This is a genomic window from Arthrobacter sp. lap29 (assembly GCF_032458965.1).
GTDB classification, from domain to species: domain Bacteria; phylum Actinomycetota; class Actinomycetes; order Actinomycetales; family Micrococcaceae; genus Specibacter; species Specibacter psychrochitiniphilus.
The window spans coordinates 1-57,671 of the sequence record NZ_JAUCEK010000011.1 but is presented as its reverse complement, the minus strand read 5'-3'; the positions used below and the strand labels follow the sequence as shown (position 1 = coordinate 57,671).

Here is a 57,671-nt window from a genome sequence, read left to right as displayed (position 1 = left end):
AAAGGGTCATGAATTTCAGACTGGGACACGAAGGCTCCTAGGCGGGGGTAGAACCATTTGCAGGGGGGTGCATCCGATGACCGGTCCCGTGATTACGAAGCTGGCCTGTGCGTTGCTTACAGTCTAAAACGAAAGCGTCCCTGACCCTATTCTCGAGGGGTGGATCACACCGGGGCGCCCATCATCCCATAGAATCAAGCGCACGAGCTGGCACCGGAAAGGACCTCCATGGCGTTGCAGATCCGCATTGTTGTCCCGGCCGGGACTGCCGACTCCGTGGTGGAGATTGCCCGTAATCACCCGGGCGTCTCCGAAATCTCGCGGACGGAAGGCGCCTCCTTGATTCCAGAAGGTGACGTCATTGTGCTCCAGGCGGTGCGGGAATCCGTCGAAGAGCTGCTGGAAAAGTTACATGGACTGGATATTTCCCACCAGGGTTCGCTCAGTATCACCGCGCCGGAGCTTGTCATTTCCGAGCGTCTGGACCAAGCCGACCAAGCCGTTGCGGGGGATGGCGCTGATGCCATCATCTGGGACGAGGTGGAAAAGGACACCAATGCCGACTCAAAGCTGACCTGGAGCTACCTGGTGTTTCTGGTCATCGCCGTCCAGCTGGCAGGGATCGGGATCGTGACCGATTCCACCATCGCCATCGTCGGGGCCATGGTGGTGGGTCCGGAGTTTGGCCCGCTGGCAGGGTTGGCCCTAGCGTTGGTGGATCGGCGGTGGCAGCTTGCCCGGCGGGCGTCCGTGGCCTTGGTGATCGGTTTCCCCATTGCCATGGCTTTGACGGCGCTAGCCACGATCGTCTCGGTGCAGTTGGGGTTATTTGACCCCGCTGTGGTGCTCAGCAAAAATAGCGCCACCGAGTTCATTTACCACCCCGGCCCGTATTCGTTCATCGTGGCAGTGCTGGCCGGGGCGGCTGGCATGCTTTCCCTCATTGGCAGGAAGTCTGCAGCACTGGTAGGTGTTTTCATTTCCGTCACAACCGTTCCAGCGGCCGGGTACGTTGCCGTTGCGCTGGTATTGGGCGAGCAGGGGCGGGCGGCCGGGTCCGTGCTGCAACTGCTCCTGAACGTCACGGGCATTGTGGTCTCTGCGGCCGCCGTGCTGTTTATCTACCGGGTAGTCCGGCGCAGACGCCCGGCACCAACACGGTACTCTGCTGCCCACGCCGCGGCAGCCGCCCGTGGTGTGGGCGCGCGGAACCCCTTCCGCCGCTGATGACCTGATGCCGTCGGGTCCGTCAGGGGCGTCGGGGCTGCCGGGGCGTCGGGCCTGCCGGTCATGTCCCAATACTGGGATTGGCGGCGAGACTGAGGCACAGTGGTGACATGAAGGAAGCATCTGCAGGATTCGTGACCAATCGCTCCGAGGGCCCCGACCTCAATAGTGCGCAGGAACGCCAACGGGGTGTGATCACTGTGTTGCGGCGCTATCCACTGGTGTGGCTGACGGTGGTGGTGGGCATCGTGGTGGCGTTTGTGCTGCTGGCCGGTCAACACGATGCCGCACGGTGGACGGCGAGCCTGTACGCCGTCGCTATCGCCTTGTATCAGGGCATTGGCATGGTCAAGGACATCTTGCGCGGTCATTGGGGCATTGACATTCTTGCGGTCACGGCGATCTTTGCCACGGTGGCCGTTGGCGAGTACATCGCGTCGTTGATCATCATCTTGATGCTGACCGGCGGCGCTGCCCTTGAGGATTATGCCACCGGACGCGCCAACAGGGAGCTGCGCTCGCTGCTTGACCGTGCGCCACGTATTGCGCATCGGGAAAACCGTGATGGAACAACCTCTGATGTTTCACTGGCTGAGGTTGAGATTGGTGATTCGTTGCTGGTCCGCCCGGCAGAGGTGGTTCCGGTGGATGGTGTGCTGCTCTCTGGCCCTGCCGTGTTTGACGAATCCGCGCTGCGGGGCGAAAGCCTGCCCGTGGAACATGTGGTGGGTGATTCCGTACTCAGTGGCGCCCTCAATGGACCGGCCGCTGTCCGCATCAGGGTGAGCGCCCGTGAGGAAGATTCCCAGTTCAGCCGCATCATTGCCTTGGTGCGTGACGCGGCCGAAAGCAAGGCACCCGTGGTGCGGCTCGCAGACAGGTATGCCGTGCCGTTCACGGCGTTTTCATTGGCCATGGCAGGGCTGGCATGGTTTCTTAGTGGTGACCCGGTCCGCTTTGCCGAAGTGCTGGTGGTGGCCACCCCCTGCCCATTGCTGATTGCCGCACCTGTGGCCTTTTTGGGTGGTATGAGCCGGGCCGCAAAATCCGGGATCATCGTCAAGAGCGGCGGCACACTGGAGCAACTCTCCCGCGTCAAGACAGCCGCATTCGACAAGACGGGAACGCTGACAAAAGGTGATCCCAGCCTCGAGGAAATCCGTACCGTCGCAACAGATCCCGACGAGTTGCTGGCACTCACCGCCTCCGCCGAGCAATACTCCTCCCATGTGCTGGCCGCAGCCATCGTGGCCGAGGCGCAGTCCCGGGGATTGACGCTCCACAGCACCGAGTCCGCCGTCGAACATGCAACCAACGGGGTCAGCGCCACTTTTGGTGGACGCCACATTTTGGTGGGTAAACGCGCCTTTGTCGCCAGCCAGGTCAGTGGTGTGCAGGAGGCATTGCTAACGGGCGGGCAGTTGGCCGTCTATGTGGGAATTGACGGCCGCTTTGCCGGGACCTTGATCATGCGTGATCCGCTTCGGCCGGAAGCGCCGGCCACGTTGGCAGCGCTGCAAGAGCTGGGGGTAGCGGACACGGTCATGCTCACCGGGGACGCCGAGGCCACGGCAAGGTTTATTGCGGCCGAGGCTGGCATCACTGAGATCCATGCGGGGCTGCTGCCGGCTGACAAAGTTCGCCTGGTCAATGCGCTGGAGCACCGGCAGGTGTTGATGGTGGGCGATGGGATCAATGACGCCCCCGTCCTGGCCTCGGCCGACGTCGGCATTGCCATGGGTGCCAAGGGCTCCACCGCGGCCAGCGAGTCTGCCGATGTTGTCATCATGGTCGATGACCTGGCCAAGGTGGCCCAGGCGGTACAGATTGGGCAGCGGACGGTGCGGATCGCCGTCGAAAGTATCTGGATTGGCATCATCCTCAGCGTGGGCCTAATGTTTCTGGCCGCGTGGGGGCTGATTCCTGCCGTGGCCGGTGCGCTGGCTCAAGAAGTGATCGATCTAGCCACGATCCTGAACGCCCTGCGCGCTCTGAGCCCGGGCCGCAGCCGGAACAACGAAAAATGATCCCGACCCCGCTTTCGGACACCGGGGTATCGGTATCAAAAAGCGGGGTCGGGATCATTGGTGAAAAACGTTAGTGCTTGTGCCCTGCTTCTTCGTCTTCAGCAGGCTTGTCCGTCACGAGGACCTCGGTGGTGAGCACCAAGGATGCGATGGACGCTGCGTTGCGCAGAGCCGAACGAGTGACCTTGACGGGGTCAATGACGCCGTCTTCAATCAGGTTGCCGTAGACGCCGGTGGCAGCGTTGAAGCCGAAACCGTCTTCGAGCTCGCCAACCTTGTGCACCACAACATAGCCGTCATGGCCTGCGTTCTGGGCGATCCAGCGCAGCGGCTGGGCAATAGCCTTGCGCACCAGATCAATGGCGGTTGCGGCGTCGCCGCTCAAGGCGAGAACAGCAGCATCTTCATCAAGTGCCCTACCGGCCTGGACCAGTGCGGAACCGCCACCAGCCACAATGCCTTCTTCCAAAGCAGCACGCGTTGCGGACACGGCGTCCTCAATGCGGTGCTTCTTTTCCTTGAGCTCAACCTCGGTGGCTGCGCCAACCTTGATCACGCCGATGCCGCCAGCCAACTTGGCCAGGCGTTCCTGCAGCTTTTCCTTGTCCCAATCGGAGTCGGTTCGCGCCAGTTCAGCGCGCAGCTGGGCAACCCGTGCTGCGACCTCGTCGGCCGTGCCGGCGCCGTCAACAATGGTGGTGTTGTCCTTGGTGATGGTGATGCGGCGAGCCGTACCCAGCACTTCAAGCCCAACCTGGTCCAGGGACAGGCCGATCTCCGCGGAGACAACCTGTGCACCGGTCAGGATCGCAATGTCCTGCAGCATGGCCTTGCGGCGGTCGCCGAAGCCCGGTGCCTTGACGGCAACAACGTTCAACGTGCCGCGCAAGCGGTTCACGATCAGTGTGGACAGTGCCTCGCCGTCAACGTCTTCAGCAATGATGAACAGCGGCTTGTTCGCGGCAAGTGCCTTTTCCAGCAGCGGCAAAAATTCCTGCAGGTTGGAGATCTTGCCCTGGTTGATCAAAACCAGTGCGTCTTCCATGACTGCTTCCTGGCGTTCTGCGTCAGTGACGAAGTACGGGGACAGGTAGCCCTTGTCGAACTGCATGCCCTCGGTGAGGACCAGTTCGGTGGAGGTGGTGGAGGACTCTTCGATGGTGATGACGCCATCTTTGCCAACCTTCTCGAACGCTTCGGCGAGCAAGTCGCCGATTTCCTGGCTCTGGGCGGAGATGGCAGCAACTTCTGCCACCTGGCCTCCGGCAACCGGGCGTGCGTTCTCCAACAGGCGTGCGGCAATGGCTTCAACGGAAACCTGGATGCCGCGCTTGAGCTCGCCGGGAGCTGCGCCTGCGGCTACGTTGCGCAGGCCTTCCTTGACCAGTGCCTGCGCCAAAACGGTGGCCGTGGTGGTGCCGTCGCCGGCAACATCGTTGGTCTTCGTGGCAACTTCCTTGGCCAGCTGTGCGCCGAGGTTCTCGTACGGGTCTTCCAGCTCCACCTCGCGGGCGATGGTCACGCCGTCGTTGGTGATGGTGGGGGCACCCCACTTCTTATCGAGTACAACGTTGCGACCGCGCGGGCCGAGGGTCACCTTGACGGTGTCCGCGAGCTTGTCAATACCGGCCTCAAGGGCCTTCCGTGCGTCGTCATTAAATGCAAGCTGCTTAGCCATGCGGTGTGTTCCTTTCACGCAAAGACCCCGCGTCCGGCGATTGATCTAGACAGGCTCGATCACCTATCCGGGCACGGGGCTTCACAAAGTGGTTACTGGAGCAAAAGCCGTTACTTAACGACGATGGCCAGTACGTCGCGGGCCGAAAGAACGAGCAGCTCTTCGCCACCGGTCTTCACTTCGGTTCCACCGTACTTGGAGTAGATAACAACGTCGCCAACGGCAACATCGATCGGGACACGGTTGCCGTTGTCATCAACGCGGCCGGGGCCCACTGCCACAACTTCGCCCTCCTGGGGCTTTTCCTTGGCAGTGTCCGGGATAACCAGACCCGATGCGGTAGTCAGCTCTGCTTCGAGCTGGCGAACAACAATACGATCCTCAAGAGGCTTAATAGAGACCGACACTTAGGACCTCTCCTTCACACGTAAATTCTTTGGATGGCTGCAACACTTTCTGCCCATGTTTGGGTGGAACCCAACCGTCGTCGCGGTGCCGGTGATGTTCCCATGGCCAGAAAGATAGGCGCGTTAGCACCCTCAGGGTGAGAGTGCTAACTCTGACTCTAGGGAATTGATTAGCACTCGGTCAAGGCGAGTGCCAGAATTTCCTGCAAAAGTACGACGCCGGCGGGCCCGGTTACGCTCACGGCGCACCGGGGCAGTCACCTTCAGAGACATAAGTTGAAAAATCTTTTCAGACTCCGGCCACGGTGGGAAGATAAGCAAATGAGTCTAGCTCCCGTGCACGTTCGTGATCTGTTGAAATCCTATGGCGCTTTTACCGCGGTAGATGAGATCAGCTTCGACATTCATGAGGGTGAAACTTTCGCGCTGCTGGGCCCCAACGGTGCCGGTAAAAGCACCACCATTGAAATCCTTGAAGGCTACCGTGATAGGACCAGCGGTGACGTTTCAGTACTGGGTGTTGATCCGCAGCATGGGGGCCTGGATTGGAAAGCACAATTGGGGATAGTGCTGCAGTCCAGCGGGGAAAGCGGCAATGTCACGGTGCTGGAGCAACTGACCCACTTTGCCAACTACTACCCCAACCCACGCAAGGTATCCGAGGTCATTGAAGCGGTGGGCCTGACGGAAAAGGCCAAAACCCGGATCAGCAAGCTCTCCGGCGGTCAACGCAGGCGTGTTGATGTGGCGCTAGGCATCATCGGGCGCCCCAAACTTTTATTCTTGGATGAACCCACCACCGGGTTTGATCCTGAGGCCAGGCGCCAATTTTGGGCTCTGATCAACCAGCTCAAGGCCGAGGGGACCACCATTTTGTTAACAACACACTATTTGGATGAGGCGGCAACTCTAGCCGACCGTGCCGGGATCATTCTCGGCGGCAAGCTGGTGGATATAGGCCCCATCAACGAGATTGGCGGAGCCGACGCACGGGTTCCGCTAGTGCGGTGGCGGCAGGACGGCGTCGAACATTCACAACGAACAGCCGAGCCCGCAGCGCTTGCTGCCCGGCTCTACGCTGAGGCCAGCGGCGAAGTTGACTCACTGGAAATTAGCCGCCCGTCCCTGGAAGACATCTATTTGCACCTGGTGGGTAAACACTCGCTCATCAATGCAGAGGAAGGCGCCGTATGAGGACCTTAGAGTTGGGCACCTCCCGAATCCTTTATGAGCTCAAGTTGTACTTTCGGCAGGGCGATTCGGTGTTTTTCACGTTCCTGTTCCCGATCCTGATGCTCTCGGTTTTTGCTGTGGCGTTCAGTACTAGCGGGAATCTTGGTGCGGCCCCTGATGGCTCCGGCGGCATCAGCTTTGCGGCTTTTTATGTGCCGGGGATGGTGGCTGCGGGCATGCTGCTCAGTGGCGTGCAGAACCTGGGCGTGGACATTGCTGGCGAGAAGGGAGACGGCACACTTAAACGCTTAGGCGGCACTCCCCTGCCCGTGTTCTCCTATTTTCTGGGCAAGATCGGCATGGTTCTGATCAGCTCGGTCCTGCAGGTCACACTGTTGCTGCTTGTGGCCCATTTCGCGTTCAACGTGGAGCTTCCCACTGCACCAGAGAAGTGGCTGACCTTCGCCTGGGTGTTTCTGTTCGGCGTGATTACTAGCTGCGTTTTAGGCATCGCCCTCTCGGCACTTCCGCGGACAGGCAAGAGCGCCACCGCCGTGGTCATCCCGATTGTGCTGCTGCTGCAGTTCATCTCCGGGGTCTACTTGAACTTCGCGCAGTTACCCGGCTGGTTGCAAGACTTTGCTAGCATCTTTCCGCTGAAGTGGATGGCTCAAGGGATGCGCAGCGTGTTCCTGCCAGAGTCCTTCGAGGTGATGGAGCCCTCCGGGAGCTGGGATCTGGGTCTCGTGGCACTAGTTATGGGAATATGGCTGGTGTTTGGTTTACTCCTGTGCCGCGTCACGTTCCGCTGGATCCGCAAGGACAGCTAACCCGCACCTCTGGACGCTCGGTTACATTCTGTGGCATGCCCGAAGCACGCTATCCCAGTAATGGCGAGAAAAATGGGAACGCTATCCCCACTCGGTGGGATAGCGTCCCCGAAAAACGCACCATTGCTGGGAGAGCGTTGGGTGGGAGGGACGGCAGGCGGGAATGGATCGCCGTCGTGCTCTTAGTAGTAGACGGCGAGCGGCCCGCGGGGGCCCTCGATGACCTGCACCGGGGTGTCAAAGACGCGACTCAGGACCTCATCGGTCATGATCACCTCCGGTGTGCCAAACTCTGTCACCACACCGTCCTTCACGGCACAGATGTGGTCAGCGTAGTGTCCGGCAAAATTAATGTCATGGAGCACCACCACAATGGTTCGGCCCAGTTCCTGCGCGGCACGGTGGAGCATTTGCATCATCTGCGCCGAATGCTTCATGTCCAGGTTGTTGAGCGGCTCATCAAGGAGCACATAGTCGGTGTCCTGGGCCAGCACCATGGCCACGTAGGCCCGCTGCCGCTGCCCGCCGGAGAGCTGGTCCAGGTAACGGTTTTCCAGTTCGCCTAGGTCCAGGAAGTCGATGGATCGGCTGATTGCCTCCTCATCGGCCACTGTGAGCCGCCCCTTGGAATGCGGAAAGCGGCCAAAACTCACCAGCTGACGCACGGTGAGCCGGGTGACGAAGTGGTTTTCCTGGCGCAGGATCGAAACGATCTTGGCCAGATCCTTCGAGGAAGTACGTGAGACGTCATATCCGGCAATCTCAATGGCCCCGGAATCCATCCCGAGCAGCCGCCCAATCATGGTCAGAAGGGTGGACTTGCCCGCGCCGTTGGGCCCTACCAAGGCGGTGACTCCCCCGGATGGGATTTGCAGGTCCACGGGCCCGATGGCAACGTCACTGCTGTAATTTTTCTTGACCGCGGACAGTGTGATCACAGTCGGCCCTTTCTGAGAATGAAGAACAGGAAGACGGTGCCACCCACGGCTTCAATAATGATGGAGACAACACCCTGGGCGTAGAACACGTTCTTCATGACGAAGTAGGAACCCGAGAGGACCACGAAGCCAATGAGCACAGCCAGAGGGAAAACGTAGCGGTGATCATGGGTGTCGGCGAGTTGGTAGGCCAGCGTGGCAACCAGGAATCCGAGGAAGGTCATGGGCCCCACGAGGGCTGTGGAGGTGGCCATCAGGATCGAGGTCAGCAACAGCACCCGCATGACCTCAAAGCGGTGGTTCAGGCCCAAGTTGGTGGCGGTGTCTTTGCCCATGGCGATCACGTTCAGCCGTTTGGCGTTGCGCAGCAGCAGGATACCGGCTACTACGCACAACGGAATGGCAATAGGCAGATAGCTGATATCGGCGTTGGAGACAGAGCCGAACAGGCGTGCGGTGAGGATATCGAATTCGCTGGGGGTCAGCAGCCGTTGCATGAAGGCCGAGATGGAGCCCAGCCCGCCGCCAATAATGATGCCGATGAGCAGCATGATCGCCAGATTGCCATATTTGCCGGAGAGCAGCCAGCCATACAACGCCATGGACAGACCCACCATGATCACAATTTGCACAATAAATTGCGGCACACCCTGAACCATGGTGACCCCGGCGGCGCCCAGAAAGAACACCGCACCTGTCTGCACCGCGATGTAGAGGGATTCAAAACCCATGATTGACGGCGTGATGATCCGGTTGTTGGTGGCGCTCTGGAAGCTGACCGTGGCCATGGCTTGGCAAATGGCAACCACCATCATGACAATGACACTGGTGCCGCGCAGCTCGGCGATGCGCCAAAAACCTGCCGACCCCACCGGCATGGGGTTGTCCCAGGCCAGCAGGCCGAAGCCGAATCCCACCCCCAGAAAAATCAGCAGGCCCAGGATAATCCAGTAGCGTTTGCGGACCTTGGCCGTGGGCAGTGACCCCGAATTTCGGGTGGGCTTGTGGGCTGATTGCTGGTGCGGGTTTGCGCCCTGACCTCCCGGCAGCGGCGGAGTGCGGCGGACCACTGGCGCATCAAGCACGACGGCGCTGCTTCAGCAAGAGCCCGATGAACACCACCGCGCCCACCACCCCCAGGATCAAGGACACGGGTACTTCAAAGGGCATGATGATGGTTCGTCCCACTAGATCACATACCGTCACAATGGCAATGCCCAGCAGACACACCCATGGCAGATTGCCGCGCAAATCATCACCGCGGAACATGGAGACAATGTTGGGCACAATAAGGCCCAGGAACGGCAGATTGCCCACAACCACGGTCACAATGCCGGTGGCGATAGCGATGAGCCCGGTTCCCAGCAGCATGACCTGGTTGTAGTTCAGGCCCACATTTGTGGCCACTTCCTCACCCAGGCCTGCCACTGTAAACCTGTCTGCCACGAGGAACACCGCAACCCCCACCAGTGCCACAATCCACAGCACCTCGTATTGTCCCCGGAGCACGGAGGTGAAGGAACCAGCAAACCAAATCCCCAGGCTCTGAAGCATGTCGGTTTGCAGTGCCACGAAGGTGGAAATGGCTCCCACCACGGCGCCCAGCATGATGCCCACAATGGGCACTGTCAGGGAGGCTTTGAGCGAGACGCTGCGCAGGAAAAGAAAAAAGATGAAGGTACCGATGAACGCGGCAATGACTGCCCCACACATTTTTACCAGGATGCTGGCGCCAGGGTTGGCAATCATGACGGCCAGCAGACCCAGCCCCGCCCACTCGGTGGTTCCCGTGGTGGTGGGTTCCACAAACCGGTTTTGCGTCAGCAACTGCATAACAAGACCGGACATGGCCATGGCTGCACCGGCCAGCACCAGTGCAATGGTGCGCGGGATGCGGGTGATGGCGAACATCTCCCCACCGTCCTGAGCACCAAAGATGTCATATACGCCGGTAAAGAGGGAGAACAGCAGCAGCACCCCCACTACGGCGACGCCGATGAGCAGCTTGGGTTCAAAAAGTTTGCCTTTGGGTGGGGCTTGCGTGGTAGTTCTCATACTGCAGGGGTCCTCCTCAGTTCTGGCCCAAAACGTCAACCCTGTGGCGGGTCGGGGAGAGAATCCCCCCGACCCGCCACAGGGCTGGCGGAAAATAATGGCTACTTGCCTTCGAGGGCGTCCGCGAAGTTGTTCAGGAACGTGGTGTACGTCTGAATGCCTTCGTTGGTGTACGTGTCAGCAGGCATGTAGACAATATTTTTCTTCGCCGTGGCGCTCACGTTCTTGAGTGCTTCGGAGCTTTCCAGTAGCTGGCTGGCAGGCTTGTACTCCGCCTCGCCTGCAGCAACAGCTGCGTCACGGTCCATGACCAGAATCCAGTCCGGGTTGGACTTTGCGATGGCCTCGACGGAGATGTCATCACCTTGGTGATCGGTGCTGGCGTCCTTGACCTCAAGGGCCGGGGTCAGGCCCAGGAGCCCGAACAAGGGGCCCAGCGTGCGGCCGGCTCCAGGTGCCGAGTAGTTGATGTTTCCGCCCGAAGTGATCACACCCATGACAGTGGCCTTGGGATCATAGGCCTTCTTGACCCGGGCAATGGCTGCGTCGAAGTCTGCGTTGAGCTTCTTGGCTTCATCAGCTTTGGCAAAGACGTCGCCCAAGACGGTGATCTGACGCTTCAGCTCGGTATCGAAAGGCTGGCCGTCTCGCGGATCCAAGTTCAAGATGGTGGCCTTGGGGGCAAGTTTTGCGAAGTCATCTTGGTACTGCGTGAAGCGCTGACCATTAATGATGATCTCGGGGTCAACGGCCACAATGGCTTCAAGGTTGGGCTCGCGGTGGTTGCCCAGATCAACGATCGACGTGTCCGCCTTGTAGGGATTGGTTGAAGGCATCAGCTTCACGGCGGCTGCCTTGAGCGTAATTCCCCAGTCCGAAAGTGTCTGGAAGGTGCGGTTGTCCGTGGCCACCACAGAGGCTGGCGGGGAGCTCAATGTGTGCGTGCCGTTGTTGTCTTCAACGGTGATAGTTGTTGCGGCGCTGGAGCTTTCCGCGGGAGCCGAGATCTCCGCTCCACAGGCTGTCAGGCTGATGGCTGCGGCGCCAAGGAGTGCAACAAAACGAAGTTTCAGGGAGGGCATGGATTCCTTCGGGATTCTACGGCCATTGATCAGCCGGGCAAGCGAATGAGTTCATAAGTTAGCGTAGCCTACCCTTAGTTAGTTAAGCCTTGCCTAAGTTATGATCTCCATCACATCGAGCAAAATGCCCTTCAGGACAGTGACTTTTGCTATCTGAGGTGGCGCCTTGAGGCGTAACTCGCCCCGCTCACCAATCCCCGCACCATCGAAGTTAGTCCACGCTTAGTCAATTACGCAACTTTGTTGTGGCTTAATTCTGGAGGACGTCCCTGTTCGCGCTGGCGGTTAGGCTTAACGCATGGCTCCCGATGCGATCTCCCCCCTGCTCACCGTTGAAGGGTGGGAGCTTTTATCCTCCTTGGGCCCTTACCGCGAGTCAGATTCCCTCAAACTCAACGAGTCACTGCGCAAGGCCGGGCACTCCCCCGAGTTGGTCGCAGCAGCTCTTACCCAAGCCCGGCTGCGGGCCAAGGCCGAGGCAAAGTTTGGCGAGTTCGCACACCAAATGCTGTTCACCCAGGCTGGCCTGGAGCAGGCCACCCGGCTGAGCATCGCAGCGCTGCATGCGCAGAGATTTACGGCTGCGGGCATCACCTCCGTGGCCGATCTGGGCTGCGGTTTGGGAGCCGATTCGCTCGCTATGGCAAGCCTGGACATCAAGGTCACTGCAGTGGAAATGGACGAGGTCACAACAGCCTGCGCCACCATCAACCTCATGCCGTTCCCGCACGCCACAGTGGTGTGCGGGCGCGCTGAGGATGTGTCCCTTGCCGGTGTGGAAGGCGTATGGCTGGACCCTGCCCGGCGCACCACCAGCACCTCTGGTACTACCCGACTTTTTGATCCGGAAGCTTTTTCCCCGCCCTTGTCCTTTGTGGAGTCGCTGGCAGACCGGGGGCTGGCCGTTGGTGTGAAGATGGGGCCCGGTATCCCGCATGAGGCCATTCCCAACACGGCCGAGGCTCAATGGATTTCGCTCAATGGCGACGTGGTGGAGGCCGGGCTCTACTTCAACCAGCTGGCCCGCCCCGGTGTTTGCCGCAGCGCCCTCGTGATTGGCAAGAACGGCAGCGCGGAACTGACAAGCGCCGTGAAATTTGATCCCGCAGGCCAGAACGTGGAGATTGGCCCCATTAGCGCTTACTTATATGAGCCAGATGGTGCCGTGATCCGTGCCGGACTCGTAGCCGATCTGGCACGGAGCATGGACGCCCATCTCCTTGATGAACACATCGCTTACCTGTCCTCTGATACACCGCTCAACACCCCGTTTGCCCGCCGATACAAGGTTCTTGAGGTCAAGCCGTTCAATGTGAAGGCGCTCAAAGCCTGGGTGAAAGCCAAGCGGATCGGTGTCTTGGATATCAAAAAGCGCGGAGTTTCTGTCACTCCCGAGGAACTGCGCCGCCAACTGCTGACAGGTTCTGGCAAGGGTCCCCATAAGGCCACACTGGTACTGACCCGTATTGGGGACGACAGGGTTGCCGTGGTGGTTGAACCCCACGACCTCCCCGCCTAACACCAACGCTCGGTTACATTCGGGCCGTTTTTCGCCAACGCTCCCTCAGAAATGGCGCGTTGTAGCCCAACCCTCTCGCAGAGCGAGGATTAGCTGCGGGAAAACTCCGAGGCTTCCCGGACCAGTTCCGGACTGGGACGAACCCCCGTGTACAGCACGAACTGCTCTTCCGCTTGGATGGCAATGACCTCGGCTCCGGTCATGACCTGCTTGCCCGCCGCTCGAGCTGCCCTAATGAGCGGCGTTTCGGCGGGAAGCGCGACGACGTCGAACACCACCTGCGCGGCTCTCACCGCCGCGTCCGCAAAGGATTGCACCGACTCCTGCGCACCCGCCATACCCAGGGGCGTGACGTTGATCAGCATCCCCGCCGTGGCGTCCCCCACCTCCGGCAACCAGGCAAAACCGTACAGCGCGGCAAGCGCTTGGCCACGGACTTCGTTGCGGGCCACAATGCTGACGTGAGCAAATCCGGCGTCGTACAGGGCAGCAGCTACAGCCTTAGCCATGCCTCCTGAACCTTGCAACAAAACAGTGCTCGCGGGATCGATTGCCCGGCTCTCCAGCAGCCGCGCAATGGCCAGGTAGTCGGTGTTGTAGGCGGTCAGGACACCCCCGGAATTCACGATGGTATTAACAGAATCAATGGCTGCGGCAGAGGCATCCATGACGTCAATGAGCGCAATAACATCTTCCTTGTACGGCATGGACACCGCAGCACCCCGAATGCCAAGCCCGCGAATGCCAGCAATGGCCTGAGCAAGATCAGTGGGGGCGAACGCCTTGTAAATAAAGTTCAACCCCAGAGCCTCGTAGAGGTAGTTGTGGAAGCGGGTGCCAATGTTGCTGGGCGTGGCGGCGAGCGAAATGCACAAGGTCATATCTTTGTTCAGGATGGGCATGTTCCCATTGTGGCGTAAATCCTGAACTACAATCAGAAGGCAGCAGGCACCCTTGCCGAATTGCATGAGAACTCCATCAGTGCCAAGGGGGCGCCGCAGTGAAGATTGATTTCGCCAAGTCAGAGCAGTCCACATTGGGCCTGGAATGGGAAATAGCGTTGGTTGATGCCACATCCGGCGAACTAACAGCCCGTGCAGATGACGTCTTTGCCAACATCTTGGCCGCCGATCCCGACGTCTGGCGCAATGGCGAACATCCTCACATCAAGGGTGAGATGCTGCAGAACACTGTTGAGTTGGTCACAGGCGTTTGCCACACAGTTGCTGAGGGAACCGAGGACTTGCGCCGTAACCTGAACATCTTGCGCGCAGCAGCGGACCCGCTGGGGCTGGAGTTACTTAGCTCCGGCACGCACCCGTTCAGTAATCCACGCACCCAAGCAGTCACCGACAAGGAACGCTACGCGAAGCTTGTTGACAGGACACAGTGGTGGGGCAGTCAAATGCTCATTTACGGCGTACATGTGCACGTGGGCCTGGATCATGTTTCCAAGGCCATGCCGGTTCTGGATGGGCTGGTCAACTATTTCCCGCACTTCCAAGCGCTGTCCGCATCCTCGCCGTATTGGAGCGGAGAAGACACCGGCTACGCCTCGCAGCGCGCGCTGATGTTCCAGCAGCTTCCCACGGCTGGCTTGCCCTTCCAGTTCCCCAATTGGGAGGCGTACGAATCCTACGTCCAGGACATGTTCACCACCGGTGTCATCGATGCCATGAATGAAATCCGCTGGGATATCCGCCCCGTTGCCGGCCTGGGCACCATTGAAATGCGTATTTGCGACGGCATGTCCACACTGGAAGAAATCGGCGCCGTGGCGGCCCTGACCCAGTGCCTGGTGGAGGACTTTTCAAATACCTTGAACGACGGCGGTACCATCCCCACCATGCCGCCGTGGCACATTCAAGAAAACAAGTGGCGAGCCGCCCGGTATGGCATGGACGCCATCATCATTTTGGACGCTGCAGGCAAAGAACAGCTTGTCACCGAAAACCTGGTTGAGTTGCTGAACAAGCTGGAGCCGGTGGCGGCGAAGTTGGGTTGTGCCGATGAGCTGGCCAGCGTTGAAAAAATCATTTCCGGTGGTGCCAGCTACCAGCGTCAGCGCCGCGTTGCGGCTGCCAATGGCGGGGAGTTGCGCGCTGTGGTGCGTGAACTCGTCGCAGAGATGGCCCGCAACTAAGGACGCTATCCCACCATTGGTGCCCTTTTCACGAACGCTATCCCGGCCCTGACCGCGATTTGGGATAGCGATCGCAAAAAACTCAGCCATTGTTGCGCTAGCGTCCGGGAATAATGCCCCAAAGGTGACAGAGCGTCCGGGCTAGAGGTTAGCCTTCCGGCACGACCACCAACTGCAGGTAGTCGCGCAGGCAGGCCGCCATGTCTATGCTTTCGGGCGCCATCAGCCATTGGGTCTGGATGCCGTCCCAGAGCGCAATAAGATTCGCCGCCGCCCGCGCCGGGTCCACGCCGTCCCGTAGCCGCCCCTGTCCTGCGAGCACTGAGAACTTTCGGGCATAGCCCCCGCGCAACCTCTCGTAACGCTCCGTGAAATAGCGAAGCCCCGGGTGGTTTTCTGTGAGGGACTCTGCGCACAGGACCGTATACAGCTCAATGACGCCGGGGATGGTTTCATTGAAACTGGCCTGGCGAATCACGGCGTCCACCAGTGCCTCTTCGGGCTCACGCGCCTCACCCAACCCTTCTGTGGAGCCCGAGCCGGGCACCGACACGGACCCCTGCCCGGACCCCGACCCCGAAATGCGGTCCCGCCAGTCCAGAACCGCCAGCAGTAGATCGCTCTTGGCCGGGAAGTAATGCAGCAGGCTGGTCTGGCTCATACCCACTTTGTCGGCGACATCCTGGAGGGATCCGCCCCGGTAACCATGTGCGGCAAAAACCTCATGGGCCGCCTTGACGATGCTCTCTTTGCGCTGTTTCGACTTGGCATAAGGACCACGTTTGGCGGACTTTACAACTGGGTTTGTGGTCATGATGAGTCAGCCTAGTGCACGTTTTTACCCGCCTGCAACGAAATTCGAGTGAGCACTCAATATTTGTGGTAGCTTTTCTTCAATCCCCATCCGGCCGCTGCCCATCACTTTCCTTGCCACGATGGCCCTGCAGCGTTTTGGGCACGGCGGCCTTAGCAAAGGATCAGTAAACTCATGACCCTCACCCCCACGGCCGCGGCCGACGTCTCCTACATCACCGATCAGGGCCCCGGCACCGGGCTGCGCGTGCCCGCCCGTTCCTGGCTGCACAGCGACGCACCCACCCTGTCCCTGAACGGGGACTGGCGTTTCCGCCTCCTGGCCGCGGCTCCCGGAACTCCCGGCGCATCCGCCCTGCCCAGTGGCGAAACCGTGGAAGGTATGGCCGGCGAATCGTATGACGACGCCGCCTGGGACACCATGGCAGTCCCCTCCCACTGGGTGCTTGGCCACGAGGGCAAATACGGCCTGCCCATCTACACCAACGTCCAATACCCCTTCCCCATCGACCCGCCCCACGTCCCCGACGCCAACCCCACCGGAGACTACCGCCGGCGCTTCGAGGTCCCCTCTGCCTGGTGTGAAAGTACGACGGCGGCACTTTCCTTGCGCTTTGACGGCGTGGAATCGCGGTACAAGGTGTGGGTGAACGGGCAGGAAATTGGGGTGGGCTCGGGCAGCCGGCTCGCCCAGGAGTTCGACGTCACCGCCGCAGTGCGCCCCGGCACCAACGTGCTGGTGGTCCGCGTGCACCAGTGGTCCGCCGCCAGCTATTTGGAGGACCAGGATCAGTGGTGGATGCCGGGGATCTTCCGTGACGTGAGCCTGCAGGCCCGTCCCGCTGGCGGGCTCACCGATGTGTGGCTGCGCACTGACTGGCACTGCGGCTCAGCGTCCTCCACAACAGGAGCCGCCATCCCAGCCGCCGGCACCGGCACCGGCACCGGCACCGGCACAATCACGGCAGAGATCACAGCAGATCCGGACGCCTACCCTGTAACGCTCACGGTGCCCGAGCTGGGATTGGAGGTGCGCTGGGAGTCACCCTCCGACGTCGTGCCTCTCACCGTGGAGAACGTGAACCCGTGGTCTGCGGAAGTACCCACACTCTATGGGGCAACGGTGTCCAGCGCGGCGGAAAGCATTGAGCTCTCACTGGGGTTCCGGACCGTGGAGATTGTGGGCGATCAATTCCTGGTGAACGGGCGCCGCGTGGTGTTCCATGGCATGAACCGCCACGAGACTCACCCTGACCGCGGCCGCGTGTTTAATGAAGCCGATGCCCGCGAAGACCTGGCCCTGATGAAGCGTTTCAACGTCAACGCGATCCGCACCAGCCACTACCCGCCGCACCCGCGCCTGCTGGATTTGGCGGACGAGATGGGTTTCTGGGTGATCCTGGAATGTGATCTGGAAACTCACGGCTTCCATGCCAACAACTGGGTGGAAAATCCCAGCGACGTCCCCGCCTGGCGTGATGCGTTTGTGGACCGGATGGAGCGCACCGTGGAGCGGGACAAAAACCACCCCTCCATCATCATGTGGTCCCTGGGCAACGAATCCGGCACGGGCGCGAACCTGGCAGCCATGGCGGCCTGGACGCACGCCCGTGACGCCTCCCGTCCGGTCCACTACGAAGGTGACTACACCGGCGCTTACACGGATGTGTACTCGCGCATGTACTCCTCCATCCCGGAAACGGATTCCATTGGCAGCAACGATTCCAACGCACTGCTGCTGGGCTGCAACGCCGTGGAATCGGCCCGGCAACGCACCAAGCCATTCCTGCTGTGCGAGTACGTCCACGCCATGGGCAACGGCCCGGGCGCCATGGACCAGTATGAGGCGCTCGTGGATAAATACCCACGCCTGCACGGTGGTTTCGTGTGGGAGTGGCGCGATCACGGCATCCGCACCAAAACCAAAACTGGCACTGGCACTGGCACTGGCACTGGCACTGAGTTTTACGCCTACGGAGGCGATTTCGGCGAGGTGATCCATGACGGGAACTTCGTCATGGACGGCATGATCCTCTCCGATTCCACACCCACCCCCGCATTGTACGAATACAAGCAGATCGTCTCCCCCATCCGGCTCTCCCTTGTGTTTTCCGGCGGGGCCCCGGATGGCGGGGTTCCGGTGCTGACGGTGGCGAACCTGCGGCACACAGCGGATGCGGCGGATATCGTACTGCGCTGGCGGGTGGAGCACGACGGCGTTCTGGCCGGCTCCGGTGAATTGGCTGCGGACGGCGCCAACGGCCCGCTGATCGCCGGGGAATCTGCCACCTTTACGCTCGCCGCGGCGCCCGCACCGCACGGGGAAAGCTGGCTGACCGTGGAGGCGGTGCTGGCAGAGGCTACCGAATGGGCACCCGCCGGGCACTCGCTCTCGGCAACCCAGCTGGATCTTTCAGCACGCCAGAGCCCCTCGCGCGCGCCCCGCCCCACCAACCCCGTGGCTGGCACGGCTCCCGTCACTGTGGGTGCTGCAACGTTCCAGTCCGGCTCTCTCGTTGCGCTGGCAGGCCTGGGTGTTGCCGGTCCCCGTCTCGAGCTTTTCAGGGCACCCACGGACAATGACAAGGGTGCAGGTTTTGGCATCTACGGCCCGGAGGATCCGTGGCTTAATAGCGGCCGGGGCGTGCCGGCGCCATCGTCTGAGACGGTGTGGTTGCAGGCCGGTTTGGACAGGTTGACCCGGCGGGTGGAGAACGTCTCTGCCCTGCCAGACGGGGTTCGCGTGCGCACCCGCTATGCGGCCGCCGACGGTTTCAACAATGTGGCCGTGGAGGAGAACTGGCAGCGTTGCGGGGATGAGCTGTGGCTGCGTCTGGATATCACCCCCAGCGCTGGCTGGGACACGGTGTGGCCACGCATTGGTGTCCGGTTGGATCTGCCGGCGGACGTGGACGGCGCCACCTGGTTTGGTGCTGGCCCACGCGAATCCTACCCTGACAGCATGCAGGCCACAGTGGTGGGCCGGCACAGCGGCAGCTTGGAAGAGCTCAACGTCCCGTACGCCCGCCCGCAGGAAACCGGGCATCACAGCGACGTGCGCTGGCTTGAACTTTCGCGCAACGGGACTCCGTGGCTGCGCATTGATGCCGAGCCCGACTCCGCAGGACGGCTGCCAGGGTTCACACTCTCACGGCACACAGCCCAGCAAATTGCTGCTGCCAACCACCCGCATGAACTCCCGGCCCAGACCCACAGTCATCTGTACTTGGACGCCGCCCAGCACGGGCTCGGTTCGCGTGCTTGCGGTCCTGATGTGTGGCCGGAGTTCGCCCTTCGCCCAGAGTCGCGGACCCTGGTGTTGAAGTTCACGCAGCCCTAGCCGCCCGCCCTCCAGACGCTCTCCCATCTATGGGCCGTATTTCACGACGCTATCGCAGCAACGGTCAACTTTTGCCGAACCTTATCGCACTCCTCATCAGGGGATTGCGATATCGTTCGCGAAATTCCAGCCATTGCTGCGATAGCGTCTGTGGTTAACGCCCCGGAGGTGGGAGAGCGTCTTGGTGGTGGGCCGGTTCTTAGTAAATTCTTGGAACCCACGGACAAGAATAGAAGTATGCTTCTATCCGCTATGAACCGTAGATTGCCATGACAGGACGTTCAGTCGGGATGAGCCCAGAACGAGTCAGTGTCTGGCTCACGCCCCGTACGTATCTGGCCATACTGCCGCAGCCGCGCCTGTGGGGATTGTGGGTGCTGTTCCTCTCAGTTTCCGTACTCGCCTTGGGCTTCTTCGTCGTTGCCACTCCCAGTTTTAGCTCGGAAGAGTTCGGGATCGATCAGGAGCTGAGCCGCAGCCACACGGGCTTCCTCACCGCCGTCGCCATGATCCTGAATATAGCGTTTTCGCCGGTTGGCGGAGTGCTGATAATCGCACTGGTTTGTTTGCTCCTGTTACTGGTGCGCCGAGCCCCCATCGATGCCCTTGCCTTTGGAGGTGTGGCTGCCTCAGGGTGGCTTTCGAGCCAGTTTTTCAAGGTCATAATTGAACGGCAACGGCCAAACCCCGCCCTGCTTTTTGATCCTTTGGCACCGGAAACCGGATCCAACAGCTTCCCCAGCGGGCACGTAGCGCTGGCAGTCGGACTAGCGTGGGCGTTCTTTTTCCTCCTGCTGCGAAGCCCTTGGTCGCGAACCCTGTGGGCGCGTGTGGCTGCACTATGCGCTGTTCTTGTTCCCCTGGTGGTGGCTTGGTCACGGATATACGTGGGTGTCCACTACCCCACAGATGTGCTCGCATCATTCCTTGCTGCGAGCGCCGGCGTGCTGCTGTTCGTAGGGATCTGGAACCGGTTCCTGCCGCGGCTTGTTCCCGGGTCTACTGTTAATTCAGCAGCTTCCCCGCATTCCACCCGCCCGAACTCCTGATCGAGGCACTATTTTGTTGTCATTGCCGCTAGCCGTTTCGCTCTTTCATGGCGCGCTCCCCCAAGGCCTGCATCCCACTGGGCTATTCTCCGTTATGGATCCGGCCTCACTGCTGGCTGGGTTGGGCCCGGCCACGCTCGCCGTCGTAGCCTTGATGGTTTTCATTGAATCAGGGCTGCTGTTCCCCTTCCTGCCAGGAGACTCACTGCTCTTCACCGCGGGCCTGCTGCATCAGCAGCTCAATTTGTCCTTGCCTGTTCTGATAGGCGTGGTGGTGCTTGCGGCCGTGGCTGGAGACCAAGTGGGCTACATGCTGGGGCGCAAGTTTGGGCGGCGCTGGTTCAAGGATGACGCCCGCATCCTCAAAAGCAAGTATCTGGCGGAGACGGAAGAGTTCTTTGCCAAACGTGGCGGCTGGGCCATTGTTCTGGCCCGTTTTGTGCCCGTGGTCCGGACCTACGCCCCACTGGTGGCAGGGGTGGCGAATTACAACTACCGGAAATTTACTCTGTGGAACATCGCCGGTGCCGTGGGCTGGGCCGGGTCCATCACTTTACTTGGCACGTGGCTTGGCCACTACGAGATCATTGCCCGGAACATTGACGTCATCGCCATTGCCCTAGTCCTGGCCTCGGTGCTGCCCGCCGCCATCAGCATGCTGGCCAAGCGCCACGCTGCACGCAAGGCAGCAGGCACCGCTGTAGCCAGCACCGAAGTAGCAGGGCCCCTGGAGGATGCCCTGCCGGAAACCCCCACCAACGGATAACATCCAGTATGGACATGGAAGAATTGCCCCGGCTCCTGCTGGTGGAAGATGACCCAGTTCTGGGCCCGCTGATCGCCGAACTGCTAGCCCAGGAGTACCACGTCCACATCGCCGCCGACGGGCAGCGAGGTCTCCATCTGGCCCTCACCGGGCACTGGGACGCCATGGTCGTTGACCGGGGGCTGCCTGGTATGGATGGAATTGATCTGGTGGCTGCGCTGCGCAGCAAAGGGGTGGGCACCCCGGCCATCATTTTGACGGCGCGGGGCAGCACGGTGGAGAAAATAGCAGGGCTCGACGCCGGAGCTAACGACTACATGAGCAAACCCTTTGACGCCGGTGAGCTCCGGGCGCGGCTGCGTGCCGTGACCCGCAGCTTCGCGCCCTCCACCGGGCAGTTGGCCGTGGGTGACTGGCTTTTCGATCCCGCTACCCGTTCCTTGCGTTCAAGCTACGGCGAGGTGGTGGGACTCAGCGGCAAGGAAAGTGACTTCCTTGCCCTGCTGGCTGGCAACCCGGATAAGGTATTTACCCGCCAGGAATTGTTGGCGGAGCTGTTCCATCCCGACGATTCCCAAAGCGTCATCGACACCTACGTGCACTACCTGCGCAAGAAGGTCTCCAAGTCCGCGGTCCGCACCGTTCACGGCCTGGGTTATCAGATTGGCGAGGGCACATGAGACTCTCCGTGCGGCGCCGCCGCCTGCGCCCACCATCAGCCCTTTCCGCTGCCGATTCGCCCCAGCTGCGCCGCGCCGCCGTGACGGTGGGTCTGCGCATTGCCGCCGCCATTGCACTCTTGGTGGTGGCCGTCATGGTTGCCGCGGCACTGTTCATGCTTTATCTTTCCGATCACCCGGATTTCCATGCCGCCGACACTGCCACGCGGGTCTACGTGGAAACCGACGACATGCTTCAGGCCATGGCCGTCGCGGGGGTTGCCGGGATTGTGGCAGCGGGGGCCATTGGCTGGTTGAGCGCCCGCAGCGCTATTCGCCCGTTGGGCCGCGCCCTGGAACTGCAGCGCCATTTTGTCCAGGATGCCAGCCACGAGTTGCGTACGCCCCTGACAATTCTCGACGCCCGCATCCAGCTGGCAGAGGCCAAGGTAGATGCGGGCAGCGACGCGGCCCGGCTGCTGGCGCAGGTACGTCAGGATACGGCCGCGCTCTCAGCCACGGTCCAGGAGCTGCTGCTCGCCGCCACGGCAGAAGCAGATGAGCAGGGCGAACCCTTGGATATTGTCCCTGAGGTGGAGGCGGTGGTGGCCAGCCTGCAGGATCTGGCCGCTGCCCGGAGCATCCGCCTCCAATCCATCCATAATCCGTCCACACGGGATCAAGCCCCGCAGATTCAAGCCCGGTACGACGGCGCTCCCCTGGTCCGCATCGCACCCAACAGTTTGCGCCGGGCTGTCCTTGGGCTGGTCGAGAACGCCATGAATCATACTCCGGAGGGCGGAACCATCACCGTGGACACCAGCTGGCAGGGGCGCACCGTGGTGCTCACCGTTTCTGACACCGGCACCGGGATCACCGGGATCGAACCGGAACGGGTGTTTGACCGCTTCGCCCACAGCAGCACCCCGTTAGAAGGTGGGCGGCGCAGCTTTGGGTTGGGGTTGGCGCTGGTCCGGGAGATTGCCAGCGCTGCGGGTGGTTCCATTGAGGTCACCTCAACGGGCCCGCAGGGAACCACTTTTGAACTCTCGCTCCCGGCCGCCCACTAACCCAACCACACACACCCCCAACGCTCGGTTACATTCGGGGGTTAAAAACACAACGCTCGGTTAGAAACCAACCGAGCGTTCATCCGCTGTTCATTCAGGTGGACTAGCCTTCAGAGTTGACGTATTTGGGCTACGAAGGGAATCAAGCATATGAGCGGCACCCCGGGGCTCTCACGCAGGCTGGGCACCATGGACGCAGTGGTGATTGGGCTGGGTTCGATGATGGGTGCAGGGGTCTTCGCCGCCTTCACACCGGCAGCTCAGGCCGCCGGCTCTGGGCTGCTGATTGGACTCGCAGTGGCCGCTGGCGTTGCCTATTGCAATGCCACCTCATCAGCTCAACTGGCCGCCACCTATCCCACCTCTGGCGGCACCTACATGTACGGGCGCAAACTGCTGGGTCCGTGGCCCGGTTTTCTGGCTGGCTGGGGGTTCGTGATCGGCAAGACCGCCAGCAGTGCAGCCATGGCCATGACGTTTGCCGCCTACGCCGCTCCGCCGGGCTGGGAGCGTCCGGTGGCGATGGCCGCCGTGGCCCTGTTGGTGGCGGTGAATTACCGGGGCATCACCCGTACCGCGGCGCTGGCCCGAATAATTGTGGTGACGGTGCTGTTGGCCTTGGCCATTGCCGTGGCTGCGGTGTGGACAGGCTTGGGTGAGGGCGGTGCCGGGCTGCTGTCCAGCGAAGGCCTGGCCGGCAGCGGACTACTGGCTCACGGCTGGTATGGCATTTTGCAATCGGCTGGGCTGTTGTTCTTCGCCTTTGCCGGATACGCCCGGATTGCCACTCTTGGGGAGGAAGTCAGGGACCCTCGGCGCACTATTCCCCGTGCCATCCTGATCTCCCTGGCCATCGCTGCCGCAATTTACGCCTGCCTTGGAATCACGCTTCTTGTAGCTTTGGGGCCCGACGGCGTGGCCGGCACCTCCGCGCCGCTGGCCGCCGCCGTGGCCGCCGGAAGCTGGGGATGGGCGGCCCCCGTGGTGCAGGTGGGTGCCGCATTGGCATCCTTGGGTGCGCTGCTGGCGCTGATTGCCGGTGTGGGCCGCACGACTATGGCGATGGCGCGCGAGGATGACTTGCCGCGCTGGTTGTCAGCAGTGCATCCGAAGTTTCAGGTGCCACACCGCGCCGAGCTGGCCTTGGGTGTAGCAGTGGTGGTGATCATTGCTGTGGCGGATCTGCGCGGCGCCATTGCCTTCTCATCCTTTGGCGTGCTGCTGTACTACCTTGTGGCAAATCTGGCAGCATTCACCCAGACGGGGACGGACCGCCGCTACCCCCGATTCCTGCAGTTACTAGGAGCCGGTGCCTGCGTTTTGCTGGTTGCTACACTGCCTGTCCAGGCGGTGATGGCGGGTCTGGCCATGTTTGCGGTGGGCGCCCTCTACCGCGTGATCCGGCAGCGAACACTTCACCAGCACCGTACGGCTAGAGGCTAGAGCCAGTGGCTAGAGGCTGATGGTGGTTACTGGCAAGGAGGAATCGGTAGCGAAGGCTAGATCGCTCGGGGCCACCCCGTTCATGACCAGTTGCGCGCCGAGGGCCGCAACCATGGCCCCGTTGTCGGTACACAGTGACAATGAAGGCACCAGTAGGGTGATGCCTGCGGCTAAGCAGCGCTGCCCTGCGAGTTCGCGAAGCCGCGAATTTGCGGCCACTCCACCACCCAACAACAAGGTGGTGACGCCCTGTTCCCTGCAGGCCAGCACGGCCTTGGCGGTAATGACATCCAGCACAGCTTCCTGGAACGATGCCGCAATGTCAGCCACTGGCACTTCCTCCCCGCGGGCTTCGTAGCCCTCAACACAGCGGGCAACGGCCGTCTTGAGGCCAGAGAAGGAAAAGTCGTAGCGATGCGGGCCTGGAGCCTCCGCCGTGCCCATGTATTTGGGCATGGTCAGCCCGCGTGGGAAACGAATCGCTTTCGCGTTGCCTTCCCGCGCCAACTTATCAATGGCTGGCCCGCCCGGGTAGCTCAGCCCCAACAGCCGGGCCACCTTATCAAAAGCCTCCCCGGCGGCGTCATCAATGGTGGCACCGAGCAGTTGCACATCGGAGGCGATGCTGCGCACCCGCAGGATCTCGGTATGTCCGCCGGAAACCAAAAGGGCGCCAAGATTCTCCGGCAAGGCCCCGCCGTCGTACTGGGCTGCGATGGATTTATCCAGCAGGCCCACACCCACATGCGCCACCAGATGGTTGATGGCGTACAGCGGTTTGCCGGTGGCCAGGGCCAGTGCCTTCGCCGCACTGACGCCCACCATGAGCGCACCGGCCAGGCCGGGCCCGGTCGTGACGGCGATCGCGTCCACCTCCTCGAGGGTGACCCCGGCATCGGAAAGGGCCGCAGCCAAGGTAGGAACAAAGGCGTCCAGATGTGCGCGGGAGGCGATCTCCGGGATGACCCCACCAAAGCGCACGTGCTCATCCATCGAGGAGGAGACCGTGTTGGTGAGCAGTTCCGTGCCACGCACCAGGCCCACGCCGGTCTCGTCACAGGAGGATTCAATACCCAGGATCAGCGGGTTGGCCTGGTTCATGACAGGTCCTTCTCAGTAGTTTTTTCGGTGTGCCCGGAAGCCAGTTGCAGGCGCATAATCAGCCCGTCCGAGCCGTCACGGTAGTACTTGCGCCGCGTGTGAATGTGTTCAAAGCCGTAGCGGGCGTACAGCTTTTGGGCGCGCGGGTTGGTGGAGCTGACCTCCAGCATAATGTCCTCTGCACCACGGCGAACGGCCTCAGCAATCAGCTCATCCAGCATGGCCCGTGCAATGCCACGCCCCTCATATTCGGCCAACACCCCGATGGTTTGGATATCGCCAATGGGCGGCACACACATCAGCCCGGCATAACCGGCGGCCCGCATTTTTTCCCCAGGCACGGCCCCGGATGGCAGCTCCGCGATGATGTACCGCCGGGTTTCTGGCTGGGAAAGTTCCGCCACAAACATCTCCCGCGGCCAGGAATCCACCCCGAACAGCATCTTGTCCAAGGCCGTGATGGCGTCAATATCGGTAGCCACCATGTCCCGCAGAACGGCCGGGGAACTGTCCGGATCCGAGCCGGTATTTTTCCTCATCACAGTGCCCGTTTCCGGGGGCCGGGAACCTTGGCGTCGGATTCGCGCAGGTAGAGCGGGGTGGAATCGAGCAGGCCCGCACCCTCCAGCGAACCGGCGGCGGTGATCTTGCGGATAGCGGCCCGGCCCAGTTCCAGCGCTGTGGGCTGGGCGTGGGCGAGGGGCGCATGGACGGTGCAGCGGTTGCCAACCAGGACCTCCTCATAGAGCCCGGCTCCGGCACCAAACACGGGCACGCCGAAAATATCGGCGGCCGGCCCCACATGCGGACCGTCCAGCAAATGAGCACCGGCACTGTACTTGGCCCAATACACTTCCTTGCGCCGGGCATCCGTGGCGATGACAAAATCACCCATCGCCAACGGGCCCAGCGCGCGTCCGGCGCTGTCCTTCTTGGGCGTGTCAAAAACTTGCTGAGCCAGCGCGTCAAGGCTCATCATCCCGTGCAGCGGCACGCCCCAGGTGAAGCTGAGCGTGCGGGCCATGGCGATGCCGGAGCGCAGCCCGGTGAAGGGGCCAGGCCCCGTGCCCACAATGATCGCGTCCAGGGCGGGGCCTTCGCCGACAGGGTCGGTGAACAGGGACTTCACCCCGGGCGCCAGTTCCTCGGCCTGGCTGCGGGTGTCAACCGTGGCAAAGTTCGCCACTAACTCCGCTGTCTTGACCGGGTCCTGCGGGTCAAAGTCGAGGAGGGCGGCGCTGGCAATGGCCGAGGTGTCAATGGTCAGAATTCGCACGTAGTTCTCATCTATTCTGTTGTGGTCATGGGCTGGCCGAGCACGGAGAAGTCAATGCCTTCCCAGCGCGGCCCGATGGCGCTCAAGCGCAAGGTGCGGGGTTCGTCGTCGTCCTCGTCGGCATCGAAACTGCCGGCGAACAGCGCATCAAGGTCCACGCTGGCGTCGTCGGCATCCAACGTTTCCGGTATTCCGGATGCAGCAGCCGTATCCCCGCCCACTGCACGCACGAGTTCAATTTCTAGCCGGCTGGCTGCGAGGTGCTCCACCCTATCCACCCCCCATTCAACTACGGTTACAGAGTCATCCATGGTCCGTTCCAAGTCAATGTCATCGATCTCGCCCGGCGTGGCCAGACGGTACGCGTCCACGTGGACCAAGTCCGGACCGCCGGGGTTGTGACCGTCGGGCCGGTTCGGGTGGATGCGTACCAGGACGAAGGTGGGTGAAATGATGCCTTCCCGCACGCCCAGACTGCGGCCCAGGCCTTGGGTAAACGTGGTTTTCCCTGCTCCGAGTTCGCCGCTGAGGATGATCAAATCACCGGCCTTTAACAGTTTGGCAAGGTGTGCGGCCAGTAGCTGGGTTTGTTCGGGCCCGCTGGTGAGAAATTCCCAGGCATTCACAGGCCCGCCCCTGACTCGGCGATGCTGGCTGTAGCGATCTCTCCGGCTGCAGTCTCATCCGCCCCGCCCACATAGCGCCGTGGCACGCGCGGACTGATACGGGTAATGAGCTCGTAGTTGATGGTCCCGGCTGCTGCCGCCCACTGCTCAACCAGAGGTCCGCCACCGTTCCCGTTGCCAAAAAGCTCGGCAGTAGCTCCGAGTAAAGAGCCCGGAACTGACGCCTCGGCGAAGCGGTCCCGAGCACCCGGACCCAGATCGATAACCATTTGGTCCATGGCAATGCGCCCCACCACGGGGTAGGTCACCCCGTTGACCCGGACCGGCCCACCTGTGGCGATCCGGGGGATGCCATCGGCGTAGCCCAGTGGAATAAGGCCCAAGGTGGTGGGCTCCGCCGTGACGTAATTCAGTCCGTAGGAGATTCCTTGCCCGGCAGGGACGTCCTTGCACGAGGCGATCTGGGTGGCCAGCGTCATGGCCGGTTCCAACCCCAGTTGCGCGGAGGTGCGGTCCGGGAACGGGGAGAGTCCGTACACGCCCAGACCCACCCTGACCAGATCGAAGTGTGTGTCGGGGCGGGAGAGAGTGGCCGCAGTATTGGCGATGTGGCGCACCTCAAGCTGCGCACCAGCAGCTTCCAAAATGGCAATGGCGGTGCAAAAGCATTGAAGTTGCTGATCCGTTTCGGGGCGTGCGGGTTCATCGGCAACGGCCAGATGGCTGAACACGCCCACCACGCGCAGCACTCCCTCAGCTTGGTATGCCATGGCCGCGCCAACAAATCCCGGCCAGTTCGCCAACGTGCTGCCGTTACGGCCCAGACCCGTGTCAATCTTTAGGTGAATCCGTGCGGGCCGCCCCAACGTGCGGGCTGCGCTAACAATGTGTTCCAGTTCCCAGCCGGAGCAGCCCAGATCAATGTTTTGTGCAATAGCGGCCGCGAAATCCGTGTCAGGGGTATGCAACCAAGCCAAAATCGGCACGGTCAAGCCGGCGGCACGCAGTGCCAGCGCCTCTGAAACGTGGGCCGTGCCCAGCCACTGCACCCCAGCAGCCACTGCTGTGCGGGCCACTTGGAGGGCGCCGTGTCCGTAGGCGTCGGCCTTGACCACCGCCATGAATTGGGCCGGTGCGCAGGCCTGACGCAGGTGACGAATATTGTTGGCGATCGCGGACAGGTCAATGATGGCTTGCCGTTCCAGACCGTGATTCGGTGCGGGAACTGGCACAACGGATGAGCTCACCCACCCATTTTAGCCCCCCTTGCACCCACACGCTGGGCCACACTGCCGGGCCCGCTGCGCACGCGCGTCAGTCTGGGGCAAACTCTAGAAAGAGCTCACCAGCCGGAGGTGCCTGGCCCGCCCTTGAACGGACCAACTATCTGCGGGGTGATCCAGCCTCCGTAGAAGTCTCCTTCTTGGAAGGTGACCTGTTCACCGTTTACCTCGCAGGAATCCATATGACTGGGGTAGAGGGCCACGCGGGTACACAGAGCCTCGTAGCCCGGAGCGGGCTCCGGGTAGGTCCACCCTGCACGGGGAACGCGGGATGTGCCGGCGACCACGTCAAAGTAGTGGGCCTCGCCCTTGAACTCACAAAAACTGGTGCCCTCAACGGGAAGGAGCACACCGTCCGGGAACGCCTTCAGCGGCAAGTAGTAGACGGGCGGATGGCTCGTCTCCAGAACACGCACAGCATCGGTGGTATCGGCAATCACCTGACCACCAAGACGCACAACAACACGCTCCGATACCGGTTCGACCCTTGGCGGCCGAGGGTAGCCCCACACCGATTCTTGACCGGCCGTGGGCCTGATCGGTTGGGGACGTCGGACGTGATTGGAGAAACCATGGGCAGCATTCATGCCTCGATGCTGCCATCCTCAGCTGGGATGCTACTGGGAATGCCAAGGAGGTCTTGGTTGCCACGGGTTTAGTGGGCAGGGGCGGTGCGGGCATGCGGTGACTCCCCGGCGTCGGAGGTGTGGCCCTGAACCAGCCCTTCAGCCGTTCTCTCAGCCAAGGAGCTCACGGGCGGCACACGGCGCTAGGAACCGCGCGCAGGCAGTGGGAAGATGAGTACAGTATCCACATCCGCCACACACGCCAGAAGGAAGTACATGCATCAGGTTCGCCGCGTCGCGATGCTATCCCTGCACACCTCCCCGCTGGAGCAGCCCGGTGGCGGGGACGCTGGCGGGATGAATGTGTACGTGCGGCATCTGGCGCTTCAGCTGGCAGCAGCAGGGGTGAGCGTGGATATTTACACTCGGCGCACCACGGCCGAACAGCCGGATACCGTGATGCTGGCCCCGCACGTAAGCGTTCACCACATCACGGCCGGCCCGTTCGCCAACGTCTCAAAGGAGACTCTGCCGGAGCTGGTCACAGAGATGGCCGACGCCGTCGCCGATCATGTCACTTCCCTCCCGGGGGAGCCCACCAACGCCATCCATTCACATTATTGGGTTTCGGGAATGGCCGGGATCCTGGTGGCCAAGCGTCTGGACCTGCCGCTGGTTCATACCATGCACACCATGGCACGGGTCAAGAACCATTACCTCCCCCCGGGCCAGAGCGCCGAACCGGGCATCCGTGAGGACGGTGAGCAGCACATTGTGGCTGCGGCCACGCGCCTGGTCGCCAATACTACGGCCGAAGCTGCCGAGCTTGAGCGCCACTACGACGGCTGTGAACAGCGCATTGACATTGTGTCCCCCGGCGTGGACTTAAAGGTTTTCAAACCAGCCTTCCGCGACCGTTCCCGCCAAGAACTGGGGATTGCCCCCGAGCGCTTCCATGTAGTCTTCGCCGGACGCATGCAGCGTTTGAAGGGCCCGCACGTGCTGGTCAAAGCGGCCGCCATCCTGCGTGCTGAGCGTCCGGACATTGAACTGCAGATCTCATTTTTGGGTGCTCGCAGCGGTCATGATAAGTATGATCTTCCCACCATGATTGACGACGCCGGACTCTCCAGTGTTGCTGCCATCCACCCTCCCGTCGGGGCGGCCGAGTTAGCCGATTGGTACCGCAGCGCGGACGTGGTGGCGGTCCCCTCCTCCAGCGAGTCATTTGGCCTGGTTGCGTTGGAGGCCCAGGCCTGTGGCACCCCTGTCATCGCTACGAATGTGGGCGGGCTGCCTCGAGCCGTCAGCGATGGGCGCACAGGGCTACTTATTGAGGGCAGATCACCGAAATTGTGGGCCGATGCCATCGCCTCGCTTCACGACTTCCCCGGTACGCGGGCGGACATGGGCCGGGCTGCCTCCGTGTTCGCCGAGGCGTACGGCTGGGAAAACACTGCCGCACAGACTATCCAAAGCTACGATTTAGCACTAACGTACCAATACCTCATCCCGCCAGGCTGCTAGCTTCCCCCTCACACCTCTCTCATCCCAACCCTCCCGCAGCTTCGGGGTTTGGAGCACACCAGCCTTTGCCTCCTCCCTCATGGATATGGCACCGTTGCTGTTGATCTGCGTTTTCTCCCAGCGCTGGGACATCTCCGTCCGTCATGAGAGGATCCATCAAATAATGACTTTTCCCAATTCACCCGATGCCGCCCCCTTCAGCCCCGATGCCAACTGGTGGCGCCAAGCCGCGGTGTACCAAATTTATCCGCGCAGCTTCTCCGATCACAACGGTGACGGCATGGGCGATCTGCCCGGTGTCACCGCCCGTATGGGCTACCTTTCGGCATTGGGCATTGACGCGATCTGGCTCAGCCCGTTCTACCCGTCCGCCTTGGCCGATGGCGGCTATGACGTTGATGATTACCGCAACGTCGATCCCCGGCTCGGCTCCTTGGACGACTTTGATGCCATGGTCTCAGCGGCCCATGCCGCGAATATTAAGGTCATAGTAGATGTGGTCCCCAACCATTCCTCCAACCATCACGGATGGTTCAAAGACGCCCTCGCCGCAGCGCCGGGCTCGCCAGAGCGCGCCCGCTACCAGTTCTTTGACGGGTTGGGAGAAAACGGTGAGTTGCCGCCGTCGGACTGGCCTTCCCACTTTGGCGGGCCCGCCTGGACCCGTGTGGTGGAGGCTGCCAGCCCCAATGCCGGCCAACTGGGCCAGTGGTACCTGCACTTGTTCGCCACCGAGCAGCCCGATTTCAACTGGGACCACCCGGAGGTGCGTGAGGACTTCCACACCACCTTGCGTTTCTGGGCGGACCGGGGCGTGGACGGCTTCCGTGTGGACGTGGCGCACGGGCTGGCGAAGGATATGTCACTGCCGTTACGGTCCAAACCGGAGCTGGAAATCCTTGTCAGTGACGGCTCTGATCCGCTCTTTGACCGCGACGCCGTGCATGAAATCTTCGAAGGCTGGCGCACCGTTCTCAATGAATACACTCCGCCCAAGGCTGCCGTGGCCGAGGCCTGGGTGCCGTTCACGGAGCGTCGCCTGAAGTATGCGCGCCCCAGCGAGTTGGGCCAGGCGTTCAACTTTGATCTGTTGCAGGCGCACTTTGATGGCGTGGAGTTCCGTGCCATTGCGCAGAAGTGCCTCGTTGAGGCTGCGGCCTCCGGCGCCTCCTCCACCTGGGTGTTCTCCAACCACGACGTCATCCGCCATGCTTCCCGCTACGCCTTCCCGGATGAGAGCACGCTGGCGGATCTGGAATCGTGGTTGATGGCCGACGGCGTCACTCCCGTTACTGATCAGGCGCGCGGTTTGCGCCGGGCCAGGGCCGCGACGCTGTTCATGCTGGGGCTGCCCGGCTCCGCCTACCTGTATCAGGGTGAGGAACTGGGACTGTTCGAGGTGGCGGACCTTCCGCATGACTCGTTGCAAGACCCCACCTGGTTCCGTACGGGCCACCAGGTCAAGGGCCGCGACGGTTGCCGCGTGCCGCTGCCGTGGACGCCCACCGGGGAAAACTTCGGTTTCGGCGGCACGCCGTGGCTGCCACAGCCGGCCGGGTTCGGCGCGCTAGCAGCCAGCGTCCAAGACGGTGTGCCGGGTTCCACGCTGGAAATGTACCGTGCCGCGCTGAAGTTGCGGCGCGAGCTGCAGTGCGAAGAGAGCCTGGAATGGCTCAGCGCACCCGAATCAGAGGTGGTGCACTACCGCCGGCCCAACGGCTGGGAGGTGCTCACCAACTTTGCCGCGGTGCCTGCAGTGTTGCCGCCCGGCGTCGAGCTTGCCAGGGTTGCGATCAGTTCCGGCGAGTCGGTAGTAGCGGATGAAGGTGCTACTGGCGCGGGAATTTCGGCGGGAACAATCCCGGCAGAAACCACCCTATGGCTCGCCCCCTAACCCTCCACCCACCGACGCTATCCCACCAATGGTGCATTTCTCCTGGACGCTCTCCCACCAATGGGTGGTTTTAGCGGGACGCTCTCCCACTTCTGTTTGGCATCTTTTACTCGCCAACCAGAAGTGGGAGAGCGCCTGTGGATAACTTTGCACGCAGGTTCCGTTTCAAGACCACAATATATTCATGGAGCCTCAACCAGCACCCCTCATCCCTGAGCGCCCATTCACTGTTGGTGAGGCGCAGTCCCGAGGTCTGCCCCGGCAGCGGCTGCGCGGCAAGGAAGTGGAAGGCGTCAGTTACGGCATCTACCGTCCAGCTGGCTGGAATTTCGAGTTGAAGGAAGCGGCACGGGCCCTGTGCGCAGCCTCGCCAGGCGCGTGGATCTCCCATTCGACGGCGGCACGGTTGCATCAGCTCATCTTGCCGCCCTGGCTTGGCGACTCCAACGACCTGCACATCAGCCGCCCACGGCATACTTCAGGGGTTCGGCGCAGGGGCATCCATGCGCACAAGATGACGGCATTTCCTGACGAAACCGAGCTCGACGGAGAACTGCGCCTTAGCACCCGAGCCCGCACTTGGCTGGACATGGCGCGGGTGCTCTCGCTAGCGGATTTAGTGTGCATGGGCGACCAGCTCGTGCGCATTCCCCGAGCCATATTTGAGGACCGTGAGGAGCCCTACGCCACCCTTGCATCCTTGCGGGCCATACTTGATAGGCACCGAAACTTGCAAGGAATTGTCCGCGCAAGGGATGCACTCGAGCTGGTGCGGGTGGGCTCCGATTCCGGCCCTGAAACACTTTTGCGGTTGGCCATGATCAACGCCGGACTGCCCGAACCCGATCTGCAGATCAAGCTCTGGGACCGCGATGACGCACCCTCTGCCGATGCCGGCTATCGTGATCGTCGCATTGCCTTACAGTATGACGGCGCCCATCACCTTGATGAGGTCCAGCGCCACAGCGACAGGCGGCGGGACAGAGCTTTCAGAGACGCTGGTTGGACAGTCCTGGTGTTCACACAGGAGGATGTGGCCGATGGGTTTGAATCCGCAACGGTCCTTATCAAGCGTGCTTTGCGGACCGCTTGGACTGACCCCTCCATCGAATCCGGATTTTCCTCGGGCCAGCGCAAAGCCTAGCTACGCGGCATACAGACACCCTGAGCTGATCCCAAAACAGAACGCCCCCTCACAATGAGAGAGCGTTCTGTTTTATCCAACTATTGGTGGGATAGCGTCTAGAAAAAACACACCAAAGGTGAGATAGCGTCGGTAGTGGGGCTAGATTTCGCCTCGGATGAAGGCTTCTACCTTTTCGTGGGCGATGTCGTCGGCGTACTGCTCCGGCGGGGACTTCATGAAGTAGCTCGAAGCCGAGAGGATCGGTCCGCCAATGCCGCGGTCCAGAGCGATCTTGGCTGCACGGATGGCGTCGATGATGACACCGGCCGAGTTGGGAGAGTCCCACACTTCAAGCTTGTACTCCAGCGAAACCGGGGCGTCACCGAAGTTGCGGCCTTCGAGACGGACAAAAGCCCACTTGCGGTCATCGAGCCAGGCCACGTAGTCCGACGGCCCAATGTGGACGTCGTCTTCACTGAGCACAGCTGAGGTGTTGGAGGTGACAGCTTGGGTCTTGGAGATCTTCTTGGACTCAAGGCGCTCACGCTCAAGCATGTTCTTGAAGTCCATGTTGCCGCCAACGTTGAGCTGGTAGGTGCGGTCCAGAACCACGCCGCGGTCTTCGAAGAGCTTAGCCATGACACGGTGCGTGATGGTTGCACCAATCTGGGACTTGATGTCATCGCCAACAATCGGCACACCGGCTGCAGTGAACTTATCGGCCCACTCCTTGGTACCTGCAATGAACACGGGCAGGGCATTGACAAAAGCTACGCCAGCGTCAATGGCGCACTGTGCATAAAATTTGGCAGCAGCATCAGAGCCAACCGGCAAGTAGCAAACCAAAACGTCAACCTTGGAGGCCTTCAGCTCGGCCACCACGTCAACCGCTTCGGCGTCAGATTCAACGATCGTTTCGCGGTAGTACTTACCCAGACCATCAAGAGTGGTCCCGCGCAGGACAGGAACGTCCAGGTGGGGGACATCGGCAATCTTGATGGTGTTGTTCTCACTGGCACCAATGGCCTCAGAGAGATCCAGACCGACTTTTTTGCTGTCAACGTCAAATGCTGCCACGAAATGCACGTCATTGACGTGGTACTGGCCGAACTCAACGTGCATCAGGCCCGGAACCTTCACACTGGCATCAGCGTTCTGGTAGTACTGGACACCCTGCACCAAGGACGCGGCACAGTTGCCGACGCCTACGATGGCAACCCGAATAGGATGATTGGACACGGAACTCCTTCATAAAAACTCAAACGGGCCCGGCTGTCACTTCTTGCGGTGAGGGGTCGACGCACGTCTTCACGGTTGACATAAAGACACGACGCACGGCTGTTTCGACCGGACCTGGCGCCCCAACGGCGCCCTTAACCATACTAGTCAACACTTGTTGCCCCGATTTTGTTCCCTCGGGGCAACAATGTCTCGTTGATTTGTCACACAAGCATGCCTTCGCCAGGAAAGCGTGCTGATTTTGCTACTTCTGCGCCCACCTGTTGATATCAGATTCGACGGCGAACTCATCGATCGCTGCCAGCTCCTCGTCAGTGAAGTCAAGGTTGTCAACGGCGGCAACGGTGTTTTCCAACTGCTTGACACTGGAAGCGCCCACCAGCGCCGAGGTGACCGAACTGCCCTTGCTTTGTTCGCGCAGAATCCAGGCAATGGCCATCTGCGCCAGCGACTGATCCCGCCCGGCAGCAATATCATTGAGTCCGCGCACTCTGGCCATTTTTTCTTCCGTCAGGTCATTGTGAGAGAGGAAGTGCTCCTTGGCGGCGCGTGAATCTGCCGGCACACCCAGGAGGTACCTATCCGTCAACATGCCCTGGGCCAGAGGCGAGAAGGCAATGGAGCCGGCCCCCACGGACTCGAGCGCTTCATAGAGGTTCGGCTCGCCGTTCTCCGTCCAACGGTTCAGCATCGAGTAGGAGGGCTGGTGAATGAGCAGCGGGGTGCCCATTTCCTTCAGGATCCGGGCAGCTTCGAGAGTCTGCGCCGGGGTGTAAGACGAAATGCCTGCATACAGTGCCTTGCCCGAACGCACGGCGTAATCAAGGGCGCCCATGGTTTCTTCCATGGGGGTGTCCGGGTCGGGGCGGTGGCTGTAGAAGATGTCCACGTAGTCAAGGCCCATCCGCGAGAGCGACTGATCCAGGCTGGAGAGCAGGGACTTGCGTGAGCCCCATTCCCCGTACGGGCCCGGCCACATGAGATAGCCGGCCTTGGTGGAGATGACCAATTCGTCGCGGTACGCGCCCAGGCCCTCCTTCAGGTGGCGGCCAAAGTTCGTCTCGGCACTGCCCGCTGGCGGACCATAGTTGTTGGCCAGGTCAAAGTGGTTGACACCCAGGTCAAAGGCGCGGCGCAGGATATCGCGCTGCTCCTGGAACGGCTTGTCGTCGCCAAAATTGTGCCACAGGCCCAAGGAGATGGCGGGCAATTTCAGGCCACTGAGCCCAACTCGGCGGTAGGGCATGGATTCATAACGGTTTTCCTCGGCGTGATAAGTCATACCAGCAATCTTGCCACGCCTTGGATGTGATCTGCATCTAGTCCCGATCCGGGGCGCGCAGTACCAGCACCGAGCGACCGGTGACAAGAACGACGGCGCCCGCCGAAAGTTGGTGCCCCACCACCCCATCCGTATGGATTTCCACTATCCAGTGCATGGCGTAGCCCTGATCCGGGAGGGTGAACTCCACCGCGTCATCACCGCCGTTGAACAGCATCAAGAAACAGTCATCAACTACGGGTTGGCCCCGGGCATCGCAGTCCGGGATACCGCCACCGTTGAGGAAAACCCCAATGCTGTGGCCGAATCCGCTGTCCCAATCCGCAGGCGCCATGGCTGCTGCGTCGGGGCGCAACCACACAATGTCCGGCAGTGCGCCGTCGTCTCCCCGTTCCACAGGGCGCCCATCAAAGAACCGGCGACGCCGGAACACGGGGTGCGCTTGCCGTATCCTTGCCAGCCGGGAGACAAAGTCAATCAACTCGGCATCGGCCTGGTCCCAATTGATCCAAGAAAGCGCCGAGTCCTGGGCGTAGGCGTTGTTGTTCCCGTTCTGGGTCCGGCCCAGCTCATCGCCGTGCGCGATCATGGGCACGCCTTGGGAGAGCAGCAACGTGGTCAGAAAGTTCCTCTGTGTCCGTGCCCGGAGCGCCAGCACGGCGGGATCGCTGGTGGGGCCCTCCACCCCGTGGTTCTAGGAACGGTTATGGGATTCGCCGTCACGGTTCTCTTCTCCGTTGGCGTCGTTGTGTTTGTCGTTGTAGCTGACCAGATCGGCCAGGGTGAAGCCGTCATGGGCCGTGACGAAGTTGATGGAGGCCACGGGGCTGCGCCCGGAATGTCCATACAGATCTGAGGAGCCCGTCAGCCGGGACGCAAACTCGCCCAGAGTTGATGGCTCGCCGCGCCAAAAGTCCCGGACCGTATCCCGGAATTTGCCGTTCCACTCACTCCATTGTGGCGGGAAGTTGCCCACCTGGTACCCGCCGGGGCCAAGATCCCACGGCTCAGCAATGAGTTTCACACGCGAAATGACAGGATCCTGCTGGACCATCTCAAAGAATGAGGAGAGTTTGTCTACATCATAAAATTCCCGGGCCAAGGTGGCGGCAAGGTCAAAACGGAACCCGTCAACATGCATTTCGGTAACCCAATACCGCAACGAATCCATGATGAGTTGGAGTGAGTGGGGAGAGCGGACATTGAGCGAATTTCCCGTGCCCGTGTAGTCCAGGTAATGCTCCTTGTCCCCTTCCATCAGCCGGTAGTAAGCATCATTGTCAATGCCACGGAAGGACAATGTGGGGCCCAGATGGTTACCCTCCGCAGTGTGGTTGTACACAACATCGAGGATGACTTCCAGGCCGTTGCGGTGCAGTTCCTTGACCATGGACTTGAACTCGCGCACTTGTTCGCACGGGTCGGCACTGGTGGCGTATTCGTTGTGCGGGGCGAAGAAACCAATCGTGTTGTAGCCCCAATAGTTGCGCAAACCTTGGCCCAGCAGCCGCTCATCCTGCACAAATTGGTGCACCGGCATGAGTTCGACGGCGCTCACACCCACCTTTTTCAGGTGGGCCACCACGGAGGGGTGAGCCACCCCCGCGTAGCGTCCGCGCTGGTGCTCAGGAACATCGGAGTGCAGCGCGGTGAGTCCCTTGACGTGGGCCTCGTAAATGACCGTCTCGTGGTACGGGGTTCCTGGGCTCCTATCAGTGCTGCCGTCCGGGTAGCTCCAGTCAAAGGCGTCATCCACCACCACACTGCATAACGAGTGGGCTGCCGAATCCTCATCGTTACGTTTTTGCGGTTCCCCGAGTTGATAGCCGAAGACTTCTTGACCCCAATCAAGGCCGCCGGCGATCCCCCGGGCGTAGGGGTCCAGTAGGAGCTTGGCGGCATTGAAACGCAAGCCGTTGGCCGGGTCCCAGGGTCCGTCAACACGGTATCCATAGTGCTGGCCGGAGACCACGCCGGGCACGTAGCCATGCCACACGTACCCGTCTGTTTCCGTCAGCTCCAGCGTGGTCTGCGCGCCGTCCGAGTTGAATAAGCACAGCGTCACCGCCTGCGCACCCTCGCTGAACAAGGAAAAGTTTGTGCCTTCCGCGTCCGCATGGGCGCCCAACGGGTGTGCCCGGCCCGGCCAAATTTCCATGGTTCTCCTTCGAAACGTGGGGGTCAACTAAGAGCCTTTATGGCACAACTGCGCCCAAACTGTAGGGATTCGCTGCGCCAGCTCTCCGGCATTGAGCGGAGCGGTAGGGTTCATGCTTGCCAGCTCACCGTGAAGCGCGGCTGCGAGCGCCGCAATACGGGCAAGTTCACGGGGCTCAGCCGCACTGCGCGGGCCTTCTGGGGCCGGAATGTCCAGGGTTCGAATAGCGGGGGCCGGAACCAGCATGGCCAGCAGGGCCACGATGATCCCGGCAAGGGTGTCTCCGCTACCGGCCGTGGCAAGCCGGGCCGAACCGTTGGCCGCAGTGAACACCACACCGTCAGGCGCTGCGATGAGCGTGGTAGGCCCTTTCAACAAGACCACAGCGCCGAACACTTCAGCTGCCCGGCGTGCCGCAGTGAGCGGCTCCGCCTCTATCTGGGTGCGGTCCAGGTCCAGATTGGCCCGGGCCAGGATTTCTGCCAGTTCACCCGCATGCGGGGTGAGTATTAAGTGCGCGTTCTCAGTTCCCTGCGCGGGGTTCACCAGCGCCAGCGCACCGGCGTCCACCACAGTGGGCAGCCCCGAGGCGATGGCGCTGAGCGCCCGCTCACGCTGTGCGTCATCGCCGTTGATCCCTGGCCCCACCAGCCAGGCCTGCACCCGTGCTTCCCCCGGCGAAGCATCCGAACATACCACTTCGGGATTACGCAGATGGACGGCAGCGGCAACCGCGGCCGGTCCCAGATAACGCACCATGCCGGGCCCACAGGCCGAAGCAGCCGCCACCGCCAGCAATCCGGCCCCGGGATATTGGCTTGATCCGGCCACAATCCCGGCCACACCTCGGGTGTATTTGTGATCGGCACTCTTGGGCTGTGGCAGCATGGCGGCCAGCTCTGAAATCTCTAGCCGGAACAGTGCCGCGTCTGCCAGCGCCTCCGTGATCCCTAGGTCAATGAGCTTTACGGTGCCGGCGAATTGTTCACCCGGGGCACTTAGCAGCCCGGCCTTGTGGGCGCCAAAAGTAATGGTCAGGTCCGCCCGCAGCACGGGCCCATGAACGGCCCCTGTGGTGGCGTCCACGCCGCTGGGCAGATCGCAGGCCACCACTGCAGGCCGGGCGGAGCCTTCCAACTCTTGCAGCCTTGCCACAATCCCGGCTGCTGCACCACGGAGCCCACCTCTCCCACCGGTGCCCAGCAACCCGTCAACCACCACATCGGCCGCACTGACTTCGGCCCACAGTGCCGGTTGGGCCGCGTCCACTTCCGCAATACAACGTCCTCCTGCGCCGAGAAAAGCAGCCAGTGCCTCCGGATGGGTCCGCGCACCGGCGAGCAACGCCGCCGTGCGAACACCGCGGGCCGCCAGCAAGGCACCCGCGTAGAGGGCGTCGCCGCCATTGTTACCCGAGCCAATCAGCAATACGGCCCGGGCCCCATAAACACCGCGTCCGCGTGCCCGCAGCATTGCCACCACGCCCATGGCCAGCCCATACGCTGCCTGGCGCATCAGCGAAGCTCCGCACCCTGCCTCTAGAAACGGCTGCTCGGCGGCGCGGACGGAGGCGGCTGTATGGGCGCTGAGCATGTCAGCTTTCGGCAATCACCAGGGCAGTGGAAATCCCGCCGTCGTGGCTCATGGAAAGGTGCCAGTGCTTGATGCCCTTGGATTTGGCCACGGCAGCCACGGTGCCCTTGACATTGATGGTGGGCCCGTGCTCATCCAACCCAATCCAGCAATCCTGCCAATTCATGCCCGCGGGCGCGCCCAAGGCCTTGGCAACAGACTCCTTGGCGGCAAACCGCGCAGCCAGCGAACGCGTGTTCAGCCCGCGCTCGGCCGGCACAAAGAGGCGCTCTCGGAGCCCGGGAGTCCGCTCCAGCTGGCGGCCGAATCGTTCAATGTCAACAACATCCACACCAATGCCAATAATCATGGCTCCACCTTATCTCCAGTAGCTGCCGCGGCCAGTAATCTCGCCGCAGCTTGTGGGCCGCGGCGAGCAGCCGGACGACTTATTCCACGGTGACGGACTTGGCCAGGTTGCGGGGCTGATCCACGTCATAGCCCTTGGCCGTGGCCAGTTCCAGTGCAAAGATCTGCAGCGGTACCGTTGCCAGAAGAGGGGCTAGGAGCGTGCTGGTCTCGGGAATGTAGAACACATGCTCTGCGTGCTCCCGCACGGATTCATCGCCTTCTTCGGCGATCACAATGGTCTTGGCGCCGCGCGCCCGTACCTCTTGGATGTTGGAGACCACTTTGGCGTGGAGCGAATCGCGCCCCCGCGGCGAAGGAACCACCACAATGACGGGCTGGCCTTCTTCAATGAGTGCGATGGGCCCGTGCTTCAACTCCCCCGCGGCAAAACCTTCAGCATGGATGTAGGCCAGTTCCTTGAGCTTTAAGGCCCCTTCCATGGCTACCGGATAGCCCACGTGCCTGCCCAGGAAGAGCACGGTGCGGGTCTCGGCCATGCTGCGGGCAAGTTCCTTGACCTGCTCTGCGCTCTCCAGGACGCGCGCTATCTTTGCGGGGGTCTTGGCCAGTTCGGCCAGAATGTCCTTGATCTGGCCTTGGAACAAGTTTCCGCGCAGCTGCGCCAAATAAAGTCCCAGCAGATAGGTGGCCGTAATTTGGGCCAGGAACGCCTTGGTGGAGGCCACGGCAATCTCAGGCCCCGCATGCGTGTATAGCACCGCGTCTGATTCGCGGGGAATCGTGGAACCATTGGTGTTACAGATCGAGACCGTAACGGCGCCTTGCTCCTTGGCATAGCGAACAGCCATCAAGGTGTCCATGGTTTCCCCGGATTGGGAAATAGAGACCACAAGGGTGCGTTCATCCACAATGGGATCCCGGTACCTGAATTCGTGAGAGAGCTCCACCTCGGTGGGGATCCTGCACCAGTGCTCAATAGCGTACCGGGCTACCTGTCCGGCATAGGCGGAGGTGCCGCAAGCAAGCACAATGATTCGGTTGATGGACTTGAGAACTGACGGGTCAACCCGCAATTCATCGAGCGTTAGGACACCCTCGCCGTTGGTCCGGCCCAGCAGGGTTTGGGCGACGGCGTCGGGCTGGTCATTGATTTCCTTCTCCATAAAGGAGGGATACCCGCCCTTTTCAGCAGCCGCCGAATCCCAGTCCACCAAGTATTCACGGCCCTGCGCCGGGGTACCGTAAAAATCAGTGATCTCCACGGACGTGCCGGTGATGCTGACAACCTGGTTTTGTCCCAGCTCAACAGCCCGCCGGGTGTAGTCAATGAATCCCGAAACGTCCGAGCCCAGGAAGTTCTCCCCATCACCCAACCCCACTACCAAAGGAGAGTTGCGGCGGGCGGCCACCACTACGCCAGGTTCCGCCACATGCGTGGCCACCAAGGTGAACGCGCCGTCGAGTTGCTGCCCCACAAGCCGCATGGCCGAGGCGAGCCTGCCACCGCCGGCCACTGGACCATCCGCGGCGCCATCCGCATCACCACCATCCGTGCCCAGGCTGGCGTAGATTTCGCCCAGCAAGGTGGCGGCAACTTCACTGTCGGTCTCGGAAGCGAAACTGTGCCCGCGTTCCAGTAAGTCAGCTTTGAGTCCTGAGTAGTTTTCAATAATCCCGTTGTGCACCACGGCCAAGCTGCCCCCGCCAACCACATGGGGATGGGCATTGGCATCTGTGGGACCGCCGTGTGTAGCCCAGCGGGTATGCCCGATCCCGGCCGTTGCGGCGGGGAGCGGGTGCAGTGCCAGCTCTTCCAAGAGTTTGACAAGTTTTCCGCTCTTCTTGCGCATGGCGATGCCATCAGCGCCAACCACCGCAATACCAGCGGAGTCGTAACCCCGGTATTCAAGCCGCCGTAGTCCCTCCACAATTACCTCAAGAGCGCGTTGCCCAGCTGATGCTGCAGTACTTTGAGCCGGGGCGGTACCGGCGTATCCCACAATTCCACACATGAAAATCAATCATAAACCCCTCGGAATTTAGAGGACGTTCTACGTCCTCTGGCATAAGTGACATGAAAAACCATCACCAACCCAGAAGTGTTCTACCACTCTCGTTTCCCACCTCACAGCAAACAAGGCAGAATTGCAGGTGTGACAGCGCAGAGAACCGAGCCGAGCAATAGCGTCAGCGCCTCCCCTTTCGTGGAACTGGACCGCCAGACGTGGTCCCGTCTTGCCAACAAGATTGAGCAACCTCTGGATGAATCCGACATCCAGCGCCTGCGTGGGCTCGGCGACCAGCTAAACCTGCGCGAGATCCACGATGTGTATTTGCCGCTCTCGCGCCTGTTGAACCTCTACGTGGGCGCTGCAGGTCACTTGCACAACGCCACCACCACATTCCTGGGTGAACACGGCTCCCGTACCCCCTTTGTCATTGGTGTGGCCGGCTCCGTGGCTGTGGGCAAATCCACCACGGCACGGGTACTTCGTGAAATGCTGCGCCGCTGGCCGGATACCCCCAATGTGGAACTTGTCACAACAGACGGCTTCCTCTATCCCAACTCCGAATTGGAACGCCGCGGGCTCATGGGCCGCAAAGGCTTCCCTGAGTCCTATGACCGCCGGGCACTGCTGCGATTCGTCAGCGCCGTCAAGAGCGGCGCCGAGGAAGTCCGCGCTCCCATGTACTCCCACCTCAGCTATGACATTATCCCCGGCAAAGAAGTAGTGGTCCGGCGCCCTGATGTGCTCATTGTGGAAGGGCTAAATGTGCTCGCCGCTGCCCGCCCCCGCAGCGATGGACGCTCCGGTCTGGCCGTAAGCGATTTTTTCGACTTTTCGATCTATGTGGACGCCAAGACCAGCCACATTGAGCAGTGGTACATTGACCGTTTCCGTTCCCTGCGCAGCGGCGCATTCGCCGATCCTGATTCCTACTTCCGCCGCTATGCAGCCCTTTCCGATGTTGAGGCAACAGCCACGGCATCGCGCATCTGGAAGAGCATCAACGAACCCAACCTACTGCAGAATGTGCTGCCCACACGCGGCCGCGCCCAGTTAGTACTCACCAAGGACGCCGATCACTCCATCCGCCGCATGCTTTTGAGGAAGGTCTAGTGCCGGTTGTGGGATTCCACCAGACACGGCACCCTCGGCAAACTCTAGGTGCGCGTCTGCACCGTGAATTGTCCTGGCCGCGCCCTGGTGGCGTGCTCCTCTCCCTGGTTGGGGCCACCCTGGTCCTGGTCGGTGCGCTGGCCCTGGACGCCTCCACAGACTCAGCCGGGCCCTCCGGCGCCGCTCCAGCATCCGCACATTCGGGCACGGACGCCTCACAGGTGCTTTCCTCACCCACAGCTTCGGCCACTCCCACCCATGATCCTGCTCCATCGGCAAAGCAGAAACCGCTATCCGCATCAGGAAGCTCCGCGTCCCCCATAGCCCCAGCTACTACCCCAGCGCAGACTCTTGTCAAAGGCGCAGCATCAGGCTCGCCCATCCAAAAGTTGTTCGCCACCGGATCTGAGGTTCCATCAGATAAGAAACTGTTGGATATATTCAATCCCAACAGTTCTTTGGTGCTCGTCAATAAAACGCACCAGCTCAGCCCGCTGAAGTATGCACCAAAAGATCTGAGAGCCCCGGCCGTAACCACAGGCTCACAAGAGCCCGGCGCACTCCGGGCGGAGGCCGCCACTGCTGCAGAACGGATGTTCACCGCAGCAGCCGCTCAAGGCGTGAACTTGACCCTGATGAGCAGCTACCGCTCCTATGACACACAGTTCAACCTCTACAACAGCTATGTGGCCCAAAAAGGAGCCGCAGCTGCTGATACCACCTCGGCCCGCCCCGGCTTCTCCGAGCACCAAACCGGGTTGGCCATTGACATAGGCGACGCCGCTGCAGGGTCAGCATGTGATTTCACCTCATGTTTCGCTGGAAATCCAGCAGCGCAGTGGGTTGCCGCGCACGCTCATGACCATGGCTTCGTGGTCCGCTATGTCCCCGGCGCGGAACTGAAGACTGGCTACTTGGCTGAACCATGGCATCTGCGCTACCTCGGCGTTGGAGCTGCCCAAGACATGAAGGTTCGGGGCATCGCAAGCTATGAGGAATATCTTGGGCTTCCCGGCTCACCCGGCTACAAATAGCGCTACAAATATATTTCTCGCCGAATCCATACAGAATGCCCGCTAATGCGGTAGCTTAAGGGCATGCTAAAGGGATTCAGAGATTTCATTATGAAGGGCAATGTCGTTGACCTTGCCGTCGCTGTCGTCATCGGTGCAGCTTTCGGGGCAGTCATAAACTCCCTCGTAAAGAACATCCTGATGCCGCTTATCGCCGCAATATTCCAGTCACCAAACTTCGATAGTTTCGCCGTTGTCACCATTGGCGGCGTTGATATCCTCTTCGGAGTATTCCTTACCGCAGTGGTTAACTTCTTGTTAGTTGCCGCGGCTATTTACTTCGCCGTGGTTATCCCCATGAACCACATCATCGCCAAGCGCAACGCCAAGCTCGGCATCAAGGAACCGGAGGCCGAGGTTGATCCGCAACTCGCTCTGCTCACCGAAATCCGCGATGCTCTCAAGGCCACGCCCAGCGGCGGGCAGCACTAATTAACCCGAGCTAGCATTCCCCCAACAATAAAGGGCGGCAACCCCACGGTTGCCGCCCTTTATCTTGTCTGTGACGCTTTACCTTGCCCCTGAAGGCACCCCAGACACCCTAGAAACAGGATTCTTAGAGCGAAAGCTCTGCTTTGACTACGCTCACCAAATCGTTACAAATACGTTCTGCCGTTTCAATGTCTCCGGCTTCAACCATGACACGCACCAGCGCTTCGGTGCCCGAGGGGCGTAACAGGACGCGCCCGGTATCGCCGAGTTCGCTTTCGGCTTTGGCCACCGCGGCATTGATGGCAGGAGTGGAGGAAGCCCGGTTCTTGTCCACGTTCTTGACGTTGATCATGATTTGCGGGAGCTTGGTCATGACAGCAGCCAATTCCTTCAGGCTCTTGCCTGTTTTGGCCACCTGAGCCGCGAGCTGCAGCCCGGTCAACAACCCGTCTCCTGTGGTGGCGTACTTGGAGAAGATCACGTGCCCGGACTGCTCGCCGCCGAGGGTGTAGCTGCCCCGCCGCATCTCTTCGAGCACATAGCGATCCCCCACACCGGTTTCACGGACCGTGATGCCAGCATTACGCAAGGCAATCTTCAAGCCCAGATTGCTCATAATGGTGGCCACAAGGACATCATCTTTGAGCTCTCCAGAAGCCTTTTGAGCCAGGGCGAGGACAGCCATGATCTGGTCGCCATCTATGACGTTGCCCTCGTGGTCCACTGCCAGGCAACGATCAGCATCGCCGTCATGAGCGATCCCCAAGTCAGAACCAGTTGCCAGAACGGTTTCCTGCAGCAGTTCCAAGTGCGTGGACCCAACACCTTCGTTGATGTTCAGCCCGTCAGGTTCGGCACCAATGACAGTAATCTGCGCACCCGCGTCCGTGAAGACCTGGGGGGAGCATCCGCTGGCTGCGCCATGGGCACAGTCAAGGACAATCTTCAGCCCGTCCAAACGGTTTGGCAGTGTGCCCAGCAAGTGAACAATGTAGCGATCCTCGGCATCAGCAAAGCGTTGAATACGCCCCACGTCAACACCTATGGGCCGCACAGCATCGTGCTGGAGCTGAGACTCAATGGCGTCTTCAACATCGTCAGCGAGCTTTGTGCCACCCCGCGCAAAGAACTTAATGCCATTATCTGGCGCCGGGTTGTGGGAGGCGGAGATCATCACGCCAAAGTCTGCGCCGAGGTCGGCAATCAGAAACGCCGCCGCGGGAGTAGGCAGTACACCTGCGTCATAGACGTCCACGCCGGCACTTGCCAGCCCAGCCACCACGGCAGCACCAATGAACTCACCGCTGGCTCTGGGATCACGGGCAAGCACCGCTCGGGGGCGCTTGCCCTCGCTCATCTGCTCATGACCGAGCACAACAGCTGCGGCTTGTGCGAGGGATAAGGCCAATTCAGCCGTCAGTAGGCCATTGGCCAAACCGCGGACACCGTCTGTTCCAAATAATCTTGACATCTTCTTCAGTCTAAATCATGGAACTGAGAAAACCACCGCACCCCACCCATGCGCCCGCTCACAGTGTTCCATTGGATAAGGGCATGCCGATGGCAACGGTTCATGCCAGCACGCAAAAATGCCCCGCTACAAAGCGGCCGGGCATTTTATGGAAGCACAGAAATTAGCGCTTGTGGAGCCAAGCGCTAATATCAGCGCAGGGTACCAAAAAATCCCCGGTCGCGAAGCGACCGGGGATTTTCTGGGAGCGCTGAGATTAGCGCTTGGAGTACTGCGAAGCCTTACGAGCCTTCTTCAGACCAGCCTTCTTACGCTCGATGACGCGTGCGTCACGGGTAAGGAAGCCTGCCTTCTTCAGGATCGCGCGGTTGTTCTCAACGTCGATCTCGTTCAAGGAACGAGCAACGCCCAGACGCAAAGCACCGGCCTGGCCTGATGCACCGCCACCGTGGATACGGGCCCAGACGTCGTAAGCACCATCGAGATCGAGGATGCGGAACGGGTCGTTAACTTCTTGCTGGTGCAGCTTGTTCGGGAAGTAGTTGGACAGCTCGCGGCCGTTAACAACCCACTTGCCGGTGCCGGGAACCACGCGAACGCGGGCAATTGCCTGCTTGCGACGGCCAACAGCAGCGCCTGATACGGTCAGTGCCGGGCGTTCCTTCTTGGGTGCTGCATCAGATGCAGCTGAGCTTTCGCTCGTGTAGCTAGTCAAAACTTCTTCCTCGGCCACAACGGCTTCGGTGTTCAGCTCTTCAGTGTTCTGAGCCACGATTCTCCTTGATTAATGATTGAGGCGGTGGCCAGGACTACTGGGCGACCTGGGTAATTTCGAAAGTCTGGGGCTGCTGCGCTGCGTGGGGGTGCTCGGAGCCGCGGTAGACCTTCAGCTTGCTGATCTGAGCGTTGCCCAGCTTGGTCTTGGGGAGCATGCCAGCGATGGCCTTCTCCACTGCGCGAACCGGGTTCTTCTCCAGCAGTTCTGCATAGTTGACGCTTGACAGGCCGCCCGGGAAACCGGAGTGGCGGTAAGCGCGCTTCTGTTCGAGTTTGGCGCCGGTCAGGGCAACCTTCTCGGCGTTGATGATGATGACGAAATCGCCCATGTCCATATGGGGAGCGAAGGTCGGCTTGTGCTTTCCACGCAGCAGTGTTGCGGTCTGGCTGGCAAGACGGCCCAAGACAACGTCATTGGCATCGATGATGTGCCACTGACGGTTGATATCGCCGGGCTTCGGGGTATACGTACGCACGGTTTTTGCCTTCGTTTCTTGTTCTTAGGTGGTGTCACAGATGGTTGACACCTGCTATCTATGCGTTTACCGGAACAGAGGTGAGGGCTCTAACACCAGTCATCCTGACACTTCCCGATGACGCCCATTCAGTGGTAGTCCTGCAACCGGACCTGTAACGGGCGCGTGGTATCGGGATAGGACACGCACAACGACTATCCACGATACCTTTAATAATAGGCCAAGGTCAAAGCGGGGTACCAAAGGCTGTTACGGGTGCCCGTCGCGTCCGGGTTAAGGTGGCGCGTTCATGAAGTTCAGCCGCGTCCGGGTACCGTACTTCCTCGAAAATTAGCGGGTGGGCGCTTGCCAGCACGGATTTGGCGTCCCTGACGCCCGCCAACTGTCTCTCCCGCATCCAATGCGGACCCTCCATGCCCTGCCCGACCCGCAGCGCCGCACCTGTCAATGCACGCACCATGTTGTGGCAAAACGCATCGGCCTGGATGTTGAGGTTAATCACACCGTCATCCCCACGGGTGAAATCGAAGCGCTGCAGGGTCCGCACTGTGGTGGAACCCTCGCGCGGTTTGGCAAAGGCCTTGAAATCTCCCAGCCCCAGAAGCTCGGCGGCCCCGGCATCCATCAGATCGGCGTCAAGGTCCTGGTTGAACCACAGGGTCTGCGTGCGCAGTAACGGATCCCGCTTGGTTGAAGCGTCGGCAATCCTATAGCTGTAGCGCCTCCACAGGGCCGAGAACCGCGCGTCAAAACCATGGCCGGCCCGTTGCACCCTCTGGATCTGAATGGCCCCCTGGGAGTCCTTCAGGACCCACCCCAGCGCCCCGTTGATGCGACGGAGCAGGGCCAGGCACGGTTCGACGGTATTGTCTCGGTTCAGCCCATCCCATTCCGCCTGGGTGAAGTCGCAATGGGCCACCTGCCCGCGGGCGTGAACACCTGTGTCCGTACGTCCTGCCACTGTGAGGCGCACGAGTCGGCGCATGATCAGCGCCAGGGCCTCCTCCAGGGTTCCCTGCAGTGTCTGCAGCCCCGGCTGAATGGCCCACCCGCTGAAGGGACCGCCGTCGTACGCAATGTCCAGACGTACACGGACAAGGCCTAGTTCTTCGGGAGAAGGATGGTGGTTTTGCATGCCTGAATTCTACCGGCCAGCCATGGCGTCACCGAATTGGATCCGCAACCTCAGTAACCAGTCTGGGGCACCGCACGGGCCACAATACGGCTGCCCAGGCGAGGCACACAGAACAGCGTAGTCCCAGACCGTTAAATGCGGCAAGGACCCGCCACCTTGAAGGTGACGGGTCCTTGCTACTAAAACAAAAGCTTTCGCTTATGAATTACTTGGTCTCTTGCGCAGCTGCTTCTTCAACCTCTACTGCAGCTTCTTCAGCTACAACTTCGGTCTCTACAACTTCTTCAACCTGAGCTTCTTCAACCGGGGCGGCCTTGGCGGCAGCAGCGGTAGCTTCCTTCACAACGGCCTGCTTGGGGCTAACCGGTTCCAGAACGAGCTCGATGACAGCCATGGGAGCGTTGTCGCCCTTACGGTTGCCGATCTTGGTGATGCGGGTGTAGCCGCCATCGCGGTTTTCTACAGCCTTGGCGATGTCGGTGAACAGCTCATGGACAATGCCCTTGTTGCTGATCAGGCCGAGAACGCGGCGCCGTGATGACAAGTCGCCACGCTTTGCGAAAGTTACCAGTCGCTCTGCGTAGGGGCTCAGGCGCTTGGCCTTGGTCAAGGTGGTGGTGATCCGCTTGTGCTCAAACAGAGCAGCGGATAGGTTCGCGAGCATCAGGCGCTCGTGAGCCGCTCCGCCTCCGAGGCGGGGACCCTTAGCGGGTGTAGGCATGGTGTTTCTCCTCAAGTGTCAGCCGCCAGGTGCGCACATCAGCTGTGTGCACCGGGACGGCTAATAAAAATTGTTGTTCGGCTTAGAGCTCGTCGTCGCCAAATGCGTCGTCGTTCTCATCAAGGGCTGCGGCACGGGCGGCCAGGTCAAATCCTGGAGGGGAATCCTTCAGGGACAGACCAAGCTCAACCAGCTTTGCCTTTACCTCGTCGATGGACTTCGCACCGAAGTTACGAATATCCATCAGGTCAGCCTCTGAGCGAGCAACGAGTTCACCCACGGAGTGGATGCCCTCACGCTTGAGGCAGTTGTAGGAACGAACCGTCAGGTCCAAGTCCTCGATCGGCAGGGCCATGTCTGCGGCAAGAGCGGCATCCGTCGGGGACGGGCCAATCTCAATACCTTCAGCAGCAGTGTTCAGCTCGCGGGCCAAACCAAAGAGTTCAACCAGCGTGGTGCCGGCAGAGGCAATGGCATCTCGCGGGGAGATGGCCTGCTTGGTCTCTACGTCAACAATCAGCTTGTCAAAGTCAGTGCGCTGTTCAACACGGGTGGCCTCCACGCGGAAGGTCACCTTCAGAACGGGTGAGTAAATCGAGTCAACCGGGATTCGGCCAATCTCGGCATCTACGTTCTTGTTCTGGGCAGCCGAAACATAGCCGCGACCGCGCTCGATGGTCAGTTCGAGCTCGAACTTACCCTTCGAGTTCAGGGTGGCAATGTGCATGTCGGGGTTGTGGAATTCCACACCGGCCGGCGGGGCAATGTCAGCAGCCGTAACAACGCCAGGGCCCTGCTTGCGCAGGTAGGCGACGACAGGCTCGTCATGCTCCGAAGACACGGAGAGTCCCTTGATGTTCAGGATGATCTCAGTGACATCTTCCTTAACACCGGGAACCGTGGTGAACTCATGCAGAACACCATCGAGGCGGATGCTGGTGACAGCAGCGCCAGGGATGGAGGACAGCAGGGTCCGTCGCAGTGAATTTCCCAGGGTGTAACCGAAGCCGGGCTCCAGCGGTTCAATAATGAACCGTGAGCGATTCTCGGAAACTACTTCTTCAGATAGGGTGGGGCGCTGTGCAATGAGCACTGGGTTTTCCTTTCAGCGAGCATCCGCTATATGACGCAACACAGGTAGTGGAAATGACGGCTGACAGAACTTAATGGCGGCGAAGTTGGCCTCCACCATGAGGTGAAGGCCAACTCTGCTGCTCAAGAACTGCTAGACGCGACGGCGCTTGGGCGGACGGCAGCCGTTATGGGCGCTGGGCGTGACATCCGAGATGGAGCCAACTTCGAGGCCAGCAGCCTGCAGTGAACGGATAGCCGTTTCGCGGCCCGAACCCGGACCCTTTACGAAAACGTCAACCTTGCGAAGACCATGCTCCTGTGCGCGCTTGGCAGCTGCTTCAGCAGCCATCTGTGCAGCGTACGGAGTTGACTTACGCGAGCCCTTGAAGCCAACTTCACCGGCAGAAGCCCATGAGATGACCGCACCGTTCGGATCCGTGATGGAAACGATGGTGTTGTTAAAGGTGCTCTTGATGTGCGCCTGGCCCAGCGCAATATTCTTTTTATCCTTGCGACGCGGCTTACGAACCGCTCCACGAGTCTTTGGGGGCATTTTATTCTCCTACGAAAGTTTAATAAGGGGGCGGCACGGGCATGGGCCCACGCTTGCCAGTTTTTGTGAAGGCTACGCAAGTAGACTTCCCAACCGGCTAGCGGGATCTACCTGCCGGCCTTCTTCTTGCCTGCGACGGTACGCTTCGGACCCTTGCGGGTACGTGCGTTGGTCTTCGTGCGCTGGCCATGCACGGGCATGCCACGACGGTGGCGGATACCCTGGTAGCTGCCGATTTCAACCTTGCGGCGGATATCAGCTGCTACTTCGCGGCGAAGGTCACCCTCAACCTTGTAGTTACCCTCGATGTTGTCACGCAACTGAACGAGTTCAGCGTCAGAAAGGTCCTTGACACGGACGTCCGGGGAGATCCCCGTTTCGGCCAGGACTTTCTTTGCACGGGTCTTGCCCACGCCGTAGATGTATGTAAGCGCTACTTCCAGCCGCTTTTCGCGGGGAAGGTCTACGCCAGCGAGACGTGCCATATTTGGCTGCTCCAATGTGTAAACCGGAGGTCGTAGACAGTACACCCGCACATTTTGTGAATGCGGCCCTGGCCTCCGACCAGGGGTCCGTTGTACGGTTGCGAAAAAATTCGCCTTCGCCCAACTTGTGCTGCCTTATTAATTTACTTGCGTGAGCAAAAGCCCGGGATTTCCCAGAAGGGAAATTAGCCCTGGCGCTGCTTGTGGCGCGGGTTCTCGCAGATCACCATGACTCGACCGTTACGGCGAATCACCTTGCACTTATCGCAGATCTGCTTGACGCTCGGCTTAACCTTCATGGCGTTCCTTTGCGTGATTGCAGTTGTGGTTACTTGTAGCGGTAGACGATACGACCACGGGTAAGGTCGTATGGGCTAAGCTCCACCACAACTCGGTCCTCAGGAAGGATACGAATGTAGTGCTGGCGCATTTTCCCTGAGATATGGGCAAGAACGATGTGCTTGTTCGTCAGCTCAACACGAAACATCGCGTTGGGCAGCGCTTCCGTCACAACGCCCTCGATCTCAATGACCCCGTCTTTCTTGGCCATATCCTCCGCTAACTTTGTTGCGCCGGCTTGTGCAGCTCCTGGAAGGAACTGAGTCAGTCCGGCGTTCGATTTGCTACTGATTTATTGTTTGCCTGCAATTACTCAGCGACGCTTTGGCATAACACCTGCGTTTGCTGGGCGCCCCACAATAGAGCAGGCACAGACAACCAACAACCTACTCTAGTGCATAGTGCCAATTAAGTTAAATTGAGCCCTGTGGCGTCCCGTCAGGGAACCGTGGCAGGATCCCCCACGGGGTTTGAACGGCCTCGGCTTGGGCCACACCATCCAAAATGGCCAGGCGCACGGCCTCAGCCGCGGCACTTTGGAGTTCAATGAGCGGTGCAAGGGGGAATGCCGGATGCGGCGCTAAAACATCCGCACAGGTTGCCAGCGTGAAGATGGTGTCGCCGTCAGCCAGCGTGTGCACGGGATTCAGCGCCCGGGCCATGCCGGCGTGGGCTGCGGTGGCAGTGCGTTTGGCCTGCGCCGCCGTGAGAGTGGCGTTGGTGGCAACAACTGCCAACGTGGTATTCAGCCCCTCCTCCGCCGGCACGCTTTGTGCACCCGGCACCCAGGGGATGCCTGCGGCGTTGACCACGGCAAGGGCACCCACCACAATGTGGGCATTCTCACCCGTCAGCCTGATGGCGGCTGTGCCCAGCCCACCCTTATATTTTCCTGCCCCAATGGCTGCCCCGGTTCCGGCACCCACGTTCCCGCGGACGACGTCGGCCCCTTCCGTTGAGCTTGCCGCGTCCAGTGCCGCCTCATACCCCATGGCGGCGTTGGGCCGGGCAGAAAAATCGCCTCCGCGTCCCAGATCGAAGATGGCTGCGGCAGGGACAATGGGCACCACTCCCCCTGGTACCGCGAACCCCCTGCCATTTTCCTCACACCACTGCTGCACTCCCCCAGCGGCTGCGAGTCCGTAGGCGCTGCCACCTGTCAGCGCCACCGCATCCACCGTAGCGACCATGGTGGTGGGATCCAGCGCATCCGTCTCGTGGGTGCCGGGGCCGCCGCCACGGACATCCACCGAACCGATGGTGCCCGGGGGTGGTAAAACTACGCTCACCCCCGTCAACCAGCCGTCGGTGCGCCGCTGGGCCTGCCCCACCCTGATGCCTGGCACATCAGTGATGGTGCTCTGCCGTGACGGCTTTTTCTTGTCCTGTGACATCAGCTGGACTCCTTTGTTGTGCCGGGTTGCCTGCCACGATTATGCCGTGCACCCGGATCTGCCACCAGTGCACCGCAGCCTGATGCTCCACAAAAAGCGCCCAGCCCCGCGTACCCACTGTTCTCCAACAGTGGGTACGCGGGGCCGGGCACGGAAGGGCTCAGTCCTTCAACTTCGGCTGAACAGTCTTGGTGTAGATGCTCTCCAGTTTTTCTTGAAGTTCACCCAGGCTTGTGGCGACATCGGCTTTCTCATTCATGATTTTCGCGGCTGCGTTTGCCATTTCCAGGTCCGCACCGGGGAGGAATACGCGGGCGTAGTCTTGGCTTCGTGTGACCTTTAGTTGGTCAAGTGCGAGCTGTATTTGGGGAGTGGTGGCCAGTACGGCAGTCATGTCTGCATCATCGCGAACCGGCATGTAGCCTGTTGCTGCGGAGAACCGTGCAGTGTTTGCCGCGTTGGTGATGAAGGAGACAAACTTTGCTGCCGCCAGCTGCCGTTCGGGGGACGTCTTTGCCGCAATAACCAGCCCTGCCCCGCCTGTGGGGCAGACTGGCGAGGCGGAGACGCTGCCCCCTGGCAGGAAGCCAACACCAATGTTCATTTTCGCTGTTTTGGCGGCTTCGAGTGTTCCCACCAAGTCCCCTGTGGAACTCACGGTGGCACTGACAGCTCCGGCACTCATGTCTGAGACGGCATCTTTTGAGGAGACACCTGCCCACTTGTCTTTGGTGATGCTCTCCTGTACCCAGGTCATGGCTTTGATGGAGGCCTCTGAATTCGCTGTGATTTCCCACTCCTTGGACCATCCCCCGCCCTGGCCCCACAGTACGTTCTGCAACGTCCATCCCGCATATCCGGCTAGTGCCGGATATTGGTAGGCATGCTGGTAGCCCTTGTTGCCCGCATTGGCAGCCTGGATCTTTGGCGCCCACAGTGCAAATTCTTCCCACGTGGCAGGAGCCCTATCAGGCAGTCCCGCCGCCGCGAAGTGGTCCTTGTTGTAGTAGAACAAGGGTGTGGAGCGAGCGTAAGGGACGGCCCAATGCTTGTCCGTGTACTTGTAATCGCCAAAGAGCGTCGCGTTGAACCCCGCACTCTTGTCCCCCACCAAAGCCAGAAGCTCATCCAGTGGCATGACAGTTTCTGCCAAGGCGTACCGGAACCACCACACATCTGAGGCCACCACAACATCGGGCACATTGTTCCCGGCCTGGGAGGTCTGGAACTTCTGTGCAACCTCTTCGTAGTTGGCCCCTCCGGTGATCAACTCAACTTTGATGCCGGGGTTGGCCGCTTCAAAGTCCGCGATCAGTGCCGCTTCAATATCGGCTGACTTCCCCGGGTGGCTGGACATGAACGTGATCTTGGCTGCCGGTGTCACCTTGGCCCAGTCAGTATTCATGGCGGCCGGTACATTGCCGCCCGTGCTAGGTCCTCCACACGCGGCCAGTGCAACTGAGCCCAGACCCAGCCCTGTGACGGTGAGGAAATTTCTGCGATTAATGATCCGTGACATAGTGAATTTCTCTTTCTTTCCTGAACAACTTGTGGAAGGGGAAACTTTTTTCTTACCCGGTGACGGAACCTTGGGTCAGTCCGTCAACGATGAAGCGCTGGAGTGCAGCGAAGATGAGCAAAATGGGCACAATGACTATCACGGCACCGGCCATGAGCACGCCCCAGGCTTGAGCTGTGGAGTCGCTATTGGCGAGCAGCGTCAAGCCAACAGGAAGTGTCATCATTTCCGGTTTGTCGGTAACGATGAGCGGCCAAATGTAGTCATTCCACTCACCCACGATTGTCACCAGCGCCACAGTTGCGATGCTGGGCCCGGAAATTGGAACCACTATCTGAAACAACCTGCGCAGGTGTCCAGCTCCGTCAATCTCGCTCGCTTCCAGAATGGACGGCGGCAGTGAGAGAAAATGTTGGCGCAGGAGAAAGGTGCCGAAGGCAGTCCCTAGTCCCGGCAGGATGATGCCCCAGTACGTGTTCAAGCCATCCAGGCCCGCGATGAAGATGTAGTTGGGCAGCACAGAAACTTGGGGCGGGACCATCAGTGCCACCAAGATGGCCAGAAAGATTGCTCTCTTGAAGGGAAAACGGACAAAGACCAAGGCGTAGGCTGTCAGGATTGCCAAAGCACACTTGATACTTGAGCCGATCACCGTGACAACCACACTGTTAATGAAGAACCGCACAAAAGGCACGGTCGTGGCGGCCTGGGCGTAGTTCTCAAGCGTGGTATTCCGTGGCAGCACAGAAAGCTGCGTGGTGACAATCTCGCCGGGACCTTTCAAGGAAGAAAGAACCATCCAGAGCAAGGGCGCCACAACCACAAACGTGGCCAGTACCAGCGGTAGGTAGCCCGTGGCGATGGTCCGCGCCAGGTTGGCTTTAGAGAAGGCATGGGGCAGGGTTGTGGTGCTCACGCGTAATGTACCTTCCGTTCGACGAACCGCAATTGCAATCCCGTCATGATCAGCAACAGCACGAACAGCACTACCGAGATGGCCGCTGAATAGCCTGCCCTGTTGTAGGCGCCAAACGCCTGCAGGTACGCCTCAAAGATGAGCGTTCCCGTGCCATTTCCTGTGGGTGTCATGATTTTGATGATGTCGAAGGCCTGGAGGGAACTGAGTGTGCTCGTGATCAGCAGGAAGAACGTTGTTGGCGAGAGCAAGGGCAGCACCACGAAGTAGAAGCGTCTCAGGGGACCCGCACCATCGAGTGTGGCGGCTTCCATGACGTCGTGCGGCAGTGACTGCAAGCCAGCCAAGTAGACGATCGCGCAGTAGCCCAGGTTCTTCCACACGAACACAAGGATCACCATCACCAGTGCCAGGGCGGGATCGTTGATCCATTGTGGGCTGGCCAGCCCCACTCCTCTCAGTACCCAGGAGAGGACCCCGTAGACGGGATCAAAGATAAACAGCCACACCATGCCCACGCCAACTCCGGACAGCACATAAGGGGCAAACACCGCTGACCTGGCTAGTGTGCGACCTGGAATCTGTTGATTCAGAGCAACAGCCACCAGCAGGCCCAGAACCATGGCGCCCCCAACGGTGGCCACGGTGAAGACCGCAGTTGTTCCAAGTACCGAACCGGCATCACCGGAGTGGAAGAATTCCACATAGTTCCCCCAGCCAACCACCGTGGCGTCAACAGAGCCCAGTGTCCAGTCCAGCGTGGAGTAATAGATATTGCTCAGTAGCGGTCGGTAGGTGAACAGTGCAATCAGGAGCAGGTTCGGCAGTGCCAGGGTGAGGAACACCAGAGCCTCTTGGCGCGCCCGTGGGGAGAAGGTTTTGCGCCCCGGAACCGGAAGCCGGACATCGGCGGCCACTGGGTTAGCCGTGTCGGCTGCAACCGCTTCTAAAACGGCCATCTATTCCACCTGCCGGGCGTGCGTGGGAACGGAGCAGAGCGCAGTGCGAATCAGTTCCGGATCATCGGTGCAGAGGGCGTCTACACCCATGTTCGCCAGCTCGTGTGCCCTGTCCGTGTCATTGACCGTCCACGCCCAGACTTTCAGTCCGCTGGCGTGGATCATGTCTATGGTGGTGTGGTCCAGAAGCCCCTCCCACACCGAAACCCCTGTGCTTTTATGCAGAAGTGCAAAGTCTATGGATTCTTGGAGGTCTCCCCCACCGTCAGCATTCATTTCCCAACCAAAAGTGGCTGGCTGGCAATCACTGCCAGGGGCAAGCTCACACATTTGCGTCAGTGCGGTGAACTGCATTGATGAACAAAACCAGTCAAGGCCAGGATGCTCGGCTATGACGCCGAGCACTGCGGCCACGGAAGTGTCATCTTTAAGCTCGATGTTGACCCGTACCTTGCCAGCTGCCATGCCCAGCACTTGGTCCAGCGTTGGCACAAACTGTCCATGACCAGCATCCAGCAAACCAAGCTGGACCGCCGTGAATTCACTGATTCTGCCGGTGCCGTTTGTGGTGCGGTCCACAGTTTCATCGTGGATCACCATGGGGATTTTCTCTGCTGAGAGGTGGACGTCAAGCTCAATGCCGTCAACACCTAAGTCAATGGCTCGAGAGAATGCCGCCAGCGTGTTCTCCGGCAGATGCGCTGAAACCCCGCGGTGGGCATAAATGCGCATATACACGTTCCCCTCATTAGTCTTCCCGTGGTCAAACTCTCCCGCCTGATGGCGGGGTTCCGCACGGGTGCAATGACCAAGTTACGCATGGTGTTGACACATCCGGTGAGCACCAGATGGATACAAGGGAAACTACGCTTAAACAGTTGTGCCCCTGCCCTGACGAATTTGCGTCAAGGCAGGGGCACGGCGAGCGTTGGGAGGAGTTGGGTGGGCCCCCAGCTCCGAGGGACCCGAGGCGAGCTTGCGAGC

The 57,671-nt window shown here is 60.7% G+C and carries 53 protein-coding genes and 1 pseudogene (1 of these 54 running past the window's edge); 18 read left to right on the top strand and 36 right to left on the bottom strand.

The genetic code is table 11. The annotated features are described in order from the left end of the window. Positions 1–29: the start of an IMP dehydrogenase gene (gene guaB, locus RY113_RS16600; protein WP_110105615.1), read on the bottom strand. It extends 1,486 nt beyond the left edge of the window; 29 of the gene's 1,515 nt are visible here — the first part of the coding sequence; the start codon lies at positions 27–29; its stop codon lies off the left edge, out of view. Positions 30–228: 199 nt separating this feature from the next. On the opposite strand from guaB, the gene RY113_RS16595 reads away from it, so the two are divergent. Together RY113_RS16595 and RY113_RS16590 are read left to right on the top strand one after the other, a co-directional pair. Further along, entirely contained in the window at positions 229–1,227 is a 999-nt protein-coding gene (locus tag RY113_RS16595) for a DUF389 domain-containing protein (RefSeq protein ID WP_110105614.1), read from the top strand. Positions 1,228–1,337: 110 nt separating this feature from the next. Continuing rightward, entirely contained in the window at positions 1,338–3,254 is a 1,917-nt protein-coding gene (locus RY113_RS16590; protein ID WP_315915486.1) for a heavy metal translocating P-type ATPase, read from the top strand. A 70-nt stretch (positions 3,255–3,324) separates the two neighbouring features. Here the strand turns inward: RY113_RS16590 and groL are convergent, their stop codons facing one another. Next, on the bottom strand, positions 3,325–4,932 hold the full coding sequence (gene groL / locus RY113_RS16585; RefSeq protein ID WP_315915484.1) for a chaperonin GroEL: 1,608 nt from the start codon (positions 4,930–4,932) through the stop codon (positions 3,325–3,327). Positions 4,933–5,042: 110 nt separating this feature from the next. Beyond that, a complete protein-coding gene (gene groES, locus RY113_RS16580) occupies positions 5,043–5,339 on the bottom strand; it encodes a co-chaperone GroES (RefSeq protein WP_038464523.1) in 297 nt (98 codons plus the stop codon). A 321-nt stretch (positions 5,340–5,660) separates the two neighbouring features. Between groES and RY113_RS16575 the strand changes: the two genes are divergently transcribed. Together RY113_RS16575 and RY113_RS16570 are read left to right on the top strand one after the other, a co-directional pair. Beyond that, positions 5,661–6,533, top strand: coding sequence for an ABC transporter ATP-binding protein (locus RY113_RS16575; protein ID WP_315915480.1), 873 nt, complete (start codon positions 5,661–5,663; stop codon positions 6,531–6,533). Then, positions 6,530–7,342 carry an ABC transporter permease gene (locus RY113_RS16570; protein WP_315915478.1) on the top strand — a complete coding sequence of 271 codons (813 nt, stop codon included), beginning with the start codon at positions 6,530–6,532 and terminating at the stop codon, positions 7,340–7,342. Before RY113_RS16575 ends, RY113_RS16570 begins: the two co-directional genes overlap by 4 nt. Before the next feature lie 182 nt (positions 7,343–7,524). Here RY113_RS16570 and RY113_RS16565 read toward each other — a convergent pair whose 3' ends face one another. The 4 genes from RY113_RS16565 to RY113_RS16550 all read right to left on the bottom strand — a co-directional run bounded on the left by RY113_RS16565 (position 7,525) and on the right by RY113_RS16550 (position 11,417). Then, entirely contained in the window at positions 7,525–8,280 is a 756-nt protein-coding gene (locus RY113_RS16565) for an ATP-binding cassette domain-containing protein (protein ID WP_315915477.1), read from the bottom strand. After that, positions 8,277–9,365, bottom strand: coding sequence for an iron chelate uptake ABC transporter family permease subunit (locus RY113_RS16560; RefSeq protein WP_396334254.1), 1,089 nt, complete (start codon positions 9,363–9,365; stop codon positions 8,277–8,279). The genes RY113_RS16565 and RY113_RS16560 overlap by 4 nt, the downstream gene beginning before the upstream one ends. Then, on the bottom strand, positions 9,358–10,335 hold the full coding sequence (locus RY113_RS16555) for an iron chelate uptake ABC transporter family permease subunit (protein ID WP_315915476.1): 978 nt from the start codon (positions 10,333–10,335) through the stop codon (positions 9,358–9,360). The genes RY113_RS16560 and RY113_RS16555 overlap by 8 nt, the downstream gene beginning before the upstream one ends. Positions 10,336–10,436: 101 nt before the next feature. After that, positions 10,437–11,417, bottom strand: coding sequence for an ABC transporter substrate-binding protein (locus RY113_RS16550; RefSeq protein ID WP_315915475.1), 981 nt, complete (start codon positions 11,415–11,417; stop codon positions 10,437–10,439). A 298-nt stretch (positions 11,418–11,715) separates the two neighbouring features. Here RY113_RS16550 and RY113_RS16545 point away from each other — a divergent pair, with 298 nt between their 5' ends. Further along, positions 11,716–12,936: a THUMP-like domain-containing protein gene (locus RY113_RS16545; protein ID WP_110105605.1), complete on the top strand. Its 1,221-nt coding sequence runs from the start codon at positions 11,716–11,718 to the stop codon at positions 12,934–12,936. A gap of 89 nt (positions 12,937–13,025) precedes the next feature. Here the strand turns inward: RY113_RS16545 and RY113_RS16540 are convergent, their stop codons facing one another. Beyond that, on the bottom strand, positions 13,026–13,838 hold the full coding sequence (locus RY113_RS16540) for a shikimate 5-dehydrogenase (protein WP_315915473.1): 813 nt from the start codon (positions 13,836–13,838) through the stop codon (positions 13,026–13,028). A gap of 98 nt (positions 13,839–13,936) precedes the next feature. On the opposite strand from RY113_RS16540, the gene RY113_RS16535 reads away from it, so the two are divergent. Beyond that, positions 13,937–15,079: a glutamate--cysteine ligase gene (locus RY113_RS16535; protein WP_110105604.1), complete on the top strand. Its 1,143-nt coding sequence runs from the start codon at positions 13,937–13,939 to the stop codon at positions 15,077–15,079. Positions 15,080–15,227: 148 nt separating this feature from the next. On the opposite strand, the gene RY113_RS16530 is transcribed toward RY113_RS16535, so the two are convergent. Next, positions 15,228–15,893: a TetR/AcrR family transcriptional regulator gene (locus RY113_RS16530; RefSeq protein WP_315915471.1), complete on the bottom strand. Its 666-nt coding sequence runs from the start codon at positions 15,891–15,893 to the stop codon at positions 15,228–15,230. A gap of 174 nt (positions 15,894–16,067) precedes the next feature. Here RY113_RS16530 and RY113_RS16525 point away from each other — a divergent pair, with 174 nt between their 5' ends. The 6 genes from RY113_RS16525 (at position 16,068) to RY113_RS16500 (ending at position 24,219) form a co-directional block, all read left to right on the top strand. Next, complete coding sequence (locus tag RY113_RS16525; RefSeq protein ID WP_315915470.1) at positions 16,068–19,232, top strand: glycoside hydrolase family 2 TIM barrel-domain containing protein; 3,165 nt, start codon at positions 16,068–16,070, stop codon at positions 19,230–19,232. A 290-nt stretch (positions 19,233–19,522) separates the two neighbouring features. After that, entirely contained in the window at positions 19,523–20,281 is a 759-nt protein-coding gene (locus tag RY113_RS16520) for a phosphatase PAP2 family protein (RefSeq protein ID WP_315915469.1), read from the top strand. 16 nt (positions 20,282–20,297) lie between these two features. Further along, entirely contained in the window at positions 20,298–21,047 is a 750-nt protein-coding gene (locus RY113_RS16515) for a VTT domain-containing protein (RefSeq protein ID WP_315915468.1), read from the top strand. Between the two features lie 14 nt (positions 21,048–21,061). Further along, on the top strand, positions 21,062–21,727 hold the full coding sequence (locus RY113_RS16510; RefSeq protein WP_245932097.1) for a response regulator transcription factor: 666 nt from the start codon (positions 21,062–21,064) through the stop codon (positions 21,725–21,727). Further along, positions 21,724–22,776, top strand: a complete 1,053-nt coding sequence (locus RY113_RS16505) for a HAMP domain-containing sensor histidine kinase (protein ID WP_315915467.1) — start codon at positions 21,724–21,726, stop codon at positions 22,774–22,776. The genes RY113_RS16510 and RY113_RS16505 overlap by 4 nt, the downstream gene beginning before the upstream one ends. Before the next feature lie 150 nt (positions 22,777–22,926). Beyond that, positions 22,927–24,219 carry an APC family permease gene (locus RY113_RS16500; RefSeq protein WP_315915466.1) on the top strand — a complete coding sequence of 431 codons (1,293 nt, stop codon included), beginning with the start codon at positions 22,927–22,929 and terminating at the stop codon, positions 24,217–24,219. A 9-nt stretch (positions 24,220–24,228) separates the two neighbouring features. Here RY113_RS16500 and tsaD read toward each other — a convergent pair whose 3' ends face one another. The 6 genes from tsaD to RY113_RS16470 all read right to left on the bottom strand — a co-directional run bounded on the left by tsaD (position 24,229) and on the right by RY113_RS16470 (position 29,092). Beyond that, positions 24,229–25,320, bottom strand: coding sequence for a tRNA (adenosine(37)-N6)-threonylcarbamoyltransferase complex transferase subunit TsaD (gene tsaD, locus RY113_RS16495; RefSeq protein ID WP_110105597.1), 1,092 nt, complete (start codon positions 25,318–25,320; stop codon positions 24,229–24,231). Next, the gene (gene rimI, locus RY113_RS16490) at positions 25,317–25,859 is read right to left on the bottom strand and encodes a ribosomal protein S18-alanine N-acetyltransferase (protein ID WP_110105596.1); all 543 of its coding nucleotides are present in this window, start codon (positions 25,857–25,859) and stop codon (positions 25,317–25,319) included. The genes tsaD and rimI overlap by 4 nt, the downstream gene beginning before the upstream one ends. Then, positions 25,859–26,596: a tRNA (adenosine(37)-N6)-threonylcarbamoyltransferase complex dimerization subunit type 1 TsaB gene (gene tsaB, locus RY113_RS16485; protein ID WP_315915465.1), complete on the bottom strand. Its 738-nt coding sequence runs from the start codon at positions 26,594–26,596 to the stop codon at positions 25,859–25,861. Before tsaB ends, rimI begins: the two co-directional genes overlap by 1 nt. Positions 26,597–26,607: 11 nt before the next feature. Then, complete coding sequence (gene tsaE / locus RY113_RS16480) at positions 26,608–27,222, bottom strand: tRNA (adenosine(37)-N6)-threonylcarbamoyltransferase complex ATPase subunit type 1 TsaE (protein WP_315915464.1); 615 nt, start codon at positions 27,220–27,222, stop codon at positions 26,608–26,610. Continuing rightward, positions 27,219–28,469 (bottom strand): alanine racemase, encoded by a 1,251-nt coding sequence (gene alr, locus RY113_RS16475; RefSeq protein WP_315915463.1) that lies wholly within the window; start codon positions 28,467–28,469, stop codon positions 27,219–27,221. The genes tsaE and alr overlap by 4 nt, the downstream gene beginning before the upstream one ends. A 95-nt stretch (positions 28,470–28,564) precedes the next feature. Continuing rightward, a complete protein-coding gene (locus RY113_RS16470) occupies positions 28,565–29,092 on the bottom strand; it encodes a DUF427 domain-containing protein (RefSeq protein WP_315915462.1) in 528 nt (175 codons plus the stop codon). Positions 29,093–29,347: 255 nt separating this feature from the next. Here RY113_RS16470 and mshA point away from each other — a divergent pair, with 255 nt between their 5' ends. From mshA to RY113_RS16455, 3 genes are all read left to right on the top strand, one after another. Continuing rightward, positions 29,348–30,598 carry a D-inositol-3-phosphate glycosyltransferase gene (gene mshA, locus RY113_RS16465; protein ID WP_315915461.1) on the top strand — a complete coding sequence of 417 codons (1,251 nt, stop codon included), beginning with the start codon at positions 29,348–29,350 and terminating at the stop codon, positions 30,596–30,598. A gap of 163 nt (positions 30,599–30,761) precedes the next feature. Beyond that, complete coding sequence (locus tag RY113_RS16460) at positions 30,762–32,492, top strand: glycoside hydrolase family 13 protein (protein ID WP_315915460.1); 1,731 nt, start codon at positions 30,762–30,764, stop codon at positions 32,490–32,492. A 184-nt stretch (positions 32,493–32,676) separates the two neighbouring features. After that, positions 32,677–33,636 carry a DUF559 domain-containing protein gene (locus RY113_RS16455; protein ID WP_315915459.1) on the top strand — a complete coding sequence of 320 codons (960 nt, stop codon included), beginning with the start codon at positions 32,677–32,679 and terminating at the stop codon, positions 33,634–33,636. A gap of 141 nt (positions 33,637–33,777) precedes the next feature. Here the strand turns inward: RY113_RS16455 and RY113_RS16450 are convergent, their stop codons facing one another. From RY113_RS16450 to glmS, 6 genes and pseudogenes are all read right to left on the bottom strand, one after another. Beyond that, positions 33,778–34,857 (bottom strand): inositol-3-phosphate synthase, encoded by a 1,080-nt coding sequence (locus RY113_RS16450; protein ID WP_110105589.1) that lies wholly within the window; start codon positions 34,855–34,857, stop codon positions 33,778–33,780. A 244-nt stretch (positions 34,858–35,101) separates the two neighbouring features. Then, positions 35,102–36,139 carry an L-glyceraldehyde 3-phosphate reductase gene (gene mgrA, locus RY113_RS16445; protein WP_315915458.1) on the bottom strand — a complete coding sequence of 346 codons (1,038 nt, stop codon included), beginning with the start codon at positions 36,137–36,139 and terminating at the stop codon, positions 35,102–35,104. A gap of 37 nt (positions 36,140–36,176) precedes the next feature. Beyond that, a pseudogene (gene glgX / locus RY113_RS16440) lies at positions 36,177–38,297 on the bottom strand (glycogen debranching protein GlgX). 27 nt (positions 38,298–38,324) lie between these two features. Further along, complete coding sequence (locus RY113_RS16435; protein WP_315915457.1) at positions 38,325–39,890, bottom strand: NAD(P)H-hydrate dehydratase; 1,566 nt, start codon at positions 39,888–39,890, stop codon at positions 38,325–38,327. A gap of 1 nt (position 39,891) precedes the next feature. After that, positions 39,892–40,239, bottom strand: coding sequence for a holo-ACP synthase (locus RY113_RS16430; protein ID WP_110105586.1), 348 nt, complete (start codon positions 40,237–40,239; stop codon positions 39,892–39,894). Positions 40,240–40,318: 79 nt separating this feature from the next. After that, complete coding sequence (gene glmS / locus RY113_RS16425) at positions 40,319–42,253, bottom strand: glutamine--fructose-6-phosphate transaminase (isomerizing) (protein WP_315915456.1); 1,935 nt, start codon at positions 42,251–42,253, stop codon at positions 40,319–40,321. Positions 42,254–42,394: 141 nt separating this feature from the next. On the opposite strand from glmS, the gene coaA reads away from it, so the two are divergent. From coaA to mscL, 3 genes are all read left to right on the top strand, one after another. Continuing rightward, complete coding sequence (gene coaA / locus RY113_RS16420; RefSeq protein ID WP_315915455.1) at positions 42,395–43,363, top strand: type I pantothenate kinase; 969 nt, start codon at positions 42,395–42,397, stop codon at positions 43,361–43,363. Beyond that, positions 43,363–44,397 (top strand): D-alanyl-D-alanine carboxypeptidase family protein, encoded by a 1,035-nt coding sequence (locus RY113_RS16415; RefSeq protein ID WP_315915454.1) that lies wholly within the window; start codon positions 43,363–43,365, stop codon positions 44,395–44,397. Before coaA ends, RY113_RS16415 begins: the two co-directional genes overlap by 1 nt. Before the next feature lie 63 nt (positions 44,398–44,460). After that, positions 44,461–44,868 carry a large conductance mechanosensitive channel protein MscL gene (mscL, locus tag RY113_RS16410; protein ID WP_110105583.1) on the top strand — a complete coding sequence of 136 codons (408 nt, stop codon included), beginning with the start codon at positions 44,461–44,463 and terminating at the stop codon, positions 44,866–44,868. Positions 44,869–44,992: 124 nt separating this feature from the next. Here mscL and glmM read toward each other — a convergent pair whose 3' ends face one another. The 15 genes from glmM to RY113_RS16335 form a co-directional block, all read right to left on the bottom strand. Beyond that, positions 44,993–46,339 carry a phosphoglucosamine mutase gene (glmM, locus tag RY113_RS16405; protein ID WP_110105582.1) on the bottom strand — a complete coding sequence of 449 codons (1,347 nt, stop codon included), beginning with the start codon at positions 46,337–46,339 and terminating at the stop codon, positions 44,993–44,995. A gap of 256 nt (positions 46,340–46,595) precedes the next feature. Next, positions 46,596–47,111: a 30S ribosomal protein S9 gene (rpsI, locus tag RY113_RS16400; RefSeq protein WP_110105581.1), complete on the bottom strand. Its 516-nt coding sequence runs from the start codon at positions 47,109–47,111 to the stop codon at positions 46,596–46,598. A gap of 37 nt (positions 47,112–47,148) precedes the next feature. After that, the gene (rplM, locus tag RY113_RS16395) at positions 47,149–47,592 is read right to left on the bottom strand and encodes a 50S ribosomal protein L13 (RefSeq protein ID WP_110105580.1); all 444 of its coding nucleotides are present in this window, start codon (positions 47,590–47,592) and stop codon (positions 47,149–47,151) included. Positions 47,593–47,818: 226 nt separating this feature from the next. Beyond that, on the bottom strand, positions 47,819–48,727 hold the full coding sequence (locus tag RY113_RS16390) for a tRNA pseudouridine(38-40) synthase TruA (protein ID WP_110105579.1): 909 nt from the start codon (positions 48,725–48,727) through the stop codon (positions 47,819–47,821). A gap of 205 nt (positions 48,728–48,932) precedes the next feature. Further along, a complete protein-coding gene (rplQ, locus tag RY113_RS16385) occupies positions 48,933–49,448 on the bottom strand; it encodes a 50S ribosomal protein L17 (protein ID WP_110105578.1) in 516 nt (171 codons plus the stop codon). An 82-nt stretch (positions 49,449–49,530) separates the two neighbouring features. After that, on the bottom strand, positions 49,531–50,541 hold the full coding sequence (locus tag RY113_RS16380) for a DNA-directed RNA polymerase subunit alpha (RefSeq protein WP_110105577.1): 1,011 nt from the start codon (positions 50,539–50,541) through the stop codon (positions 49,531–49,533). Positions 50,542–50,673: 132 nt separating this feature from the next. After that, positions 50,674–51,075 carry a 30S ribosomal protein S11 gene (gene rpsK / locus RY113_RS16375; protein WP_038464649.1) on the bottom strand — a complete coding sequence of 134 codons (402 nt, stop codon included), beginning with the start codon at positions 51,073–51,075 and terminating at the stop codon, positions 50,674–50,676. Positions 51,076–51,182: 107 nt separating this feature from the next. After that, a complete protein-coding gene (rpsM, locus tag RY113_RS16370; RefSeq protein ID WP_103464846.1) occupies positions 51,183–51,560 on the bottom strand; it encodes a 30S ribosomal protein S13 in 378 nt (125 codons plus the stop codon). Positions 51,561–51,745: 185 nt separating this feature from the next. Next, positions 51,746–51,859 (bottom strand): 50S ribosomal protein L36, encoded by a 114-nt coding sequence (gene rpmJ / locus RY113_RS16365; protein ID WP_011775570.1) that lies wholly within the window; start codon positions 51,857–51,859, stop codon positions 51,746–51,748. 29 nt (positions 51,860–51,888) lie between these two features. After that, the gene (infA, locus tag RY113_RS16360) at positions 51,889–52,110 is read right to left on the bottom strand and encodes a translation initiation factor IF-1 (protein ID WP_009358723.1); all 222 of its coding nucleotides are present in this window, start codon (positions 52,108–52,110) and stop codon (positions 51,889–51,891) included. A 202-nt stretch (positions 52,111–52,312) separates the two neighbouring features. Beyond that, on the bottom strand, positions 52,313–53,293 hold the full coding sequence (locus RY113_RS16355; RefSeq protein ID WP_315915433.1) for a P1 family peptidase: 981 nt from the start codon (positions 53,291–53,293) through the stop codon (positions 52,313–52,315). Positions 53,294–53,453: 160 nt separating this feature from the next. Then, complete coding sequence (locus RY113_RS16350; protein WP_315915431.1) at positions 53,454–54,812, bottom strand: ABC transporter substrate-binding protein; 1,359 nt, start codon at positions 54,810–54,812, stop codon at positions 53,454–53,456. A 52-nt stretch (positions 54,813–54,864) separates the two neighbouring features. Beyond that, positions 54,865–55,728 carry a carbohydrate ABC transporter permease gene (locus RY113_RS16345; protein ID WP_245932095.1) on the bottom strand — a complete coding sequence of 288 codons (864 nt, stop codon included), beginning with the start codon at positions 55,726–55,728 and terminating at the stop codon, positions 54,865–54,867. After that, positions 55,725–56,687, bottom strand: coding sequence for a carbohydrate ABC transporter permease (locus tag RY113_RS16340; RefSeq protein ID WP_179442477.1), 963 nt, complete (start codon positions 56,685–56,687; stop codon positions 55,725–55,727). The genes RY113_RS16345 and RY113_RS16340 overlap by 4 nt, the downstream gene beginning before the upstream one ends. Further along, on the bottom strand, positions 56,688–57,419 hold the full coding sequence (locus RY113_RS16335) for a glycerophosphodiester phosphodiesterase family protein (RefSeq protein ID WP_315915519.1): 732 nt from the start codon (positions 57,417–57,419) through the stop codon (positions 56,688–56,690). Between the last annotated feature and the right edge of the window lie 252 nt (positions 57,420–57,671).

Bases quoted from the DNA above. Each gene is read 5' to 3' on its own strand.
- infA (WP_009358723.1), bottom strand. From the start codon at position 52,110: ATGGCCAAGAAAGACGGGGTCATTGAGATCGAGGGCGTTGTGACGGAA.
- rpsM (WP_103464846.1), bottom strand. From the start codon at position 51,560: ATGGCACGTCTCGCTGGCGTAGACCTTCCCCGCGAAAAGCGGCTGGAA.
- RY113_RS16390 (WP_110105579.1), bottom strand. From the start codon at position 48,727: ATGCAAAACCACCATCCTTCTCCCGAAGAACTAGGCCTTGTCCGTGTA.
- RY113_RS16525 (WP_315915470.1), top strand. From the start codon at position 16,068: ATGACCCTCACCCCCACGGCCGCGGCCGACGTCTCCTACATCACCGAT.
- RY113_RS16500 (WP_315915466.1), top strand. From the start codon at position 22,927: ATGAGCGGCACCCCGGGGCTCTCACGCAGGCTGGGCACCATGGACGCA.
- RY113_RS16510 (WP_245932097.1), top strand. From the start codon at position 21,062: ATGGAAGAATTGCCCCGGCTCCTGCTGGTGGAAGATGACCCAGTTCTG.
- RY113_RS16550 (WP_315915475.1), bottom strand. From the start codon at position 11,417: ATGCCCTCCCTGAAACTTCGTTTTGTTGCACTCCTTGGCGCCGCAGCC.
- RY113_RS16335 (WP_315915519.1), bottom strand. From the start codon at position 57,419: ATGCGCATTTATGCCCACCGCGGGGTTTCAGCGCATCTGCCGGAGAAC.
- RY113_RS16545 (WP_110105605.1), top strand. From the start codon at position 11,716: ATGGCTCCCGATGCGATCTCCCCCCTGCTCACCGTTGAAGGGTGGGAG.
- rpsK (WP_038464649.1), bottom strand. From the start codon at position 51,075: ATGCCCCCAAAGACTCGTGGAGCGGTTCGTAAGCCGCGTCGCAAGGAT.
- mgrA (WP_315915458.1), bottom strand. From the start codon at position 36,139: ATGACTTATCACGCCGAGGAAAACCGTTATGAATCCATGCCCTACCGC.
- RY113_RS16340 (WP_179442477.1), bottom strand. From the start codon at position 56,687: ATGGCCGTTTTAGAAGCGGTTGCAGCCGACACGGCTAACCCAGTGGCC.
- RY113_RS16570 (WP_315915478.1), top strand. From the start codon at position 6,530: ATGAGGACCTTAGAGTTGGGCACCTCCCGAATCCTTTATGAGCTCAAG.
- RY113_RS16355 (WP_315915433.1), bottom strand. From the start codon at position 53,293: ATGTCACAGGACAAGAAAAAGCCGTCACGGCAGAGCACCATCACTGAT.
- RY113_RS16530 (WP_315915471.1), bottom strand. From the start codon at position 15,893: ATGACCACAAACCCAGTTGTAAAGTCCGCCAAACGTGGTCCTTATGCC.
- RY113_RS16555 (WP_315915476.1), bottom strand. From the start codon at position 10,335: ATGAGAACTACCACGCAAGCCCCACCCAAAGGCAAACTTTTTGAACCC.
- RY113_RS16430 (WP_110105586.1), bottom strand. From the start codon at position 40,239: ATGATTATTGGCATTGGTGTGGATGTTGTTGACATTGAACGATTCGGC.
- RY113_RS16520 (WP_315915469.1), top strand. From the start codon at position 19,523: ATGAGCCCAGAACGAGTCAGTGTCTGGCTCACGCCCCGTACGTATCTG.
- rpmJ (WP_011775570.1), bottom strand. From the start codon at position 51,859: ATGAAGGTTAAGCCGAGCGTCAAGCAGATCTGCGATAAGTGCAAGGTG.
- RY113_RS16590 (WP_315915486.1), top strand. From the start codon at position 1,338: ATGAAGGAAGCATCTGCAGGATTCGTGACCAATCGCTCCGAGGGCCCC.
- RY113_RS16460 (WP_315915460.1), top strand. From the start codon at position 30,762: ATGACTTTTCCCAATTCACCCGATGCCGCCCCCTTCAGCCCCGATGCC.
- groL (WP_315915484.1), bottom strand. From the start codon at position 4,932: ATGGCTAAGCAGCTTGCATTTAATGACGACGCACGGAAGGCCCTTGAG.
- RY113_RS16350 (WP_315915431.1), bottom strand. From the start codon at position 54,812: ATGTCACGGATCATTAATCGCAGAAATTTCCTCACCGTCACAGGGCTG.
- rplQ (WP_110105578.1), bottom strand. From the start codon at position 49,448: ATGCCTACACCCGCTAAGGGTCCCCGCCTCGGAGGCGGAGCGGCTCAC.
- RY113_RS16575 (WP_315915480.1), top strand. From the start codon at position 5,661: ATGAGTCTAGCTCCCGTGCACGTTCGTGATCTGTTGAAATCCTATGGC.
- tsaD (WP_110105597.1), bottom strand. From the start codon at position 25,320: ATGAACCAGGCCAACCCGCTGATCCTGGGTATTGAATCCTCCTGTGAC.
- mshA (WP_315915461.1), top strand. From the start codon at position 29,348: ATGCATCAGGTTCGCCGCGTCGCGATGCTATCCCTGCACACCTCCCCG.
- mscL (WP_110105583.1), top strand. From the start codon at position 44,461: ATGCTAAAGGGATTCAGAGATTTCATTATGAAGGGCAATGTCGTTGAC.
- glmM (WP_110105582.1), bottom strand. From the start codon at position 46,339: ATGTCAAGATTATTTGGAACAGACGGTGTCCGCGGTTTGGCCAATGGC.
- RY113_RS16455 (WP_315915459.1), top strand. From the start codon at position 32,677: ATGGAGCCTCAACCAGCACCCCTCATCCCTGAGCGCCCATTCACTGTT.
- RY113_RS16540 (WP_315915473.1), bottom strand. From the start codon at position 13,838: ATGCCCATCCTGAACAAAGATATGACCTTGTGCATTTCGCTCGCCGCC.
- RY113_RS16470 (WP_315915462.1), bottom strand. From the start codon at position 29,092: ATGAATGCTGCCCATGGTTTCTCCAATCACGTCCGACGTCCCCAACCG.
- RY113_RS16435 (WP_315915457.1), bottom strand. From the start codon at position 39,890: ATGCTCAGCGCCCATACAGCCGCCTCCGTCCGCGCCGCCGAGCAGCCG.
- rimI (WP_110105596.1), bottom strand. From the start codon at position 25,859: ATGAGGAAAAATACCGGCTCGGATCCGGACAGTTCCCCGGCCGTTCTG.
- RY113_RS16595 (WP_110105614.1), top strand. From the start codon at position 229: ATGGCGTTGCAGATCCGCATTGTTGTCCCGGCCGGGACTGCCGACTCC.
- RY113_RS16505 (WP_315915467.1), top strand. From the start codon at position 21,724: ATGAGACTCTCCGTGCGGCGCCGCCGCCTGCGCCCACCATCAGCCCTT.
- glmS (WP_315915456.1), bottom strand. From the start codon at position 42,253: ATGTGTGGAATTGTGGGATACGCCGGTACCGCCCCGGCTCAAAGTACT.